At 57.5% G+C, this 56,605-nt stretch carries 57 protein-coding genes and 1 pseudogene (2 of these 58 only partly in view); 37 read left to right on the forward strand and 21 right to left on the reverse strand.

What is annotated here, in order from left to right; all coding sequences use genetic code 11:
- The 6 genes from Q7T36_RS01345 to Q7T36_RS01370 form a co-directional block, all read right to left on the reverse strand.
- On the reverse strand, positions 1-646 hold the 5' portion of the coding sequence (locus Q7T36_RS01345) for an RNA methyltransferase (RefSeq protein ID WP_304843194.1). Its footprint begins 386 nt before the window's first position; 646 of the gene's 1,032 nt are visible here — the first part of the coding sequence; it begins with the start codon at positions 644-646; its stop codon lies off the left edge, out of view.
- An 89-nt stretch (positions 647-735) separates the two neighbouring features.
- Positions 736-1,164: a YqaA family protein gene (locus Q7T36_RS01350; protein ID WP_370690018.1), complete on the reverse strand. Its 429-nt coding sequence runs from the start codon at positions 1,162-1,164 to the stop codon at positions 736-738.
- A gap of 67 nt (positions 1,165-1,231) precedes the next feature.
- On the reverse strand, positions 1,232-1,618 hold the full coding sequence (locus Q7T36_RS01355; protein ID WP_304843196.1) for a type II toxin-antitoxin system VapC family toxin: 387 nt from the start codon (positions 1,616-1,618) through the stop codon (positions 1,232-1,234).
- A complete protein-coding gene (locus tag Q7T36_RS01360) occupies positions 1,615-1,860 on the reverse strand; it encodes a type II toxin-antitoxin system Phd/YefM family antitoxin (RefSeq protein WP_304843198.1) in 246 nt (81 codons plus the stop codon). The genes Q7T36_RS01355 and Q7T36_RS01360 overlap by 4 nt, the downstream gene beginning before the upstream one ends.
- 91 nt (positions 1,861-1,951) lie before the next feature.
- Positions 1,952-3,211 (reverse strand): DUF1615 domain-containing protein, encoded by a 1,260-nt coding sequence (locus tag Q7T36_RS01365; RefSeq protein ID WP_304843200.1) that lies wholly within the window; start codon positions 3,209-3,211, stop codon positions 1,952-1,954.
- 32 nt (positions 3,212-3,243) lie between these two features.
- The gene (locus Q7T36_RS01370) at positions 3,244-5,889 is read right to left on the reverse strand and encodes an ATP-dependent helicase (protein ID WP_304843202.1); all 2,646 of its coding nucleotides are present in this window, start codon (positions 5,887-5,889) and stop codon (positions 3,244-3,246) included.
- 93 nt (positions 5,890-5,982) lie between these two features.
- Here Q7T36_RS01370 and Q7T36_RS01375 point away from each other — a divergent pair, with 93 nt between their 5' ends.
- Both Q7T36_RS01375 and blaOXA read left to right on the forward strand, forming a co-directional pair.
- Positions 5,983-6,255 carry a YceK/YidQ family lipoprotein gene (locus tag Q7T36_RS01375; RefSeq protein WP_304843204.1) on the forward strand — a complete coding sequence of 91 codons (273 nt, stop codon included), beginning with the start codon at positions 5,983-5,985 and terminating at the stop codon, positions 6,253-6,255.
- 50 nt (positions 6,256-6,305) lie between these two features.
- Positions 6,306-7,088, forward strand: a complete 783-nt coding sequence (blaOXA, locus tag Q7T36_RS01380; RefSeq protein WP_304843206.1) for a class D beta-lactamase — start codon at positions 6,306-6,308, stop codon at positions 7,086-7,088.
- A 99-nt stretch (positions 7,089-7,187) separates the two neighbouring features.
- Here blaOXA and Q7T36_RS01385 read toward each other — a convergent pair whose 3' ends face one another.
- Positions 7,188-8,357: a DcaP family trimeric outer membrane transporter gene (locus tag Q7T36_RS01385; RefSeq protein WP_304843208.1), complete on the reverse strand. Its 1,170-nt coding sequence runs from the start codon at positions 8,355-8,357 to the stop codon at positions 7,188-7,190.
- Positions 8,358-8,567: 210 nt separating this feature from the next.
- On the opposite strand from Q7T36_RS01385, the gene acs reads away from it, so the two are divergent.
- The 3 genes from acs to Q7T36_RS01400 all read left to right on the forward strand — a co-directional run bounded on the left by acs (position 8,568) and on the right by Q7T36_RS01400 (position 11,964).
- Positions 8,568-10,517, forward strand: a complete 1,950-nt coding sequence (acs, locus tag Q7T36_RS01390; RefSeq protein ID WP_304843210.1) for an acetate--CoA ligase — start codon at positions 8,568-8,570, stop codon at positions 10,515-10,517.
- Between the two features lie 194 nt (positions 10,518-10,711).
- Positions 10,712-11,383: a response regulator transcription factor gene (locus Q7T36_RS01395; RefSeq protein ID WP_304843212.1), complete on the forward strand. Its 672-nt coding sequence runs from the start codon at positions 10,712-10,714 to the stop codon at positions 11,381-11,383.
- Entirely contained in the window at positions 11,380-11,964 is a 585-nt protein-coding gene (locus Q7T36_RS01400) for a DNA-3-methyladenine glycosylase I (protein WP_304843214.1), read from the forward strand. Before Q7T36_RS01395 ends, Q7T36_RS01400 begins: the two co-directional genes overlap by 4 nt.
- 42 nt (positions 11,965-12,006) lie before the next feature.
- Here Q7T36_RS01400 and Q7T36_RS01405 read toward each other — a convergent pair whose 3' ends face one another.
- Both Q7T36_RS01405 and Q7T36_RS01410 read right to left on the reverse strand, forming a co-directional pair.
- The gene (locus Q7T36_RS01405; RefSeq protein WP_304843216.1) at positions 12,007-12,807 is read right to left on the reverse strand and encodes an alpha/beta fold hydrolase; all 801 of its coding nucleotides are present in this window, start codon (positions 12,805-12,807) and stop codon (positions 12,007-12,009) included.
- On the reverse strand, positions 12,804-16,277 hold the full coding sequence (locus Q7T36_RS01410; RefSeq protein WP_304843218.1) for a PAS-domain containing protein: 3,474 nt from the start codon (positions 16,275-16,277) through the stop codon (positions 12,804-12,806). Before Q7T36_RS01410 ends, Q7T36_RS01405 begins: the two co-directional genes overlap by 4 nt.
- Positions 16,278-16,419: 142 nt before the next feature.
- On the opposite strand from Q7T36_RS01410, the gene Q7T36_RS01415 reads away from it, so the two are divergent.
- The 10 genes from Q7T36_RS01415 to Q7T36_RS01460 all read left to right on the forward strand — a co-directional run bounded on the left by Q7T36_RS01415 (position 16,420) and on the right by Q7T36_RS01460 (position 25,896).
- Complete coding sequence (locus Q7T36_RS01415) at positions 16,420-17,460, forward strand: DUF2804 domain-containing protein (protein WP_304843220.1); 1,041 nt, start codon at positions 16,420-16,422, stop codon at positions 17,458-17,460.
- 4 nt (positions 17,461-17,464) lie between these two features.
- On the forward strand, positions 17,465-17,977 hold the full coding sequence (locus Q7T36_RS01420) for a peroxiredoxin (RefSeq protein ID WP_304843222.1): 513 nt from the start codon (positions 17,465-17,467) through the stop codon (positions 17,975-17,977).
- 95 nt (positions 17,978-18,072) lie between these two features.
- Positions 18,073-18,495, forward strand: coding sequence for a DUF4282 domain-containing protein (locus Q7T36_RS01425; RefSeq protein ID WP_304843224.1), 423 nt, complete (start codon positions 18,073-18,075; stop codon positions 18,493-18,495).
- An 18-nt stretch (positions 18,496-18,513) separates the two neighbouring features.
- The gene (locus Q7T36_RS01430; protein ID WP_304843226.1) at positions 18,514-19,797 is read left to right on the forward strand and encodes a serine hydrolase; all 1,284 of its coding nucleotides are present in this window, start codon (positions 18,514-18,516) and stop codon (positions 19,795-19,797) included.
- A 37-nt stretch (positions 19,798-19,834) separates the two neighbouring features.
- Complete coding sequence (locus Q7T36_RS01435; RefSeq protein WP_304843228.1) at positions 19,835-21,013, forward strand: fatty acid desaturase; 1,179 nt, start codon at positions 19,835-19,837, stop codon at positions 21,011-21,013.
- 357 nt (positions 21,014-21,370) lie between these two features.
- Positions 21,371-21,889: a hypothetical protein gene (locus tag Q7T36_RS01440; RefSeq protein ID WP_304843230.1), complete on the forward strand. Its 519-nt coding sequence runs from the start codon at positions 21,371-21,373 to the stop codon at positions 21,887-21,889.
- 66 nt (positions 21,890-21,955) lie between these two features.
- Positions 21,956-22,231: a DUF3601 domain-containing protein gene (locus tag Q7T36_RS01445; protein ID WP_304843231.1), complete on the forward strand. Its 276-nt coding sequence runs from the start codon at positions 21,956-21,958 to the stop codon at positions 22,229-22,231.
- Between the two features lie 154 nt (positions 22,232-22,385).
- A complete protein-coding gene (locus Q7T36_RS01450) occupies positions 22,386-23,006 on the forward strand; it encodes a hypothetical protein (protein ID WP_304843233.1) in 621 nt (206 codons plus the stop codon).
- A 180-nt stretch (positions 23,007-23,186) separates the two neighbouring features.
- Positions 23,187-24,188, forward strand: a complete 1,002-nt coding sequence (locus Q7T36_RS01455) for a hypothetical protein (RefSeq protein WP_304843235.1) — start codon at positions 23,187-23,189, stop codon at positions 24,186-24,188.
- A 250-nt stretch (positions 24,189-24,438) separates the two neighbouring features.
- Positions 24,439-25,896 (forward strand): YdiU family protein, encoded by a 1,458-nt coding sequence (locus Q7T36_RS01460; protein ID WP_304843237.1) that lies wholly within the window; start codon positions 24,439-24,441, stop codon positions 25,894-25,896.
- Positions 25,897-25,945: 49 nt separating this feature from the next.
- Here Q7T36_RS01460 and serS read toward each other — a convergent pair whose 3' ends face one another.
- The 4 genes from serS to Q7T36_RS01480 form a co-directional block, all read right to left on the reverse strand.
- Positions 25,946-27,223, reverse strand: a complete 1,278-nt coding sequence (gene serS, locus Q7T36_RS01465; protein ID WP_304843239.1) for a serine--tRNA ligase — start codon at positions 27,221-27,223, stop codon at positions 25,946-25,948.
- Between the two features lie 11 nt (positions 27,224-27,234).
- Positions 27,235-27,867, reverse strand: a complete 633-nt coding sequence (gene lolA / locus Q7T36_RS01470; RefSeq protein ID WP_304843241.1) for an outer membrane lipoprotein chaperone LolA — start codon at positions 27,865-27,867, stop codon at positions 27,235-27,237.
- Between the two features lie 129 nt (positions 27,868-27,996).
- Complete coding sequence (locus tag Q7T36_RS01475) at positions 27,997-31,197, reverse strand: DNA translocase FtsK (RefSeq protein ID WP_304843243.1); 3,201 nt, start codon at positions 31,195-31,197, stop codon at positions 27,997-27,999.
- A gap of 122 nt (positions 31,198-31,319) precedes the next feature.
- The gene (locus Q7T36_RS01480; protein WP_304843245.1) at positions 31,320-32,372 is read right to left on the reverse strand and encodes an alanine dehydrogenase; all 1,053 of its coding nucleotides are present in this window, start codon (positions 32,370-32,372) and stop codon (positions 31,320-31,322) included.
- 101 nt (positions 32,373-32,473) lie between these two features.
- Between Q7T36_RS01480 and trxB the strand changes: the two genes are divergently transcribed.
- The 4 genes from trxB (at position 32,474) to Q7T36_RS01500 (ending at position 36,206) form a co-directional block, all read left to right on the forward strand.
- Positions 32,474-33,424 carry a thioredoxin-disulfide reductase gene (gene trxB, locus Q7T36_RS01485; RefSeq protein ID WP_304843247.1) on the forward strand — a complete coding sequence of 317 codons (951 nt, stop codon included), beginning with the start codon at positions 32,474-32,476 and terminating at the stop codon, positions 33,422-33,424.
- 64 nt (positions 33,425-33,488) lie between these two features.
- On the forward strand, positions 33,489-34,196 hold the full coding sequence (gene aat / locus Q7T36_RS01490; RefSeq protein WP_304843249.1) for a leucyl/phenylalanyl-tRNA--protein transferase: 708 nt from the start codon (positions 33,489-33,491) through the stop codon (positions 34,194-34,196).
- A gap of 42 nt (positions 34,197-34,238) precedes the next feature.
- The gene (locus Q7T36_RS01495; RefSeq protein ID WP_304843251.1) at positions 34,239-34,958 is read left to right on the forward strand and encodes an arginyltransferase; all 720 of its coding nucleotides are present in this window, start codon (positions 34,239-34,241) and stop codon (positions 34,956-34,958) included.
- 9 nt (positions 34,959-34,967) lie between these two features.
- The gene (locus Q7T36_RS01500) at positions 34,968-36,206 is read left to right on the forward strand and encodes an MgtC/SapB family protein (protein WP_304843253.1); all 1,239 of its coding nucleotides are present in this window, start codon (positions 34,968-34,970) and stop codon (positions 36,204-36,206) included.
- A 27-nt stretch (positions 36,207-36,233) separates the two neighbouring features.
- On the opposite strand, the gene Q7T36_RS01505 is transcribed toward Q7T36_RS01500, so the two are convergent.
- Positions 36,234-37,004 (reverse strand): alpha/beta hydrolase, encoded by a 771-nt coding sequence (locus Q7T36_RS01505; protein ID WP_304843255.1) that lies wholly within the window; start codon positions 37,002-37,004, stop codon positions 36,234-36,236.
- A 21-nt stretch (positions 37,005-37,025) separates the two neighbouring features.
- On the reverse strand, positions 37,026-37,931 hold the full coding sequence (locus Q7T36_RS01510) for an alpha/beta fold hydrolase (protein ID WP_304843257.1): 906 nt from the start codon (positions 37,929-37,931) through the stop codon (positions 37,026-37,028).
- Between the two features lie 79 nt (positions 37,932-38,010).
- Between Q7T36_RS01510 and rsxA the strand changes: the two genes are divergently transcribed.
- The 9 genes and pseudogenes from rsxA (at position 38,011) to Q7T36_RS01555 (ending at position 44,834) form a co-directional block, all read left to right on the forward strand.
- The gene (gene rsxA, locus Q7T36_RS01515; RefSeq protein WP_370690020.1) at positions 38,011-38,694 is read left to right on the forward strand and encodes an electron transport complex subunit RsxA; all 684 of its coding nucleotides are present in this window, start codon (positions 38,011-38,013) and stop codon (positions 38,692-38,694) included.
- A gap of 36 nt (positions 38,695-38,730) precedes the next feature.
- Positions 38,731-39,237, forward strand: a pseudogene (rsxB, locus tag Q7T36_RS01520) (electron transport complex subunit RsxB); the annotation flags it as partial.
- Between the two features lie 115 nt (positions 39,238-39,352).
- Positions 39,353-41,035, forward strand: coding sequence for an electron transport complex subunit RsxC (gene rsxC / locus Q7T36_RS01525; protein ID WP_304843261.1), 1,683 nt, complete (start codon positions 39,353-39,355; stop codon positions 41,033-41,035).
- 10 nt (positions 41,036-41,045) lie between these two features.
- Positions 41,046-42,068: an RnfABCDGE type electron transport complex subunit D gene (locus Q7T36_RS01530; RefSeq protein WP_304843263.1), complete on the forward strand. Its 1,023-nt coding sequence runs from the start codon at positions 41,046-41,048 to the stop codon at positions 42,066-42,068.
- A complete protein-coding gene (gene rsxG, locus Q7T36_RS01535; protein WP_304843265.1) occupies positions 42,065-42,706 on the forward strand; it encodes an electron transport complex subunit RsxG in 642 nt (213 codons plus the stop codon). Before Q7T36_RS01530 ends, rsxG begins: the two co-directional genes overlap by 4 nt.
- Positions 42,703-43,413, forward strand: coding sequence for an electron transport complex subunit E (locus Q7T36_RS01540; protein WP_304843267.1), 711 nt, complete (start codon positions 42,703-42,705; stop codon positions 43,411-43,413). Before rsxG ends, Q7T36_RS01540 begins: the two co-directional genes overlap by 4 nt.
- Positions 43,410-44,036 carry an endonuclease III gene (gene nth, locus Q7T36_RS01545; RefSeq protein WP_304843269.1) on the forward strand — a complete coding sequence of 209 codons (627 nt, stop codon included), beginning with the start codon at positions 43,410-43,412 and terminating at the stop codon, positions 44,034-44,036. The genes Q7T36_RS01540 and nth overlap by 4 nt, the downstream gene beginning before the upstream one ends.
- Positions 44,037-44,186: 150 nt before the next feature.
- Positions 44,187-44,417 carry a CopG family transcriptional regulator gene (locus tag Q7T36_RS01550; RefSeq protein WP_304843270.1) on the forward strand — a complete coding sequence of 77 codons (231 nt, stop codon included), beginning with the start codon at positions 44,187-44,189 and terminating at the stop codon, positions 44,415-44,417.
- A 9-nt stretch (positions 44,418-44,426) separates the two neighbouring features.
- A complete protein-coding gene (locus tag Q7T36_RS01555) occupies positions 44,427-44,834 on the forward strand; it encodes a type II toxin-antitoxin system VapC family toxin (RefSeq protein WP_304843272.1) in 408 nt (135 codons plus the stop codon).
- Positions 44,835-44,978: 144 nt separating this feature from the next.
- Here the strand turns inward: Q7T36_RS01555 and Q7T36_RS01560 are convergent, their stop codons facing one another.
- Genes Q7T36_RS01560 through sdhC form a run of 4 tightly spaced genes read right to left on the reverse strand, consistent with a single transcriptional unit; the run spans position 44,979 to position 48,287 of the window.
- The gene (locus Q7T36_RS01560; RefSeq protein ID WP_304843274.1) at positions 44,979-45,686 is read right to left on the reverse strand and encodes a succinate dehydrogenase iron-sulfur subunit; all 708 of its coding nucleotides are present in this window, start codon (positions 45,684-45,686) and stop codon (positions 44,979-44,981) included.
- Positions 45,687-45,713: 27 nt separating this feature from the next.
- Positions 45,714-47,516 (reverse strand): succinate dehydrogenase flavoprotein subunit, encoded by a 1,803-nt coding sequence (sdhA, locus tag Q7T36_RS01565; protein WP_304843276.1) that lies wholly within the window; start codon positions 47,514-47,516, stop codon positions 45,714-45,716.
- Positions 47,517-47,519: 3 nt separating this feature from the next.
- Positions 47,520-47,885 (reverse strand): succinate dehydrogenase, hydrophobic membrane anchor protein, encoded by a 366-nt coding sequence (gene sdhD, locus Q7T36_RS01570; RefSeq protein ID WP_304843278.1) that lies wholly within the window; start codon positions 47,883-47,885, stop codon positions 47,520-47,522.
- A complete protein-coding gene (gene sdhC / locus Q7T36_RS01575; RefSeq protein WP_304843280.1) occupies positions 47,886-48,287 on the reverse strand; it encodes a succinate dehydrogenase, cytochrome b556 subunit in 402 nt (133 codons plus the stop codon). It abuts the gene before it with no gap.
- Positions 48,288-48,702: 415 nt separating this feature from the next.
- On the opposite strand from sdhC, the gene gltA reads away from it, so the two are divergent.
- The 9 genes from gltA (at position 48,703) to Q7T36_RS01620 (ending at position 55,994) form a co-directional block, all read left to right on the forward strand.
- A complete protein-coding gene (gene gltA / locus Q7T36_RS01580; RefSeq protein ID WP_304843282.1) occupies positions 48,703-49,983 on the forward strand; it encodes a citrate synthase in 1,281 nt (426 codons plus the stop codon).
- A 79-nt stretch (positions 49,984-50,062) separates the two neighbouring features.
- Positions 50,063-50,929: an NAD(P)-dependent oxidoreductase gene (locus Q7T36_RS01585; RefSeq protein WP_304843284.1), complete on the forward strand. Its 867-nt coding sequence runs from the start codon at positions 50,063-50,065 to the stop codon at positions 50,927-50,929.
- Between the two features lie 89 nt (positions 50,930-51,018).
- Positions 51,019-52,509, forward strand: a complete 1,491-nt coding sequence (locus Q7T36_RS01590) for an RNA polymerase factor sigma-54 (RefSeq protein ID WP_304843286.1) — start codon at positions 51,019-51,021, stop codon at positions 52,507-52,509.
- Positions 52,510-52,714: 205 nt separating this feature from the next.
- Positions 52,715-53,005, forward strand: a complete 291-nt coding sequence (gene hpf, locus Q7T36_RS01595; protein WP_304843288.1) for a ribosome hibernation-promoting factor, HPF/YfiA family — start codon at positions 52,715-52,717, stop codon at positions 53,003-53,005.
- Between the two features lie 119 nt (positions 53,006-53,124).
- On the forward strand, positions 53,125-53,982 hold the full coding sequence (gene rapZ, locus Q7T36_RS01600; RefSeq protein ID WP_304843290.1) for an RNase adapter RapZ: 858 nt from the start codon (positions 53,125-53,127) through the stop codon (positions 53,980-53,982).
- Positions 53,979-54,251, forward strand: coding sequence for an HPr family phosphocarrier protein (locus Q7T36_RS01605; RefSeq protein ID WP_304843292.1), 273 nt, complete (start codon positions 53,979-53,981; stop codon positions 54,249-54,251). Before rapZ ends, Q7T36_RS01605 begins: the two co-directional genes overlap by 4 nt.
- Positions 54,252-54,305: 54 nt before the next feature.
- A complete protein-coding gene (gene yjgA / locus Q7T36_RS01610; RefSeq protein ID WP_304843294.1) occupies positions 54,306-54,812 on the forward strand; it encodes a ribosome biogenesis factor YjgA in 507 nt (168 codons plus the stop codon).
- Positions 54,813-55,055: 243 nt separating this feature from the next.
- A complete protein-coding gene (locus tag Q7T36_RS01615; RefSeq protein ID WP_304843296.1) occupies positions 55,056-55,478 on the forward strand; it encodes a pilin in 423 nt (140 codons plus the stop codon).
- Between the two features lie 99 nt (positions 55,479-55,577).
- Complete coding sequence (locus Q7T36_RS01620; protein WP_304843299.1) at positions 55,578-55,994, forward strand: pilin; 417 nt, start codon at positions 55,578-55,580, stop codon at positions 55,992-55,994.
- A gap of 54 nt (positions 55,995-56,048) precedes the next feature.
- Here Q7T36_RS01620 and Q7T36_RS01625 read toward each other — a convergent pair whose 3' ends face one another.
- Together Q7T36_RS01625 and Q7T36_RS01630 are read right to left on the reverse strand one after the other, a co-directional pair.
- The gene (locus tag Q7T36_RS01625) at positions 56,049-56,513 is read right to left on the reverse strand and encodes a cyclic nucleotide-binding domain-containing protein (protein WP_304843301.1); all 465 of its coding nucleotides are present in this window, start codon (positions 56,511-56,513) and stop codon (positions 56,049-56,051) included.
- A 69-nt stretch (positions 56,514-56,582) separates the two neighbouring features.
- Positions 56,583-56,605 carry the 3' portion of a carbon-nitrogen hydrolase family protein gene (locus Q7T36_RS01630; protein ID WP_304843303.1) on the reverse strand. Its footprint extends 802 nt past the window's final position, so only the last 23 of its 825 coding nucleotides appear in the window; the start codon falls outside the window, past its right edge — the gene reads right to left on this strand; the stop codon is at positions 56,583-56,585.

The raw sequence follows: 56,605 nt of genomic DNA on the forward strand, positions 1-56,605 counted from the left end.
CACGCAACTCCGGCTTGGTCGTATGCAGGGAAAGCGCCAGCGCCGGCTTCACCCGCAGCTGCGGCAGGCGCTCAAACACACGCATATCACCCACCGTCGAAAACACCAGATTCTTGTGGCCGATGCCCCCGTCCGTACCCAGCACATCAATCGCTTCCAGCACATTGTCCAGATTGTGCGCAGGCTCACCCATCCCCATGAACACCACTTTCTTCACCGGCCGCATGCGCCGGGCCAGAACCACCTGCGCCAGGATTTCCATACTGCTGACCTGCCGCAAAAGACCGCTCTTGCCGGTCATGCAGAAACGGCAACCGACCGCACAGCCCACTTGGGAAGAGACACAAAGTCCGTCACGCGGCAACAACACGCTTTCCACCATTTGACCGTCCGCCAAATCGACCAGCAGACGCGCCGAACCATCTGCACCGGGGTGTTCGGAGCGGATGCGGACAAGGTGGTCGAGTTCGCTGGTGAGTTGCGGCAAGGCGTTGCGCACGGCCAGCGGCAGGAAGTGTTCGTTGGGGTGGCGGCGGGTGCCGGTATTGAGCGGCCTGCCCTGCAGCCAGGCGCGCAGCACCCGGTCACGGTGGACGGGCAAAGCGCCGAGATCGGCGAGGCGTTGGTGGAAGTCGGAGAGGCGCATGGGCGCGAATGCTATCACCGGGTCAGGAGGCTTGCCACTACCGGCAACGTTCACGTGAAGCAACTTGTGGCAGGAAACCGGCGCAGGACTCAAATAAAGGCATAGACAATAAGCCCATACCGTAAGCCTTTGCCAATCGCCATTGCTGCTAAAGACCACCAGAATGACAACCGCAGCCAGCCCGCCGCGAAACAGAAGCCATCCCCCACCACCGGCAGCCAGGACAACAGCAGGAGATAGTCACCATAGCGCCTTACCGACCCGACTGCCTTGAGATGATTCCGGGCCAAGCTATCGGCAGGGTAACGAAAAGCGGCCAAGCGGCCCAGCAACCACGTGGTGACGCCGCCCAGGGTATTGCCGAGCGTGGCGATGAACAGCAGCGTTTGCGGCTCATGCCGGGCTTGATGGGCAAGATAAGCCAGGACTGCTTCCGAGCCGCCCGGAGCCAGGGTTGCCGAGATGAAAGCGCTGGCGAACAAGCTCCACAGGGCGAACGGGCCTTGCATATCGTCCAAAGCGGGGGTTCCTTTGAATATCTCGTGTCAGGCAATTATCCGGACTAAGGGATTTCATGGCCATCTGTCAGTCCTTGGCCGAAATCACCCTCACCCCATACTGAGGGATCACCAAATCCGCTGTCATCAGCTCCATACCCTCTGACTGCGCCTGCGCAATCAACATCCGATCAAAGGGATCATGATGTATCCTTGGCAATGCCGCCGCCTGCTGGGCCTGGAAAAGATCGATGGGTAATGGCAGAAATCCCTTGTCACTCACCAAGGCCTGTAAATCTCCATCGAGATGCAAGCCGCCTTTTTCACGCTTGATCGCCACTTCCCAAACCGTAGCTGCGCTTACAAACAGCTGATTCCGCTCATCCGCAATAATTTGCCGGGCGGTTTTACCCAAGGAAGGATGATCAGACATCCACCAGAGCCAGACACAGCTGTCCAGCAATACCCGCCTCACAGTGTCCCTCCCTCAAAACCATCAATAATGTCCTGCGAGGTTTGGTCAAAATCCTCCGGAACCACCAGCTTGCCTTTCAGGCAGCCGGGTTGACGGGGACTGGGAGCAGCCTGATGCGGCAACAAATCCAGATAGGGCTTTCCGGCACGGGCAATGACTACCTTGTCTCCCGCCCAAACACGTTCGGCAAGTTCAGACAGCCTGCTTTTGGCTTCGTGCATATTGACCTGAATGGTGGACATAACAACCCCAAACTTAGCTAAACTAAACCATAAAAATTATGCCATGAAGAATCGTGTTTGAGCCACCACTTTTCCCCTTCCCCGACCATCTTTACCTTACTCCCGCCACCTGCCTCGCCATGCACCCTTGATACCTGCCATCCACCCGTTTCGCAAACCACTCCGTCGTCAACTTGCGGGTAATCTTGGGGCTGCTCAACTTAATCTGCGGCATCACCTGATGCGGCAACGCATGCCCCACCTGCGCCGACGCCACCTCAAAAACCCGCTTGAACAACGGCGTCTGGCTGAACCCTTCCGTTTTCTCCAGCTTCAGATCACGCTCAATCGCGGCCGCACTCATCTCCAGTCGCGAAGCCAGCTTCATCAGCTGCTTTTGCGTGGTACTGGTTTCGTTGCTTTCGTACCTCAGCAGATCACCGTCCAGCACCATCTTCTGGCGGGCCAACTTCCCCACCGCCGACTGAAAAGCCGCATTACGGCTGCTATAGCGACCGGCATTAAAATCTGCAAAGCGGTAAATCATCTGCGGATAATTCGTGCGGTACTGCAACAGGATGGCTATGCCAAAATACACACCCCCTCGCCTCGTAAACACTTCGGACCTGATGCTGCCCTTGGGTTTGTAGGGATAAGGCCAGACACGAACGTGGTCTTCGGCAAAATCGACACTGACCTGCATCGGCCCGCCGGTACGGATTGGATTTTTCAACGACAACGGCAGTTTCAAGGCGTGGGCGTCCGCCGCCATGTCCTCAAACAGATCATTCATCTGTTTTTCAGTTTTCAGGGCGTCAATCCGCTTTTTATAGCTGCGGCCGTCGGGTGAAGACTTCAGGAAAGCGGTTTTGACCGCCAGCATCGGCAAATGGTATTTCGCGGCCCGCTTTTCAATTTCCTTCCAGACAATCTTGTCCAGATTGGGCACGCCGGGATCGGCTTGCCAACTGGATTCCTGCTCAATGATGGCGATGGCGGCACAGAAATACTGGGCCTCGTAGGGGATTTTCAGGCCGGTGAATGCGGAGAGGATGTCATTGCGCCAGCCGTTGCGGTCCTTGATGTTGGCGGGCAGCAGTTGGTGTAGCAAGGCCCGGCCCTGGGATTCGTCCACGGCGGCAGACGGCGTTTTCACAGTTGCCGGTGGAATGGGCACAGGCGTCAGCGGAGCCGCTTCCGGCGGCAGCGATATCGCGGGTGCTGTGACCGGAGTTTGTTCGATCGGCGTGGTGGTGACCGGAGCAGTCGGCTTGATCGGCGCCGGCGATGGCTTCGAAGGCGGCGCGCTGACGCAGGCGCTGAGCGTGGCCGCCATCACGGCAAGGGATAGCAGCTGTTTGACTGGCTTCACGCGGGTGAACTCATGGAATTTCTGCGCGCAGACTACACCCCAACGCGGCTGCCCGCCAAGCCCAAAGCCCGCTGCAATCGCGCCAGATCTTCATTGAATTGGCTAGACGCCACATACTGCACCGCAAACGGCAACGGCTCCGGTCGTGCCACGGCGCTGCCAATATCCAGATCCGGGGACTTTACCGGCTGCAAGCGCAAAAACAGACTGCGCCGACTCAGGGACAGACGCTGCCCCGACACCGGCGGCACCCCTTCCACCCACTCCCAGCAGGCAATCTGGTCCACCGGAAAGCGTGAGTTTTTGGCATCCACCCAGCCAACCACTTTGCCAGTGGCCGCCAAGCGAACTTGCACGGTGTCCCCTTTCAGTTCAAACCGGAACACGGCAGCGGCATAATCCCCTGGTGGAGGGTCGGCATGCAGCACCACATTCAATGGCCGCTCCCGAAATAACAGCAAACGACGTTCCAGACTGTGCCAACGTGACAATGCTTCTTCCCGCGCCGGGCGCGCCGCTTCCTGCTCTGCAAGCCGTGACTTGAACTGCTCCACCTGCAGCAACGCTTCCGGCTGTCGCTTCAAGGCCAAGTGCAATTGCTGGTTGATGGCGCGAATCTGCGACGGCTGCGGCTTCCACCAGACATCCATGTAGCGGCCCAACGGGTACATACGCAAACCCAGCGCCACATTAACGGCGTCGTCCGCCGTAAAGCTCCCTTCCGGTTTGGCCAGCGACCGCCGGATCATGTCGGCATGTGTCAGCACCTCCGCCGCTCCGGCGTGATCCAGGAAACGGCACAATTTGTCCTTGGGGGCATACAGCAAATGCAACTCCTGCTGGGTGCGGGTCATGGCCACATACAGCAAGCGGCGTTCTTCTTCCTGATTTTCAGCGCTGGCAGGCAACTGGTCATCGGCGCAGGACGGCACAAACACCAGCGGCCACTGCAAGCCCTTGGCGCGGTGGATGGACATGATATGCAGCGCGGGCAAACTGGAGTCCGCCTCGCTTTCTTCCACATGCAACAACCTGATGTGTTCCAGGAAATCAGCCACTTTGCCGCGACTGCGGGCGTACTGCACCAGGGCGCGCACGTTTTTGCAACGCTCCTCGCCCAGTTCGGCGACCCCGGCGGCTTTTTGCAGGTAATCCAGATATTCCAGTTCGGTGATCAGCCAGAACAGGGTGTCGGCGGCATTGGCTTCCAGGCGGGTTTGCAGTGCGCGGATGACCTGCACAAAGCGCAGCAGACGCTTGCGCGCGCCCTCGTTCGGCACTTCGTAGAAGCCGCGCTCAATCAGCGCCAGTATGGATTCCTGCTGCATCAGCGACTGGTCGCGGATGCGCTGGATCCAGTCGTTGGTGACGAAACGGTTGGGCGTGCGGATGATGTCGGCAAACCGGCGGGTGTATTGTTCAGACGGTTTGCCCAAACCTTTGGCCATGTCGCGTTCCTGCCGCGCAAAACCCAGATAGGTAAACAGCGCCCGCACTTCCGGGCGTTCATAAAAACGCTGGCTGCCGATAATCCGGTACGGCAGGCCCTCTTCAATCAGGCGCGCCTCAATGGCCGGAGTTTGCGCGTAGGAGCGCACCAGCACGATGGCCTGTTTGGGGGTGCCGCCCTGCCCCAGATGCGCCTGATACACCTCCACCAGATGCCGCGCCACTTCACCGTCGGAGGCAAAGCCCTTCAATAGCACATTGCCGCCAAAACCCTTTTGCGACACCAGATCCTTGGGGTGCCGGTCGGTATTGGCGGCAATGACTTTTCCGGCCAGCAAAGTGGCTTCGGCAGGACAACGGAAATTGTCGGAAATGGTGTATTCCGCCGCGTTGTAACGCTGGCCGAAATCCAGGATGAAACGCACCGCCGCACCGCGCCATTCGTAGATGCACTGGTCGTCATCGCCAATGGCCATGTAGTTGCGGTGTCTTTCGGTGAGAATGTCGGCCAGTTGCACCTGCACCAGATTGACGTCCTGATATTCGTCGATCAGCACATAGTCATAGGCCGCCGTGAGCCAGGCCCGGATGTCGGGGAAGCGCACCAGGGCTTCCCAACCCAGCAGCAGCTGGTCGTCAAAAGTGAGGCTGCGGGTGTTCTGCCGCAGTTCCTCATAAAGGCGGTAGGCTTCCAGATAATGCGGATTGTCCGGGTGCTGGGCCTGGGTGGCGGACTTCAGGCCTTCCGGCGGCAACTGGCTTTGGCCAAGGTGCGCGTAACGCAGGTTGCCTTTGCAAATGGAAATCCAGGTTTGCAGGTCTTCGGGATTGAGGTCGAGGGTGGCGAAATTCTTGCCTTGACGGCGGCTGAGTTCAATCAGCGCCTTCATGCCCAATTGCGCGGGCTTGTGTTCAATATCCTTTTCATCGAAGGGCTGCCAGTGCCCGGCCATGACGGTCTTCTGGACAATGCGGCGGCCCAGCGCGTTGAAGGTGAGGCAATGGGTGCCGGACACGCCCAGCTGCTCGATCTTGTGGCGGATGTCGCCCACGGTTTCACGGCTGAAGGAGCAAATGAGGATACGGGCGGGGTCAACATCGTGGTGCGTGGCCAAGCGGTGCACCCGGTGCGCCAGCGTGGTGGATTTCCCGGCTCCGGCCACCGCATAGACAATGGCGGGGCCACGCTCGTGATGAACGATTTTCAGTTGTTCGTCGGTGAGTTGCACGGAGCGGTTATCCTGAGGTCGCGGCGGTGCGATGATAGCGGAATGCTGAGGCCGGGCGCAGTTGCCGGGGCAGTTTTTTTGAGGAAAATGCCGATGAAGTTCTGGGTAATGTTGCTAACGCTGGCCACCTTGTCCGGTTGTGCGTCGATGTGGGGCGTGGCTACCAAGGACAACAAGGCGCGGCCGTGGTTTGGCGTCAAGGCCGACTGGTATGTGCTGACGCATGCGGCTGAGTTGGGAGAAAAGACCTGGTTGTTGCCGGTCGTGGCCTGTCCGGCGGCGGCCATTGACCTGCCCTTTAGCGCAGTGGGTGATCTGGTGTTCTGGCCGTATCTGTCTCAAGGCATGCAGCCTTCAGGATTGTAAATTCCGAGTCAACCCGCCATTCTGAAAGATCCCGGCCGGAGTCCTTCCACATGCATATCATTACCCTCCTTGCTTCCCTGCTGCTGTTCTCGTCCGCCACCCGCGCCGAGGACTCTGCCATTGCGGATGCCTTCAGCCAGGCCGGGATTGACGGGACAATCGTGATCACATCGTTGGGAACCGGCCAGACTTTTATTCACAACGATGCCCGCGCCGCCACCCGCTTCCCGGTCGCATCCACCTTCAAGATTTTCAACAGCCTGATCGCGCTGGAAGAAAAGGCGGTTAAACCGGACGAGGTGTTAAAGTGGAACGGCCAACACCATGACTTCCCGGACTGGAACCGTGACCAGACTTTGGCCAGTGCCTTCAAGGTCTCTTGCGTGTGGTGTTATCAGGAACTGGCATCCCGGATCGGCAAGACCACTTACCGGCGATACCTGAAGAACTCGGGATACGGGGTGCTGAAACCCTCCTTCCAGACCACCACGTTTTGGCTGGACGGTTCTTTGCAGGTTAGCGCGCAAGATCAGGTCTCTTTCCTGCGCAAGCTTTACCTGCGGCAATTACCCTTCAGCGACAGCAGCTACAACACCTTGCGCGGCATCATGCTGGCCGAACAGAACCCGACCTATTCCCTGCGCGCCAAGACCGGTTGGGCGATGTCGGCGGTTCCGGCTGTGGGTTGGTATGTGGGTTATGTGGAAACTGCCGCAGATGTCTGGTTTTTTGCCACCAACATCGTGACACGTGACGCCAAAGACCTGCCGTTGCGGCAAATGCTGACCAAGGAAGCCTTGCAACTTAAAGGCATTATTCCAAAAGCACCATAAAAAAAGCCCGTACCGGAGCCCAGGGGTTGGCATGACCGGTACAGGCAAAAGGGCAGATTTTGAGACGTTGGGAGGCTGCCCGTTCCTTCCTCCAGGAGTTTAGAAGTCGTATTTGACGGTGGACTGGATGCGCGCCAGTTCGCCCGATTGACCATTTTCCAGTTCGCGGGTGGCGTAACGCACTTCCACCCCGGTCGACAACTTGTTCGCCAGCTGACGGATGCAGTTTACCGAGACACTGCGGGTTGCCGCCGTTACCGTGCCGCCGGTAATGGCCACCGGATTGTCGATGCTCTCCGCCGCCAGGATCAGATTGCTGCGCCACTGCGGCGACCAGGTGTGTTTCCAGGCCAGCATCAGGCCCTGGGCATCAATGGCTTCCAGGTTACCGGCGGCCGAGACAGCCGCATCGTTGGCGGTGTTCAGGCTCATGTAACGGCCAATGCCGCTGCCATAATTCAGGGTGAAGCGCACTTCATCCGAGGGGGTAACGTTGTTCTTGCCGGAGACGGACAGTGCGTAACCCACCACGCTGTCATTCACCGTGCCGCTTTCCATCGACAATTCCCGCGCCAGCAAGCCCACCGAATAAGCGCCATGTTCGCTCTTGAAGTTGTAGCGCGCCACCAGGTCGGGAACGGCGTTATCGTCGCTGACCACCCGCGTTACGGCCCCTGCGACAATTTGCGTGATCGTGGTTTCCGGGTTTTCCACCGCAAACTGCCAATTGCCCTGGGTGTAGCGAACCAGCCCCTGACGGACAAACACCGCGCCATCGGTGCCGCCAATGAAGTCCAGGCTGTCCGGCAAGGCGTTGGCGTCCATGAAGGTGGACCAGGTCTGGCCGTAAGTCCAGTTTCCGTAAGTCAGAAAAGCGTGGCGGATTTCCGGAGCGTAGCCGTTGGTAATGCGCTGGTCGCCGACGGTGGTGGACATCATGTCGAACTCGAAACGACCGTTGATTTTCTTGCCGCCTTCCAGCGCGGTTTCGGTGGTAAAGGCGAAGCGTGACTGCCGGGCGTGCATGTCAAAAACCGGAGATTCATGGTTGCCGCCCACCGGAGTCAGGCTGGGCACATAGAAATCCCGGCCGATACCGGTGGCGATCTGGCCATCGTTGGTATGGGTGAGGATGGCGTCCAGTTTGATGTAGCCGGTAAAACCCACATCGGTGTCGCCCATCTTGAAGGCGGCGTGGCCGGCGGTGGCGGCCATCAGGGCGGTGACAGCAATGCCGAAGGACAGCGGACGAAGCGAAAAAGTGGCCATGAGGAGGCTCCGGTTGTTGTTCTGAAGGTCTTGTTCTGTGCCTTCACTCTCAACCTTTGCCGGAAAACGGACAATTCGCCTTTGGTCTAATACGCACCGGCCCCCTTCCACCCCGCATCGACCAAGGTCTAATTGGCCGATCCGCCGCACCGGCGTAGAACAACACCCCATAACAACGGCCTTTTCCGGCCCGATTACGGGGAAAACAATATGTCGCATCCTTCGCTTTATCCGGTAACCCCGGAAGCCCTGCAAAGAACCTGGCTCGACAACGACGCCTACCTCGCCATGTACCAGCAGTCCGTGGAAGATCCCGACGGATTCTGGCGCGAGCACGGGCAGCGGCTGCAATGGATGCGCCCTTACACGCAAGTCCGCGATACTTCCTTTACGCTGGGTAACGTCCATGCCAACTGGTTTGCCGACGGCACCCTCAACGCCAGCGTCAACTGCCTGGACCGTCACCTGCCCCAGCACGCCAACCAGGTGGCTTACTTCTGGGAGGGTGACAGCCCGGATGTGCAGCGCACCATGACCTACCGTCAGCTGTACGAGGAAGTCTGCCGTCTAGCCAACGGTATGCGGCAACTGGGCGTGGTCAAGGGCGACCGTGTCACCATTTACCTGCCGATGATCCCCGAAGCCGCCGTGGCGATGCTGGCCTGTGCCCGTATTGGCGCCGTGCATTCGGTGGTGTTTGCAGGATTCTCGCCGGACGCGCTGGGCAGCCGCATTGAAGACTGCGGCTCGAAATTGGTCATTACCGCCGACCAGGGACTGCGCGGCGCCCGCATTACGCCGCTGAAAGACAACACCGACCTCGCCCTGGGCCACCTTGGCAAAGCCAACCCGGTGGAACATGTGATTGTGGTGAAGCATGTGGGCCAGAACATTGACGAACATGCCGGACGCGACCTCTGGTATCACGAATTGCTGGCCGCCCAGTCCAGCGAATGCGAACCGGAACCAATGAACGCCGAAGACCCGCTGTTCATCCTTTACACCTCCGGCTCCACCGGCAAGCCCAAGGGCGTGCTGCACACCACCGGCGGCTACATGGTCTGGGCGGCCATGACCCACCAATACGTCTTTGACTACCACCCCGGCGATGTCTACTGGTGTTCCGCCGATGTCGGCTGGGTCACCGGTCACAGCTATATTGTCTATGGCCCGCTGGCCAATGCCGCCACCAGCGTCATGTTCGAAGGCATTCCCACCTACCCCAGCATCAAGCGCATTGCCCAGATCATCGACAAGTACCGCGTCAACATCCTCTACACGGCTCCCACTGCCATCCGTGCGTTGATGTCGCATGGCACCGCCGCCGTCGATGGCATGGACCTGTCGTCACTGAAGGTGCTGGGCAGCGTCGGCGAACCCATCAACCCCGAGGCATGGAACTGGTATCACGAGAAGGTCGGCAAGGGCCGTTGCCCCATTGTCGACACCTGGTGGCAAACCGAAACCGGCGGCGTACTGATTACCCCGCTGCCCGGCGCCACCGCTCTGAAGCCCGGCTCGGCCACGCGTCCCTTCTTCAGCGTGCGTCCAGCCATTGTCGATGGTGCAGGACAAATGCTGGATGGCGCCTGCGAAGGCAATCTGGTGTTGTTGGGCAGCTGGCCGGGGCAGATGCGCACCTTGTACGGCGATCACGAACGCTACGAGCAAACCTATTTTTCCACGTACCCCGGCATGTACTTTACCGGTGACGGCGCGCGCCGTGACGATGACGGTTATTACTGGCTGACGGGTCGGGTGGACGATGTGCTGAATGTTTCCGGCCACCGGCTGGGCACCGCGGAAATCGAGAGCTGCCTGGTAGCGCACGAGGCCATTGCCGAAGCCGCCGTGGTGGGTTATCCGCATGACATCAAGGGTCAGGGCATCTATGTGTTCATTGCCCCGCGTGAAGGCGTGGAGCCCAGTGACGAACTGACCAAGGCCGTTCGCGAATGGGTGCGGCATGACATCTCCGCCATTGCCACCCCGGACTTGATCCAATGGACGCCTGGCCTGCCGAAAACCCGTTCGGGCAAGATCATGCGCCGCATCCTGCGCAAGATTGCCGCCAACGAGCATGATTCGCTGGGCGATATCAGTACCTTGGCTGATCCGAGTGTGGTGGCGCATTTGGTGGAACATCGGTTGAATGCGTGAGCTACAACGCCCCCTTGGAAAGGGGGCCGACGCAACGCGGCGGGGGGTTTTACCCCTGACCTCCGTCAAAACCCCCACCGCTGCGCGGTTGCCCCCTTTCCAAGGGGGCCTTGCTTACAAAGGTTTGTTTCGGGCTTGCACCTTCCCCTCACTCTGGCTATGTTGGCTCACAATAACTAGCTGGACCCGCCCCCATGGCCAAGCTGATCGTCGCTGACGACCATCCTCTTTTCCGCAATGCCCTGATCAACGCCATCAGCCATACCTTTGCCGCCACGTCTACCGTGGAAGCGGACAGTTTTGAGGCCACCTGCACGGCGCTGGAAGCCAATCCCGATACCGATTTGTTGCTGCTGGACCTGCACATGCCCGGCAATTGCGGTTTTTTGGGGCTGATCCAGCTGAAGAAGGAATATCCGACCCTGCCGATTGTGGTGATCTCGGCCAGTGAAGATCCGGATGTGGTGAAGCGGGTCATCAGTTTCGGGGCGTCGGCGTATATTCCGAAATCGGCGCATCCGGTGGAAATCGGCAAGGCGCTGGAGGCGGTGCTGGATGGCGATACCTGGGTGCCGCCGGGGATGCGGCATTTGCTGGTGCAGCGTCCGGGCGATGACAGCGATACCGATCTGGCGGCGCGGGTGGCGCAGCTGACGCCGCAGCAGTACAAGGTGCTGTATTTCCTGACGGAGGGCTGGCTGAATAAGCAGATTGCTTATGATCTGAATATCTCGGAGGCGACGGTGAAGGCGCATATGACGGCCATTTTCCGCAAGCTGGGGGTGGCAACGCGGACGCAGGTGGTGATTTTGGCGCAGCGCTTGCAGTTGGAGGCGCCGGTGGACAGGGCGTTGAAGTCATCATGATTGAAACCCTGCCCGGCCCCGACGGCCACCCCCGCTGTTTCTGGTGCCTCAGCACCCCGGAATATCTGTCCTATCACGATACCGAATGGGGTTTTCCGGTAACGGATGATTACCGCCTGTTCGAGAAGCTCTGTCTGGAAGGCTTTCAGTCCGGGTTAAGCTGGCGGACAATCCTGATGAAACGCGAAAACTTCCGCTCTGCCTTTGATGGCTTCGATTACCGGAAGGTAGCGACTTATACAGAAGCGGATGTGGAACGGTTGTTGCTTGATGCCGGGATTGTGCGGCATCGCGGCAAAATCGAGGCCGTCATCAATAATGCCCGACGCATGATTGAACTGGTGGAGCAGGAAGGGTCATTGTCGGATTTTGTTCGGCGCTTCAAGCCGGTTGATGACGGGTCGGCTCCGGTGGTGCGGGCCACCTGTCCGGAATCGGAGGCCTTGTCGAAGGCGTTGAAGAAAAAGGGCTGGAAATTTGTGGGGCCGACGACGGTTTATGCGTTCATGCAGGCGATGGGGTTGGTGAATGATCATGCGGAGGGGTGTGTGATTCGATCTCTCGTCAGCGCTTCAGCGTAGTGACCCAGAGATCGGGACCAGCTAGCGGAAGCGTTCTTCTGACTATGGAACTACCGCCCTCATTTCCAGCATCTCCCGCACCGCCTTGATAACCGCTTCCGGCTTCTCCAACGGAATCCCGTGCCCGCTATCCACCCAAACCTGCCGGGCCCCCGGATACAATCGCAGCAGATCCACCCGCTTCGCATTCGCATCCCGCGCCAAAGCTGAAGTCCCGCTCATGGGCTTCCGGGCGCTCAGAATCACCACCCGCTCCCCCGGAAACGCCGGCATCGCCAGCACATCATCCCCGGTACGGTTAATCCCCAGCAACTCCTCCTTGGCCACAGCAGATGTCAGCCCCTGCATCACCATCCGCACCCACCATGGCCAGTGATCCGGCGACCCCTCACCCTGCATCTGCCTGGGATGCGTGGAATCCACCAGCACCAGGGCCTTCACTTCTTCAGGGTAACGACGGGCATACCATTGAATGTACAAACCGCCCAACGAGTGCCCGACCAAGACATAAGGCGGCTGCAGGCCCTGGCTTCGCAACAGCACCCGCAGCTCTTCCACCACATGCTGTCCGTCGCGTGGGGACACAGGTGCAGAGCTGTTGCCATAACCCGGCCGGTTGTAGGCAAGGACCGTTGTGTCGCGAGCAAGCTCCGGAACAATCTTTGCCCACCAGTCGAGCCTGCCTCCCAAACCGTTCTCGAAGATTACCGGCGTAGTGCCTTCCAGTCGGGAAATCACCAACTGGGTTTGAAGTTTATTGACCGTGACTGTCTTCTTTCCGGGCAAGGAAGCGCAAGCAGTCAGCGCCAGCACTGTCAAAACTAACAATACTCGCGAAATCATGATCTCTTCCCCACCCTCACCGAATTCAACACCGCCTTCAACGCCCCCGCCCGCACCGGCTTCGCCAAAAACATCACCCCGTCCGCCTTCGCCCGCTGCGGCAAATCCGGATCGGGGGCCGCCGACACCAGCAGCGTCGGCACCCCCGGCCACCGCTCCACCAACGCCCGGTGCAACCCCAACCCGTCCAGCCCGCCGCCCAACTGAAAATCCAGCACCAGCAAATCCGGCGCGGCCCTGCCCTCTGCCCAAACTAGAGCCGACGCACCATCCGGCAGGCAATCCACTTGCCCCACACCCCAATGCGACAGCAGAGTTTTCAAGGCTTCCAGATTCTGCCCGTCATCATCCACGCACAGCACCGACAAACCCGACAACAACGAACCCGCCGTCGCCACCGTTGTTTCAACCGCCACCGGGGCCACCGCTTCCGCCAACGGCACCGTCAGGCGGAACACCGAGCCTTTGCCCGGCTCCGAGGACACCGACAACTCATGGCCCAGACTGTTGGCCATGCGCTGCACCACGCCCAGACCCAGACCAATACCCTGCCGCCCCCGGGCTGTCGCATCCACTCGATAGAAATCCTCAAAAATCCGTTCCAGATCGCCCGCCGGAATGCCGGAACCGGTATCCCACACCTCCAGCACCACCGACTCCCCGCGCCGGCGGCAGCCCACCAGCACCTGGCCCTGCGGGGTGTACTTGATGGCGTTGGAGATAAGGTTTTGCAGGATGCGCCGCAAATACGTGGGGTTGGAACTGACGGTCCACGGCGTCGGGCGGACTTTCAGCTTCAAACCCTGACGTTCCGCCAGCAATGAAAACTCATCATCCAGCTGCTGCAACAAGGGCTGCAACGCCACCGGCCGGTTGCCGGGCTCGGTCTTACCTTCATCCAACCGGGCAATTTCCAGCAGGGTGGAAATCAGCTCCTCGGTGGCCTTCAGCGAATTATCCAGTTGCCCCAAAATGGCGGGCCGTCGCGCCGGATCACCCTGTTCCAGCGCGGCGGCAAACAGGCGGGCGGCATTCAGCGGTTGCAGGATGTCGTGACTGGCCAGCGCCAGAAAGCGGTTCTTGGCGGCATTGGCGGCTTCGGCTTCGCCTTTGGCCAAGCGCAGTTGCTGCTCGGTGATGTTGCGCAAATCCACTTCGGCGCGCAGTTCGGCATTGATGTCGCTGATCTCGCGGGTGCGCTGCTGCACACGCTGTTCCAGATGTTCCTTGGCTTCCGCCAGCGCCTGCATTTGCCGCACCTGTTCGGTGATGTCGGTGAAGCGGGTGACAAAGCCGCCGCCGGGAATGGGGTTGCCCTGCATCTCGATCACCGTGCCATCGGGCCGCACGCGCCGGAACACATGCGGGGTGCCGCGCCGCAAATGCTGCAAGCGCTTTTCCACATGCTCGTCTGCTGCGCCAGGACCGCACAGACCGCGCTCGGCGTTGAAGCGCACGATATCGGCAATCGGCCGCCCCACCTTCACCAGACTGGCGGGATAGTTGAACAAGTCCAGATAGGCCTGGTTCCACGCCACCAGATGCAAATCCTTGTCCACCACACTGACGCCCTGCCCCAGATGCTCCAGCGTGGCAAACAGGATATGGCGGGAAAACTGGATGACTTCGCGGGTATCGTCGAACAAGGTCACCACGTCTTCAAAATCCAGTTGCCGGCCGTCCAGCGCCGCCTCGACCATGGCGGCGGCTCCGGCGGCGCCAATCACCCCGGCCAATTCCCGTTCCACCTGACGAATCAGCGTCAGCGACGGCGCGGCGGCATCGCCGGGCTGGAAAGGCAGCAGGGTTTCACAGGCGCGAACGGGGCCGACAAACCGTTCCAGCAGCGTCATCAGGTCATCGGTGGTAATGCGGCCGCGCCGCGCCGGTTTCTGCGGCTGGCTTTCCGCCTCGGCTTCGCGTTGCGGACGCACAAAGGCGGATGCCTGCAAACGGTCCTTCAGATCGGGCCGCGACAACCACGATACGCCGACATAGGCCAGTGTGTTCATCCCCAGCGACCAGAAGACACCAAAACTCAGGGCATCCACCGAATCCGACCCGAAATGCGGTATCGTCCATTGAGCGGCATTGGCGAAGGCGGTCAGCAATGAAGGCATCATCAGCAACAGGAACCACAGCAACACGCCCACGGTCAAACCGGCATAAACACCATAGGCATGACCGCGCCGCCAGTACAAACCGCCCAGCACGGCGGGCAGCAGCTGGATAATCAGCGCGAAGGCCAGCAAGCCGGTTTCCGCCAGTTCATGATCGCGGGCAAAACCGGCATACCAGGCATAAGAAAGCGCCATCACCGTGGCAATCATCAGCCGCCGCACCCGCAAAATCACCGGCCCGAAATCGCGGTTGGCGCCCTGCTCACGGTATCGATCCAGCAAGGCGGGCATCACCACGCTGCTGCTGATCATGGCGCTCAACGCCAGTGTGGCAATAATGATCATGGAGGTGGCCGCCGAGAATCCGCCAATGAACACCAGCGCACTGGCCATGGCCCAGCCCTGACCGGCGGGCAGCAGCAATACATAGCGGTCGGCCTCACCGGTCTGCTGCGGGTAAAGCTGCAGGCCCGCCACAGCGATCGGGATCACCACCAGCGTCACCAGCACCAGATACAGGCTGAACCAGATGCGCGCCTGACGCAGGTGGCCGCTGTCCGTATTTTCCACAAAGGCGACGTGAAACTGGCGTGGCAGCAGGAACACCGCCGACATCGCCAGCACGGTTTTGGTGAGAAAGGACAGCAGGTTGAAAGGTTCTCGCTCGGCATGGGCGCTGAAGTCGGCCAGCAGGTGTTGCGGATGGTCCAGCAGGAACATGGCGCACACGGCCAGCGTCACCAAGGCCACCAGTTTCACCAGCGACTCGAAGGCAATGGCGGCCATGATGCCCCGGTTGCGGCCGGTCAGGTGCTGCGGCCTAGTGGCGAACAGCATGGCAAACACCGTCATGGCCAACGCGCTCATCATGGCGCTGTTCTGCCACCAGATGCCGGGATCGGCGCGGTCGCCCAGCAGCACGCGGTAGGACTGCGCCACGGCTTTCAACTGCAAGGCAATATAGGGCACCACCACCACCAGGCACACCAGCGTCACCATCACGGCAATGCCCTGCCGCTTGCCGTAACGGGTGCTGATGAAGTCCGCCAGCGACGCCGCATTCTGCTGCCGGGTAATACGGGCGATCCGCCCCAGCAGCGCCTGACCAAACAGCATCACCAGCAAGGGTCCCAGGTAGATGGGCACATATTGCCAACCCGAGGATACCGCCGTTCCCACCGCGCCGTAATAGGTCCATGACGTGCAATAGACCGCCAGCGTCAGGCTGTAGATGACGCCGCCGAAACGCTTCAGCCATGGCTCCGCCGCCGGGCGTTCCGCCAGCCGGGCAATGCCGAACAATCCGGCCACGTACAACATCGCCAGCAGGGCGACAATCCAGGGGGACACGGTAAACCCTCATCATTGCCGGTGGTCCGGCGTATTCTTCGGTAACAGCAAACCCGATTGGGGAACTGGCGCATAAAGGCAATTTTCGGCCGATTCGCGTCTATACTCTTTGGAACATTACTCGATTCCTGAAGCCACTGCCATGTACCAATTTCTCGATGCCGGCCAATCGCTGATTGTGGACGGCCAACCCCGCTTCGGCCACTTCGACGACGCCCTGCGCATCATCAACCGCGATGACTTTGTCTATCGCAATGCCTTTGGTGAAAAGCGCAGCAAGCTGGCGGGCTGGGTGGGCAATAAAGACTTCCAGTATCTGGGCGGCATGAGCGACAAGCTGATTTTCGGCTGTGCACTGGCGCATCTGCGCTACATGGCCGTTGCCTTTGTTTATGTCTACGACACCGAAACCCGGCAACTGTGGTCCCGCTCCTGGCGCAGCCCCATGGGCCTGGGTTTCAAGTTGGCCGGGAATCCGCGTGAAGGAGAGTCACGATTTCACCTGCCGGGGCTGGTCGATATCCGCATGACCTACCGTAATTCTCCTCGCGAGAAGGTTCTGCAAATCCACTGCAAGGATCTGGAACTGGAGGCCCGTCTGGATGAGGCCGATTTCCAGCCGATGTCGCTCTGCACCCGCACCGGCTACAGCGGCTTTACCTATGCCTGTAAGGATGCCGGTCAGCCGCTGTACGGTTTTCTGGAAACCAAGGGCAAACGCTATGACCTGCGGGAAATCCGCGCCTATGGCCACCATGACTTTTCCTGCGGCTACATGCGCCGTGAAACCTGGTGGAACTGGGCCTGTTTCTCCGGCGAAGTGCAGGAAGGCCCGCGCAAGGGCCAGCGCATCGGCTTGAATGTCTCGGCCGGGGTCAATGAAACCGGTTTCAGTGAAAACTGTTTCTGGCTGAACGGGCAGCTAGTGCCGCTCAGTTTCACCCGCTTCGACTTCAATGCCGACGATCCCATGCAACCCTGGGATGTCAGCGCCGACAACGGCAAACTGCAACTGCACTTCCAGCCGATGGGCATGCACCGCGAAGTGGTGCGCGCCGGTCTGGTCACCAGCCATTTCCGTCAGGTCTTCGGCGAATTCAGCGGTTGTATGCTGGTGGACGGGGAAGAAATCAGTTTGAATGGCTTGAAAGGTTTTGTTGAAGACCAGTACATCAAATGGTGACCCCATGAAACGTATCACCGTGGCGCTGTTGGCCGCCTGTCTCAGCCTGCCGGTTTTGGCGGAATGGGTCGGTATGAAAGCACCTGCCTTTTCACTGCCGGATCAGACCGGCAAAGTCCGCACGCTGGATGAGTTCAAGGGCCGGTGGGTGGTGCTGTATTTCTACCCCAAGGACAATACCTCGGGCTGCACCGAAGAGGCCATTCGTTTTCGGGATCAGTTTGCCGAGTTCAAGAAGCTGGGCATTGTGGTGCTGGGGGTGAGCCTGGATTCGGTGGAGTCGCACAAGCAGTTTGCGGCTTCGTTGAAACTGCCGTTTGCCCTGCTCTCGGACAGCCAGAAGCATTTATCCTCGAAGCTGGAAGTCTTGAGCGGTTTTGGGCCGCTGAGTTATACGCGGCGCGAGACGTTCCTGATTGATCCGCGGGGGGAGATTGTGACGCGCTATAAGTCGGTGGATACGGAGAAGCATGCGGCGCAGGTATTGGCGGATGTGGTGAGGTTGTCGAAGTTGTAATTGTAGGCTTGCGCCACCGATTGTCCTGCAACTTTCCCCTCCAGTGTCACAACACGGCGCTATCCTGCCCTTTTGCCCCAAAAGCCGGGACTGCCATGAAAAGAATCACCACCCTGCTTCAATCCATGCTGCTCTACCTCAAAACCCTGTTGTTCGACCTCAGTTTCCAGCACTACATCAGCCTGCAGATCATCCCGCTGGTCTATTTACTGGTGCTGTTGGTCTCCCCGGTCGCCATCGGCTGGATGGTCTGGCTGGCGTTTAGCCAAGGCCCCGCCGCCGGGTTTTCCGCCCTGGTGCTGGCCCCGTTTGTATTTCTTGCATGGGTTTCCTGTTGTCGTGTCGTACTGGAACTGTTAATGGTAGTATTCCGGCTAACCGGTCAGCTGGACGAGGTGGCCTTCATGCGCGAGTCCGTGGACAAGCTCAGCGAAGTCACCGTCTTCACCCGCCCGCTGACCCGCTTTCTGAAACCTGCCTCCGTCCGTGACCGGGACCGTCCGCCGCCACGACGCTAGGCCCGAGGATTCCCCACGATGAAATTGATGTCGCTCAACCGCTGTCATGTTCCCGATAATCTGTCCGGCGTCACCTCCTACGACCCCGCCATGGAAGTTGATCCCGAATCAGTGGGCATGACCCGCAAGCAGGTTGAACGCATCTGGCGCGACGTGGAGTCGGCCTACAAAACCGGCTTCTCCCCCGCCATCACCATTTGCATCCGCCGTCATGGCCAGGTCATCCTCAATCGCGCCATTGGCCATGCCCGCGGCAACGGCCCCGAAGACCGGCCGGAGACCCCGAAAGTCCTGGCCACGCCCGATACCCGGCTCTGCCTGTTTTCCGCCTCCAAGGTGGTCACCGCCATGCTGGTGCACCTGCTGGACGAGCGCGGTGAAATCGACCTGCTGGACCCCATCAGCCATTACATTCCCGAATACGCCCAGAACGGCAAGCAGGACGCCACCATTTACCACCTGCTGGCCCATCGCGGCGGTGTGCCCAGCCTGCCGCCCGATACCGACCCCGAGTTCCTCTTTCATCCCAAAGATGCCGCCAACCTGCTGTACCAGACCAAGCCCATTGCGCCCAGCGGTCACCGCGCCGCCTACCATGCCTTGACCGGCGGCTACATCCTGGGTGAAATCATTGAGCGCGTCACCGGCCAGACGCCGCGTGAGTTCCTGCAGCAGAATGTCTGCGACCCCATGGGCATGGAAACCTTCAACTATGGCCTGGCCCCGGAATGGCGTAATCAAGTGGCGCTGAACTACAGTACCGGCATCAAACCGACGCTGGCGCCCGCCTGGTACCTGAAGCAGATCCTGGGTGCGTCCATGGAAGATGTGGAAAAGTACACCAACGATGAACGCTTCCTGGACACCATCTGCCCGGCCGGCAACATCTATTCCACTGCCGAAGAAGCCTCGCGCTTTTTCCAGATGCTGCTGGACGGCGGCGTCTATCAGGGCAAGCAGATTTTCGACCCCATGACCATCCGCCGCGCCACCATCGAAGTCTCCCGCCCCGAGTTCGACAAGATGCTTTTGCTGCCCATGCGCTACGCCATGGGCCCCATGCTGGGCGACAGCCCCATCGGCCTCTATGGCGTCAATTGCAAGAACGCCTTTGGCCACTTGGGCTATATCTCCATTTTTTGCTGGGCCGACCCTGATCGCGCCCTGTCGGCCAGTGTGCTGACCTCGGGCAAATCGCTGATTGGACCCGGCCTCCCGGCCATGATCAAGCTGATTGCGGGTATCAGCCTGAACTGCAAACGACTGCATTCATCAGAGAAGCATCGCTTCGCGATACAATAACGGCTATAATTAATATACACATGTCCCGGAGCATTAAATGAGCCCATCCGACGTCAAGCCACCCATCAACTGGCCTGCCATCATTGTGCTGTTTTCCACCCCGCTGGCGGCGCTGATTGCGATTCCGCTTTATGCCTGGTTTGCCGATTTCAGTACGGCAGCCTGGGTGTTGATGGTGGGTTATCTGTTCGCCAACGGCTTGGGCATCACCATGGGCTATCACCGCCTGTGGTCGCACCGGGCGTTTGAAGCGCACTGGCTGGTGAAGATTCCGCTGATGCTGTTGGGCACGGCCGCCATCCAGAACAGCATCCTGATGTGGGGTTCGGGCCACCGGGTTCACCACCGTCATGTGGACGATGTGGACAAGGACCCCTACTCCGCCCGTCGCGGTTTCTGGTTCTCGCACATGGGCTGGATGATTCGTGACTATCCCACCGGTTATGCCGATTTCAGCAACGCCCAGGATCTGCTGAAAGATCCGATCGTGATGTTCCAGCACAACCATTACATCAAGCTGGTGCTGCTGATGAACTTCGGCGTGCCGATGCTGTTTGGTTGGCTGGTGGGTGATTTCTGGGGTGTGGTGCTGTTGATGGGCCTGCTGCGCCTGGTGCTGAGCCATCACACCACATTCTTCATCAATTCGCTGGCCCACATGTGGGGCAGCCAGCCCTATACCGATGAGAACACCGCGCGTGACAACTTCGTGGTTGCGCTGTTTACCTACGGCGAGGGTTATCACAACTTCCACCACATCTTCCAGTATGACTTCCGCAATGGCGTGAAGTGGTGGCAGTACGATCCCACCAAGTGGCTGATCCTGGCCTGTTCGTGGGTGGGCCTCACCAAGAACCTGAAGCGTGTGCCGGACTTCACCATCCGCAAGGCGCAGTTGCAGATGCAGTTCAAGCGCGCCCAGCGTCAGTTGGAAGCATCGGCCTCGCGCCTGCCCATGATGGATGTGGAAGCTTTGAAGCAGCGCATGACCCACGAATATGATGCGTTCATGGCGACGCTGAATGAGTGGGGTACGCTGAAGGAAGAATGGTACGCCGAGAAGAAGCAGGCGTTGGCGGACAAGAAGCAGGAACTGACGTTGAAGTGGGAAGAGGCTGATTTCAGCGCCCGTTTCAAGGAGATGGAAAACCGTCTGCAGATGCAGAGCCGTCGTCTGGAACAGATGATGCGTCAGGCTTTTCCGACTCCGGTTTGATCTGGTTGCGGGATTGGGGAAAAGGGTCGCTTCGGCGGCCCTTTTTTATGGCGAAGTTGCTGTTGATGGTTGTGTGGCAGGGTTCTTCACATTTCGGTGGGCCTGTTCAGACTACCGCCGATGCTCCCTGGTGCCTTCGGGCCTCACCCCTGCTTGCAGGATTCCATTAAAGCCGTTATACGTTGTAACAACTTGGACGGGGCCGAATTTAAGGTTTACATTGTCGGAAATGTCCTTTTCTGCTAGTTTTAAGTGCTTGAAAATCAGTAGCTTGCTACTGTACAGCCAGAATACAACGCCGTTTTTGGAAAATACAAGCACCAAATTTGGTGTCGATATCAAAGTTAGGCTTTTAATATGAGTAAATTGCAGAAAATAGTTGATAAATATACTCAAGACCTTCAACCAATGGAAAAAATATATTCAGAAGAGTTTCCTAATTCAGATAAAATTGCTAAAGAAGTTGGGCGGGATGGAATAGTAGAAGTATTTGACAATATAGCTAGAATATCTGCAGAAAGAGAACGTTTAGATAGTGAGGGTGAAGTTAATTGTGACGAACTTGATGATTATTGGCGAGCCGCTACTAGGTATGCGAGTATTATTCCATACCAAATAAGGTTATATCCTGAAGACGTACTTAATGGACTATTTAGTGATAGTGAGGCTGTGAGATTTTATGTGGCTTATAGTTTAGGGAAAGTGCCATTTCGTAGTGCACATCCTTATCTCAACAACGCATTAAAGCAAGAATCATCTGAACTTAATATTCGTGTTTTGAATGAAGCTATAAAAGTATGTTCTTCTTTAGAAAAGTGTTCCAATGAATATTTAGAAAAACTAATGAATAAAAAGGTTTCATGGCACGATGCCTAACTTTCGCGTCAAGTGCGACAAGCACCCAGCCGATTATTTCTTATTTTTGATCGACGTTTTATTATTATGAAGTACCAAAATATATTGGACAAAAGCTATCGTCATTTAAAGGAAGGTTTTACATACAGAGTTGCCAAAGAGTTCAGAGATTACGACCATAATCTACAATCCTTGGGAATAACTTTGGTTTTTATAGGTAGTAACTTTGTTCCATACGAAGATGGCCTTTCGCTTTTTGTTTCAATAAATGGCATAGAACAGCAAATAAGATTGCAATGTCGTCCAGAAGAGCAAAAAGAGATTATTGAAAATCTTGAGCAATATTTGGTACAGTGTCAGTAATAAACAGTGCCGCACCGTGCCTAACTTGCGCGTCAAGTGCGACAAGCACCCAGCCAATTATTGTGTATTTTTTGATGGTTCTGAGGTACTCTCAGTTTTTAATTTTGTTGTAGGTGCTTGCGCCTTACGCGAGTAGTTGGTATAGGAGTAATAAATGAAAAAATGGAATTTGTCTCAAAAAAGCTATCTTCGCTTCATAAGATTTATTGGTTTTTCACAAAGAACGACTCGAAGCCTTTTTAGACTTTTCCAAATAGCAGTGTATTGTATAGCCGTCGTCTTTTTTATAAATATAATTAGCATATTTTTATTAGATTTCGATAATAAGGTAAGTACGGGATCATTTGGTGATCTATTTGGAGGTGTTCTCAACCCTTTATTAACATTTCTAATGTTCATGGGGGTTCTAATCACCATAGTATTGCAGCAAAAAGAACTAAAATTAACGCGTAAAGAATTAAAAAAATCCTCTATGGCTTTGGCTGAGCAAGCAGTTTCTCAAGAAAAATTCATACATAATCAGATGCTAACAGCAAAAATACATGCACTATCTACAATCATAGAGTCTATAAATGTAGATATAAAAATTAGCTTTCAAAAGTTTTCAATTTTTTACTCATCTGTAGGAACTAGCGCAGGTATTAAAATTGAGGCTCAATTAGATCAATCAATGGATGAAATCTCAAAACATATAAATGAAAGAATTACATACCGTACCACTATAGAGAATATGATGATGCTTCTTATCCATCAACAAAATACGAAAGGTAATTGATGAGCGTGCAATACCTAACTTGCGCGTCAAGTGCGACAAGCACCCAGCCAATTATGGGGGCTATTTTTAAATTCAGTTATTACTGAGTTTTTGTTTAATTTGTTGTGGGTGCTTGCGCCTTACGCGGGTAGTCATGCCTCATATGGGTAGCTAGAGTTTTAGCATGGAAATAGTGGTTTTATGAGTATAGAAAAAGAGAAAATGGAGCAGAATATTCTTTCTTGTATATTTGAAGATGGGAGGCAATGTAAAATAACTAAAACTGAACAACCAGATTTTATCTTGAACTATAAAGGGGCTATGATTGGTGAGGTTGCCGTCGGAATAGAAATTACAGAATTATACTATGATGCAACGTCTGCTAGACTCAACAATAAAAAAGGTTATATTCGTGACTTATTGGAAGGACAAAATATCCACAAGGACGATAAAAGTGTATTAACGGTAAAAGAAGTAAAGTATTTCTCGCAAAGTTTAGGCGGAAAACCATTTAATACGAAGATGCTGTTTCTCCCTAATTATACAATTGATGACTATCGCAACGCATTTCTTAGAACCCTGAGAAAAAAGCATGCAAAGCATGCCAATTATAATAAATCAGTTAATCAGTCTAGCTTGGTTATTTATGACCGCGAGAATTATTCTGGTAAATTAAAGCGACAAGATTTTGTTAGGGCTTTTTTCAATGAGTCAGTAATGGAGGAAATTAAAATTTCTCCTTTCGATGAAATTTACCTGATAACCTGTTTTGAAGGAAGTAATGATGAGTTTTATATTCAACTTAAGTATTGTGTGTTGCAGAATGAACTTTATAGACTGCTCGAATATATAGAAAAAAATTCGTTGCACGATAAATCAAAAGGAATGGGATTAAGTCTTAATGACGTCTTTGCTGAGGTGTTAGTTAAAAATGGCTACGTAGGAATAAAGAAATCAGAATGTAACCAAATTGATGCTGTGAGGTGTAATAGATATGCATTTAACATTAGTGAGATTGATAAAAAAATTAGTGTTTTTGATGACTTTCCTAAGCTTACTAATGCAGGTGTAGACTTTTCATTAAGTGAAAATAAAAAACTATTTACTACGAAATCTTTCCGTAAGTTTTTAAAAGAATCCAAGCATAGATATGTATCTTTTGATGTCGGTTTTAAGGTGCTCCGAAATTGGAGAGAGGGGTAATGTATGCCGATCAACAGGACAGGTTCTTGGCAACCGCTAGGTTAGTCAGGCTCTCTTCCGGTCGGGCCAACCCGTTTGCACATCTTGCGTTCCACAGGAACCCTGTCAGGCTTTCGCCAATGCCGGATTCTCTCCACTCAACAACCCGATACCCCGGCCAACGGACACTGCTTTTTTATGCCCAGCCCATGGCATTTCCTCCGCAACTATTCATAATGATTCCCATTCCCCCGTTGACGCTGCCTCCCCCATGCCCTCGCTTTCCCAACTCCGCTTCGACAACACCTTCGCCCGCCAGTTCCCGCAACTGCATACCCGGCTGGCCCCCACCCCACTGCGCGAACCCTTCCTCGTTCATGCCAACGCCGCCGTGGCCAAACTGCTGGACATCGACCTGGACGCACACTCCCCCGAAGAACTGGCCCGCTACTTTGGCGGCCACACCCCGCTGCCCGGCAGCGAACCCCTGGCCATGACCTATAGCGGCCACCAGTTCGGGCAATACAACCCGCAACTGGGCGACGGTCGCGGCCTGCTGCTGGGCGAAGTGGTGAACGAACGCGGTGAACGCTGGGACTTGCACCTGAAAGGAGCCGGACGCACCCCCTACTCCCGCTTCGGCGACGGCCGGGCCGTGTTACGCTCCAGCATCCGCGAATACCTGTGCAGCGAGGCCATGCACGGCCTTGGCATCCCCAGCACCCGCGCCTTGTGCGTGGTGGGGTCAAAGGAGTCGGTGCAACGTGAAAGCCGCGAGGCCGGGGCCACATTGCTGCGCGTAGCCGACAGCCACATCCGTTTCGGGCATTTTGAATGGCTGTTCAACAACCGCCCGGAACTGCTGCGCCCCTTGGCAGACTATGTCATTGACCGTCATTACCCGGAATGCCGGGACGCCGCGAAACCGGTAGCCGCCCTGCTGCACGCCGTCGTAACGCGCACCGCCAAACTCATGGCAGACTGGCAAAAATCGGGCTTTGCCCACGGCGTCATGAATACCGACAATTTCTCCATCACCGGCAGCACCTTCGATTACGGTCCCTTCGGTTTTCTGGATGCCTATGACCCCGGTTATGTCTGCAATCATTCCGACCACACCGGCCGTTATGCCTGGAACCAGCAACCCAGCATTGGCCTGTGGAACCTGAACGCCCTGGCCTATGCCCTGTCGCCATTGGTGGATCAGGACGACATCATCGCCGCCCTGCACTCCTATGAACCGACCTTGCTGGAACACTATTATTCCGGCATGCGCGGCAAGCTGGGGCTGGCAAGCATCCAGGACGACGATACCGCACTGATCATGGGCCTGCTGGATCTGATGATGAAAAACGGCGGCGACTACACCCGTACATTTCGCGCACTGAGTCACGTGCAACTGGGGGATGAACGCTGCCCGCTGCGGGATGATTTCGTGGATCGGGAAGGGTTTGATGCCTGGTTTGAGAGTTACCGGCAACGCCTGCTGCTGGAAGGTCGACCGGACCCGGAACGTCAGGCTGACATGCTGCGGCGGAACCCCAAATACATCCTGCGCAACTATCTGGCGCAGATTGCGATCAACAAGGCGGATAACGGGGATTACAGCGAGGTGGAGCGGCTGCTGCAGTTGCTGCAGTCACCGTATGAGGAATGGCCGGAGCATGAAGCTTATGCGGGACTGCCGCCGGATTGGGGACGGAAGATGGTGATCAGTTGTTCGTCGTAGGGGGATTGCTTTCATACCCCCCTGCGTTGCAGGGGGGAAATTACAACCCTCAGGCCGCCGCAATCCGCGTCATGCCGCCCACATAAGGCAGCAAGACTTCCGGAATGGCAATGCTGCCGTCCGCTTGCTGGTAGTTTTCCAGAATCGCCACCAGCGTGCGGCCAACAGCCAAACCAGATCCGTTCAGGGTGTGCAGCAATTCCGGCTTGCCTTCCTTGTTGCGGAAACGCGCCTGCATGCGCCGGGCCTGGAAAGACTCGAAGCTGGAGCAGGACGATATTTCACGGAACTTGCCCTGGGCAGGCAGCCACACTTCCAAATCGTATGTCTTGGCTGCCGAGAAGCCCATGTCGCCGCCGCACAGCAGCATCACCCGGTACGGCAAGCCCAGCATTTGCAGGATCTTCTCGGCATGCCCGGTCAGCTCTTCCAGAGCGGCCTCGGAGTTTTCCGGCTGCACCAGTTGCACCAGTTCCAACTTTTCAATCTGATGCTGTCGGATCAGGCCGCGCGTGTCCTTACAGTAAGAACCGGCTTCACTGCGGAAACACGGCGTGTGCGCTACATACTTCACCGGCAACTGATCGGCATTGAGGATTTCATCACGCACCATGTTGGTGACCGGCACTTCGGCGGTAGGAATCAGGTAATACTCTTTTTCACCACGCAGCTTGAACAGGTCTTCCTCAAATTTGGGCAGTTGGCCGGTGCCTTGCAGGCTGTCGGCGTTCACCAGATAAGGCACATAGACTTCTTCATAGCCGTGATGCAGGGTATGCACGTCCAGCATGAACTGGGTGAGACCGCGTTGAAGGCGCGCCAGCGGCCCCTTCAGGACCGAGAATCGCGAGCCGGTAATCTTGGTGGCGGTGGCAAAGTCCAGATAGCCCAGCGCTTCGCCCAGATCCGCATGATCCTTGGGCTCGAAGGCAAACTCGCCCGGCGTGCCCCAGCGGCGCACTTCCACATTGCCGTTTTCATCCTCCCCATCCGGCACGCTGTCGTGCGGCAGATTGGGAATCGTCAGCAGGAATGCATTCATCCGCAGTTGCAGGGCGTCCAGTTCCACCTTGACGGTATCCAGGCAGTTGTTGACTTCCTGCATGCGGGCCATGATCGGCGCCACATCTTCACCGGCTTTTTTGGCCATGCCAATCTTCTTGGCGCCGGCATTCCGCTCAGCCTGAAATTGCTCGGTATCCGTCTGGAGAGTCCGGCGCGATTCTTCAAACGCCTGAAAGGCAGTGATATCCAGCGTCACATTGCGTTTGGCCAGGCGACGGACGACTTCTTCAGGCTGGCTGCGCAGCAGGCGGGGGTCAAGCATGGTTGTCTCTTTTATAACTCGTTGATGACGTCCACACCTTTGGGTGGTGTGAACTGGAATTCGGCATCGGCGATTTTGCCATTAAGCCGTATCTGGCTGAAAGTGATATCGGTCTTCTGACCCAGTGAATCGCTCATTTGCATGCCGGTCAGCTGCACACCGTTGAAACTGACCAGCAGGCTTTCAAACAGCGCATCTTTATCCTTGGGTTTCAGCAGGAAGGTTTTGCGGCTTTTCCCTGCACCCTTCACGGTACTTTCGCTGATCGTGAACGAGGAGGACATTTGCGCTGCATTGCCCGACAGCAGCAATGCCGGGGTATTTCCAACCTGGCGGTCCAGCAACTGGCGCGTGGCTTGCTGCAGTTCGGGGTCATAGACCCAGACCACTTCGCCGTTGGCGACAATCTGCTGGGTAAACGGTTTTTCGGTATCCCAGCGGAAAAAACCGGGGCGACGCACCAGCATGCGGCCGCTAAGGATTTGCAGGGGCTTGCCCTGCGGGTCCAGCGTGTTCTGGGTGAACACGGCCTGCATGCTGTTGACCTTGCCCAGCAAGGCGTTCAATTGTTTGGCCGGGCTCTCGGCGGCGAAGGCGGAGCCGCCGGCCAGGGTCAGGCCCAAAAACATGGCAGTAAGGCGCATACAATTTCCTGTTGGCTGGATGTCCCGGCAGTGTTGCGGTATTTCCGCCGGGATTCCAGACCGGAATCAGAGTGGCTTCGTAGGGCGACTGTAAGCCCCGGCCAAACCGGGGCATGGATCACCCGTCCGTTAATCGTGGTTGGGTGACAGCACTTCGCGCTGACCGTTGCTTTGCATGGAACTGACCAGTCCGGCGTGCTCCATGGCTTCAATCAAACGTGCGGCGCGGTTATAGCCGATCTTGAACTTGCGCTGCACAAAGGAGATGGAGGCGCGCCGGGTTTCCAGCACGAAGGCCACGGCCTCATCATACAACGGGTCCTGCTCGGCGTCGGCGTTCTCGTCACCCATGCCGCCGGAGACACCCTTGGACGCCGGGCCGTCCTCATTATAGTCCTCAAGGATGGCGTCAATATAATCCGGCTCACCCAGCACCCGCCAGGCATCGCAAACGCGATGGACTTCTTCATCACTGACGAAGGCGCCGTGCACCCGCTCCGGAATATTGGTGCCGACCGGCTGGAACAGCATGTCGCCGTGACCCAGCAACTGGTCGGCGCCCGGTTGGTCGAGAATGGTCCGCGAGTCGATCTTGCTGGATACCTGGAAGGCAATCCGCGATGGCACGTTGGCCTTGATCAGGCCGGTAATCACGTCCACTGACGGCCGCTGCGTGGCCAGGATCAGGTGAATACCGGCTGCCCGCGCTTTCTGGGCGATACGGGCAATCAGTTCTTCGGCTTTTTTGCCGGTGGTCATCATCATGTCGGCAAATTCGTCAATCACGATGACAATGAACGGCATCTTCTTCAGCTTGGGCGGCACATCCTGCAAGCCGCTGTCTTCCTTCTTCCAGATCGGGTCAAGGATGTTTTCGCCACGGGCCTCGGCTTCGTCCAGCTTCTTGTTGTAACCGGCCAGGTTCCGCACACCGACCGCCGCCATGATCTTGTAACGGCGCTCCATTTCCGCCACCGACCAGCGCAAGGCGTTGCCGGCGTCCTTCATGTCGGTCACGACCGGTGTCAGCAAGTGCGGAATCTTGTCGTAGATGGACAGTTCCAGCATCTTCGGGTCAACCAGGATCAAGCGCACTTCTTCCGGCGTCGCCTTGTAGAGAATGCTGATCAGCATGGCGTTGACGCCCACGGACTTGCCGGAACCGGTGGTGCCGGCCACCAACAGGTGGGGCATGCGCGCCAGATCGGCGACGACCGGCTTGCCGCTGATGTCCTTGCCCAGCGCCAGGCTGACCGCAGACTCGCGTTCCTGATATTGCGGCGAGGACAGGATTTCCAGCAGGCGCACCACTTCCCGGTGCGCATTGGGGATTTCAATACCCACCGTGGACTTGCCGGGAATCACTTCCACCACCCGCACCGAGATCATGGCCAGCGAACGCGCCAGATCCTTGGCGATGTTGGTGATCTTGGCGACCTTGGTGCCGGGCGCGGGGTCAATTTCAAAACGGGTAATGACCGGGCCGGGGTGGGCGTCCACCACACGGGCGTCAATGTTGAATTCCTTGAGCTTGATTTCCAGCAGTCGCGACAGCCGTTCCAGCTGCTCCGGGGTGAAACCGGGCTTGCGGTTGGCATCCGGCTTTTCCAGCAGGTCCAGCGAGGGAATTTCATACCAGCGCTTGTGACGGCCGTCTTCGCGAATCGCCAGCGTGGCCACCGCAGGCACGGCGGCGCTCATGACCGGAGCCACCGCCGCCGGCAATGAGCGGGCCTCGATAATGGCGTCTTCATCGCCCAGAAATTCACTGACCTCTTCAGGATGCTCGGTCATGGTCGTGACCAGATCATCGATGGCCTCTTGTTCGGCGGCGCTGATGAAATCCAGATCACCGTCATCGTCCACCAGGGTGTCGAGGATATCGGAGGCATCATCCGGCACGGGAGAAAAAGTCTCGACATGCAGTTCGGGCGTGAAGTCCACGGGAGTCTCATCGAGATCATCGAACAGTGCGTCATCCACTATAGCCGGATCCGTTTCCACCAGCACTTCGGGAGCGGCATCCCGCGCTGGTACAGCCTGGGTTTCAGTCACGGCAGGCTGCATCTCCCGGGCCAGGGGGGCCTCAACCCCGGTGGATTCAGCCGCCACGATGCCGCTGTCTTCCTGCCAGGGGGGCGTCGCCGCTTCTGTCAGGGTAACGGCATCCGGAACCATTGTCGGCAAATCGTCAAACTCACCGGCGTCAACCACAGGCAAAGCAGACAACTCTTCGGGGAGATCGCGCACCAAGGCATCCAGATCCGCCATCAGGGCTTCGGTGGAAACCTGCTCGGACGGGCTGGACCCCGCTTCGACGGTCATCACCGGGAAGTCATCATCCATCAGGGCCGGGGCGGCATCCTGAGTCCCTGGGGCTTCAGCACTGCCAGGGGCAAAACCGGCAATGACTTCATTCAGCTCCGCCATCAGTTGCGGCACTTCTTCCGGCCGAGCGCTTTCTGTAACCACATCCGCCAGCTGCTCGGCGGCAATGGCTGCATCGGGCGTCAGGGCGGCGACGGTACCGGCCAGCAGAACCGGCTCCACCTTGCCGTCATCCTGCAACTGCGCCTGGACTTTCGGATTGGTGATATTGATCTGGAACTGTTGTTCGGACTGGGTCAGGGCGCGCTGCAATTCGGCTTTTTGCTGCTGATGCTCACGATACTCCTCCACCTTGCGGCGGAAGCCTTCCTGAATACCCAGCAGCAACGCATACAGCGGGTATCCGGTCGCTTCCAGCGCCAGTTTCCACGGAAAGCCGGAAACCAGGCTGAGATTGAAGGCCAGCACCGCCACCAGCAACACCGTGGGGCCTGCCAGGCCAAAACCGCCATACAAGCCCTGAGCCAATTCCAGACCGACGATGCCGCCGGCGGCATTGATGATGTTCTCGTCAGGGGTGTAGGCATGCAGGGCGAAAAGCACGCTGCCGGCCACCAGGCTGAGCGCATTACATAAAACGCGGATACCGAAGTTGACCTGCACCGGCTTGGGACGCCAGATCGCCATGACTTCGAAGAGGCAGAATAACGGCGCCAGCAACGAGGCCGAACCCAGAAAACTGTGGAAAAAATCGGCCAGATACGCCCCGGCAATGCCGGAGGCATTACTGACTTGCAGCGTATCGCTGCTCACCCGCGACCAACCGGGGTCCAGCGGGGAATAGGTCAGCAGCGCCACAAACAGGTACAACCCGACGCCCAGCCAGATGGCCGACTGAACCTCACGCACCCCCTTGTGGTGGATTTTGGGTGCAGGCGCAGGCGCGGGCGGCCGGTTAACGGGCTTTTTGTTCTCGGGTGTTCGGGAAATAATGGCGGTCACAGCGGATTCCGTATCTGCATCTGGGCGGACAAAAACGGCAAGATTATGCTACCCGCGCCGAGAAAGCCAGAGGCAGCATGAAATCCTTGCAAAGCTTGACCTGAAAGGCTTTCAGGCGTTGTTCAGCTTCTCAGCGCCGGGTGCATGACCTGCCCTTTTTCCGTCGCCAGCGCGCTGCGGAAAGCCCGGTCGGAATGCCAGTCATCACCGGCCAGGAATCGCACATGCGGCAGGATGGCGCGGCTGAGCGCCTGAGCGGATGTTCGCGGCACCGCACCCGGCATGTTGGTGACGGCGGCATAACCCAGACCGTTTTCCCAATAGATCGGTTGCCGCCAGTCCGTGGGTCTGATGCCTTCCACACAGCCGCCCTGGTCAATGGCGATATCCACCACGATGCGTCCGCGCGGCAACTTGTCCTGCATGGCGCGGGTCACCAGATGCGGCGCTTCGGCTCCCGGCAGCAGCACCGCCCCGATCAGCAGGTCGGTGTCCGGCAGCAGCATGGCAAGCGCCCGCTCGTCATAGCGCAGGGCATTAATGCTGCGATGCTGGCTGTGCAAGGCTTCCAGCGCGGCTTCTGACTGATCCAGCACCCATACATCCGCCCCCAGCGCGGAAGCCATTATCGCGGCATGGCTGCCTGCGGTTCCGGCCCCCAGCACCACCACTTTGCCGGGGGGCGTGTTCATGACTCCGCCCAGCAGCACCCCGGCCCCGCCTTCCGGCTGTTGCAGGTAATGCATGCCGATCTGCACGGCAATGCGCCCGGCAATGGCGCTCATCGGCGCCAGCAACGGCAGGCGACCGGAGACGGTCAGGGTTTCAAAGGCAAAGGCCGTTACCTGTTTTTCCAGCAACTGAGCCAGCACATCCGGGCAAGCGGCCAGATGCAGGTAGCAAAACAGCATCAAACCGGGACGCAGCAAGGGGAACTCCTCCGGCTGCGGCTCTTTCACCTTCACCACCAGATCGCAGGCATAAACCGCTTCCAGCGAATACACGATCTGCGCTCCGGCCGCCCGGAAATCCTCATCGCTGAAACCGGCCTTGATCCCGGCCCCGGTTTCCAGCATGACTTCCCGACCGTCGGTGACCAGATCCCTGACCGCCAAGGGCGTCAGGGCCACCCGCCCTTCCAGCGGCTTGCGTTCACGAGGTATACCGATCTTCATGACTGTCCCCTTGGTTTTTGTTTGTAGCGTCCCCATCATCGGGACATGAGTTCAGTATAATCCAAGCCTGACCCTGTATTTTCTTTTCTGGAGCCACCTGTATGGAATCCCGCCACCTGCGTCTGCTGATCCTCGGCTCCGGCCCTGCCGGTTATACGGCCGCTGTCTATGCCGCCCGCGCCAACCTGAAGCCGGTGGTGATTACCGGCATGCAGGCCGGCGGTCAGCTGACCACCACCACCGAAGTCGATAACTGGCCCGGCGACGCCCACGGCCTGACCGGTCCCGACCTGATGGTGCGGATGCAGGCCCATGCCGAACGCTTTGGCACCGAAGTCATTTTTGACCATATCCACACCGTCGATTTCAACCAGCGCCCCTTTGTGCTGATGGGTGACAGCGGCCACTACACCGCCGACGCCGTGATTATCGCCACCGGGGCTTCCGCCCAATATCTGGGTCTGGAATCGGAAACGGCGTTCAGCGGTCGCGGCGTCAGCGCCTGCGCCACCTGCGACGGTTTTTTCTATCGCAACCAGAAAGTACTGGTGGTCGGCGGCGGCAACACCGCCGTGGAAGAAGCGCTCTATCTGTCCAATATCGCCTCGCACGTGACGCTGGTGCACCGCCGTGACAAGCTGAAGTCCGAGAAAATCCTGCAAGATCATTTGTTTGCCCGTGAAAAGGAAGGCAAGATCTCCGTGGTCTGGAACCACGCGCTGGATGAAGTGCTGGGTGATGACAGCGGCGTTACCGGCGTGCGCCTGAAAAGCATGATTGACGGCTCCACCCAGAACCTGGAACTGACCGGGGTGTTCATCGCCATCGGCCACAAGCCCAACACCGAACTGTTCAATGGCCAACTGGACATGAACAACGGCTACCTGAAAGTGCGCAGCGGCAACGAAGGCAACGCCACCGCCACCAACATTGAAGGTGTGTTCGCCGCCGGAGATGTCGCAGACCATGTGTACCGTCAGGCCATCACCTCCGCCGGTTCGGGTTGCATGGCGGCGCTGGATGCTGAAAAGTATCTGGACAACCTGAAGTAAGATCGGCAACTCAATGTTCTGTCAGGGAAATTAATTCGGAATTCACTGACAGGCAGGAGCCGCCATGCCCCCCGCCCTGATCCCGCCACGGCCCCTCGCCTTTCCCCCGGTTACCGGGGCGGATGACGACGGGCTGCTGGCCATGGGCGGCGATCTTCACCCGCAAACCCTGCGTCTGGCCTATTCCAGCGGCATTTTCCCCTGGTACAACCCCGGCTGGCCCATACTCTGGTGGTCGCCCGACCCGCGCTGCGTCATCGACCCTTCTTCCTTCATTTGTTCCCGCTCCCTGAAAAAGCGGCTCAAGACAGGCTGTTTCACCCTCACCGTCGACAAATGCTTTACCCAGGTGATGCGGCTGTGCGCCGCTCCCCGCCCTTATGCAGACAGCACCTGGATTAACGAACAGATGATTCAGGGGTACTCGGAACTGCATCGACAGGGTCTGGCCCATTCGGTGGAAGTGTGGAATCCTTCCGGAGAACTGGTGGGCGGTCTCTATGGAATGAATCTGGGACGCCTGTTTTTCGGCGAATCCATGTTCAGCCGGGAAACCGACGCTTCCAAGGTGGCTTTTGCTTTCCTGATGAAACTGTGTGCAGACTGGCAGTTTCCGCTGGTGGATTGCCAATTGCCCAATGATCATCTGATGAGCCTGGGGGCCTTTACCATCCCCCGCCACGACTTCATGAACGTGCTGAACACGCAGCGCCATCAGCCGCCGCCCGACTGGCGGCCGGTGCAGGCGATGAATCACTCCACACCGTTCTGAAAGCAGGCTATCCTTCCACAAAACAAGAACAGGATTACCGGAATGACGGCTTCAACTGGTATCAAGTTTTTCAGCACACCTCCCCACGCCTGCAGCTATCTGGAGGATCAGCGCGCCATTACCTTGTTTGCCGACCCGCAAGCGCCCATGAACAGCACCTTGTACGGGCAGCTGTCGCTGTATGGATTCCGGCGCAGCGGCAATTACATTTACCGCCCGCAGTGCCAGGACTGCCAGGCCTGCATTCCGGTGCGCATCCCCGTCGCGGATTTCCAGCCCAATCGCCAGCAGACTCGCGCCCGCAAGCAAAACAAAGATCTTGAAGTTACGTCAGTCAGCGCGAACTTCGTTCAGGAACACTATGATTTATATGCCCGTTACATCCATATGCGCCATGCTGACGGCGACATGTTCCCGCCCTCCATTGCCCAGTATGTGTCTTTCCTGTTTTCGGACTGGTGCAATACGCGTCTGATTGAGTTCCGCCATGAAGGCCGGCTGCTGGCGGTCGCAGTCTGCGATATCCTGCGCAACGGCTTGTCAGCGGTGTACACTTTCTATGACCCCGAAGAAGAAAAGCGCAGCCTCGGCACCGTGGCTGTGTTATGGCAAATCGGGGAAGCCGTTCGTCTGGGCTTGCCTTTTGTTTATCTGGGTTACTGGGTCAAGGAAAGCCCGAAAATGGCCTACAAGACCCGGTTCCGCCCGCTGGAGGCTTTCATCAGTCAACGCTGGCAGGTTTTGCCTGAATCAGAGTGGTGATTTGAACGGATGGAAATTCATACCCTGCAATTGCTTTCAACCGCCTGCGGTCTGGGCCTGCTGGTGGGCCTGCAACGCGAACGGGCGGACAGTGAGGTTGCGGGCATTCGCACCTTTCCGCTGATCACCCTCTCCGGAACCATGACCGGACTGTTGTCCCAATCCTTTGGCGGCTGGGTGCTGGCGGCGGGCTTTCTGGCCATTGCCGCCATGATGATCAGCGCCAGCTTCATCAAGCAACGCAAGAACTATGACCCCGGACTCACCACTGAAGTAACGGGCCTGTTCATGTTTGCGCTGGGGGCTTACCTTTGTATCGGCAGCCTGACGGTGGGTGTGGTGTTGGGCGGTCTGGTAGCTGTGCTGCTACAACTGAAAGACTACTTGCACACCGTGGTGCGCAAGATGGGCGACCATGATATTCACGCCATTATGCGCTTTGTGGCTATCGCCCTAGTGATTTTACCGATTCTGCCGGACCAGAATTACGGTCCGTACCAGGTGCTGAACCCCTTCGATATCTGGCGGATGGTGGTGATCATTGTCGGCATCAGCCTGTTTGGTTATGCCGCCTACAAGGTCTTCCGCGAGACCGCCGGCACCCTGCTGGCCGGTATCATCGGCGGGCTGATTTCCAGCACGGCCACCACGGTGTCCTATGCCCGGCGCACCAAGGGCGCACCCGGGGCTGCGCCCCTCGCCTCCCTGGCCATCATGCTGGCTTCGACCGTTGCTTTTCTTCGCATTTCCGTGGTGTTTGCACTGGTCGCTCCCGAACAAGCCATGGTGCTGGCCCCGCCGCTGTTCACCATGTTCCTGTTGATGTCAGCCATTTCCGCCTTCATGTATTTCCGGCGCTCAGGCGAAGCTACCGAAATGCCGGAGCAGGGAAATCCCACCGAGTTGGGCAGTGCCATATTTTTTGGCGGGCTTTATGCGGCTGTCCTGCTGGCCGTGGCGGTGGCAAAAGCCTATTTTGGTGATGAGGGTCTGTATGTCGTGGCCATCATTTCCGGGCTCACCGATGTGGACGCCATTACCCTGTCTTCGGGACGGATGGTCAATCAAGGCGGCCTGGACGCGGCCGTAGCCTGGCGGCTGGTATTGACGGCAGCGATTTCCAATCTGGCATTCAAGGCCGGATCGACACTGGTGCTGGGCGACCGCAGCCTGTTTTACCGGGTGGGCGCGGCCTTCGGCGCAGCGTCAATCGGCGGCGTATTACTGATGGTATTTTGGCCGGAGTAAAACTCACCGGCCGACAAGCTGCAAGCTTCAGGCAGCCTTGAGCCGTATCCAGCCCTCAATTGCCCCGGCCACTTCTTCCCAGCCGGGCTCTTCCAGAATCCAGTGCGAATGCGCGCCAAACTCCATGTAAGTGGCCACCCTGGCGTATTTCTCCGCCACTTTCTTCACCACCACGGCCGGAGTCATGCGGTCTTCCACCGCCCCGATCACCAGCAGCGGAATCTTCACCTTCGACTCCAGCACCGAAGACGCCCGATCCGAATCAATGGGCCAGAATCCGATTTCAAACGCCGCACGGCCGGACTCATGCAGGAAGGTATCGTAGGCCTTACGCTGTTCTGCAGGCGGTAAACGGTTGAGAATGCCGTAACAAGCTTCGCCGAAACTCAGCTTCATCGGTTTTTCCCAAAAAGCCCAGCGCATCTGGATACTTAAAGTACTGCGAATCACCGAATACTTCAGCGCATTGATGCCCGCCGGTGAAGCCGGAGTCACCAAGACCGCCGCACACCCCACACCGCGCTCCGCCAGCTTTTGCGCCAGCAACCCGCCCATGCTGTGACCCATGATCACCGGCGGCTCCGGCAGGTTGCGGATCAACGCTTCCAGATCGTCGGTGTAATCGTCCAGGCTGGTATCCCCCAATCCGGCCGGAACCGGATCACCCGGTGCTCCCTCGTGGTGCCGCAGATCGGGGATGACGCAGGTATAGCCCCGCCCCTCAAAAAACGACTTGTACTGATCCCAATTGTGGTGATTGCCCCACATCCCGTGAATCATGACGATGGTTCGGCTCATTTTCATCTCCCGGTAATTCGCTTAAACCGCCCGACGGAAATTCTGGGCAAAGAAGTTGGCCAGAGTGCCCACCAGTTCCTTGGGAATATCGTGCCCCATGCCATCCACCAATTCCAGCCGCGCGCCGGTAATGCTGTTGGCTATCGCCTTGCCCCCGGCCGGACGCACCAGACGGTCTTCCTTACCATGAACCACCAGTGTCGGCGCCTTGATCTGCCGCGCCAGATGCCGCAGGCTGCCGGTGCCCATCACCGCCAGGAAATGCCGCTTCACCCCGGCCGGATGGAAGCTGCGATCCATCAGTTGGCTGGCAAAGCGGCGGATTTCGTCAGGCGGCGTCGGGTAGCCTGGACTGCCGATACGCGAGAATACCTTGACGCTGTGATCCAGCAGGATTTCACGCGGTGCCTTCGCTCCCGGCCCCTTGATCAGCGGAATCAGTGCGCCGGGATGCGGTGGCGGCAGGAAGGCCTGGTTGTTGCTGGAGAACAGGATATTCAATGTACGCACGCGTTCCGGATATTTGGCGGCGATAATCTGGGCGATCATGCCGCCCATGGACGCCCCGGCAATATGCGCCTTGTCGATCTTCAGCTGTGTCATCAAGCCCACGGCATCGGCGGCCATGTCATACAGGGTGTACGGAGCCGGATTGCGCAATCCCATCTGGAAGCGGGCCATCGCTACCAGGAAGTTCTGCTTCTGGCTGCGGATCTTGATCTTGCCGGACAACCCGATATCGCGGTTATCAAACCGGATGACACGATAGCCCTGATTCACCAGGTTTTCGCAGAACGCATCGGGCCACAGCAGCATCTGCGCGCCCAGACCCATGATCAGTAATACAGCCGGATCGCTGTCAGAACCGAACTGCTCCCAGACCAGATCGATTTCACCAATGCGGGCAACACCTTGAGTACGGGTCATGTCGTTTTCTGTCCTGATTCAATGAGAGTAATGGCAATGTTGGGAACATATCGCATCCCGTACGGCCGTACCACACCCGATGCCCGCTTTTTTGGATACCGTCGGCAGTATCGGGCTTGTGACCCCCACAGGCATCAACGATAATCCGCGTATCCTCTCCCCCTTTGCCGTAACCGACATGAGCGACTATTTACTGCTGCTGGTGGGCGCCATTCTGGTGAACAACTTTGTGCTGGTGCAGTTCCTGGGGTTGTGTCCATTCATGGGGACCTCCAAGAAGCTGGAAACCGCCACGGGTTTGGCCTTGTCCACGACCTTTGTCCTCACGGTTTCATCGGTGCTGGCCTATGCGGTGCATGTCTTGATGCTGAAACCGCTGCAGCTGGAATACCTGAATACGCTCACCTTTATTCTGGTCATTGCCGTGACCGTCCAGTTCACCGAGATGGTGCTGCACAAGACCAGTCCGGCGTTGTATCGCGTGTTGGGCATCTATCTGCCGCTCATCACCACCAACTGCATTGTGCTGGGTGTTGCGCTGTTGAATGTGCGTACGGAAAACCCCACCTTCATCAAGGCGCTGCTGACCGGACTGGGTTCGGGGCTGGGCTTTGCACTGGTGTTGGTGCTGTTTGCCGGCATGCGTGAACGCATCAATGTCGCTGATGTGCCTCATCCCTTCCGGGGCAGCGCCATTGCACTGGTCACCGCCGGATTGATGTCACTGTCGTTCATGGGCTTTGCCGGGCTGATCAAATTCTGACATGCGCAATTTCCTGACCAACGGACTCGCACCCTCATGACCCCGTTCCTGATTGCCTTGGGTATAGCCCTGCTGGCCGTATTGGTGCTGGCGCTGCTATCCGGCAGCCTGCTGGGTTTTGCCGCCGAGCGTTTCCGGGTGGACGCCGACCCGATTGTGGACCAGATTGATGCGCTGCTGCCGCAAACCCAGTGCGGGCAATGCGGGCATCCCGGCTGTCACCCCTATGCCGAAGCCATTGCCGGTGGCGAGGCCATCAACCACTGCGTACCTGGCGGCCAGGACGCCATCAACAAGATTGCCGCCTTGTTGGGCGTGGACCCGCTGCCGCTGGATTCGGAGTACGGGGCGGAATCCGAGGTCAAGAAAGTGGCCTTCATCCGCGAAGAAGAATGCATCGGCTGCACCAAGTGCATCCAGGCCTGCCCGGTAGACGCCATCATCGGTGCGGCCAAGCATACCCACACCGTTATTGTCAGCGAATGCACCGGCTGCGACTTGTGTGTGGAGCCGTGCCCGGTGGACTGCATCGACATGATTCCGGTGCCGGTCACCCGCTCCACCTGGCACTGGTCACCGCCTCCCGGTGTCGGCGCCAGCCCGGCGCGTCAGGCACATGCAGCTAACCGCATTGCCGTTCACCAACTGGGATAAGCGCATGAAATACGCACAGTGGCGCATGCCCGGCGGTGTCCATCCGCCGGAACACAAGCAGGAATCCACCCGCACGCCCATCAAAGACGCCGGATTGCCGCCGCGCCTCATCATCCCGTTGATCCAGCATATTGGTGAAGAGGCCCGCCCCATTGTGCAGGTGGGCGACCATGTTCTGAAGGGTCAGAAAATCGGTGAAGTGCGCGCCTTTGTCGCCGCGCCGGTTCACGCCACCACCTCCGGCACTGTCATCGATATCGGTTATTACGAGGTGGATCATCCGTCGGAAATGCAGTCCCGCTGCGTGGTGATTGAACCGGACGGCCATGATGAATGGACCGGCTTGGCCGGACTGAAGGATTACCGCCAAGCCAGCGCACAAACCCTGCTGGCTCTGATCCGGGAAGCCGGTATCGCGGGCATGGGCGGCGCAGGCTTCCCCACTGGAGCAAAACTCAGCGTCAAGGCGGATACCAAGGTGGACACCGTGGTCATCAACGCCATGGAGTGTGAGCCCTACATCACCGCCGATGACCTGCTGATGCGTGAGCGGGCCATGGAAATCCTCACCGGCGGCGATATCGTGCGGCAGATCCTTGGTGCGCAACGTCTGGTGATCGGCATTGAAGACAACAAACCCGAAGCGGTTCAGGCCATAGAACAAGCGATGCAGGGTAAAACCGGCATCGAGGTGCTGGCCACCCCCGCCCGCTATCCTTCCGGGGCCGCCCGCCAGACCGTTCTCATCCTCACCGGCCGCGAAGTGCCTGCCGACGGCCGCACCACCGATGTCGGGGTGTTCTGCCTGAATGTGGGAACCGCCGCCGCCATCTACCGCGCCATTGTGCTTGGCGAACCCTCCATTTCCCGTATCACCACCGTCACCGGGCTGGGAGTCCGGGAGCCGGGCAATTATGACGTCCGTTTTGGAACACCGGCCGGGTGGCTTCTGGATCAGGCCGGGGTTAATCATGCCCAGGTCAACCGCCTGATAGTCGGCGGCCCGATGATGGGCTACACCCTGCCTTCGCTGCACGTTCCGGTGATGAAAACCACGAATTGCCTGATTGCCGCTACCCCCCGTGATTTTCCCCCGCCCGCCCCTGAGATGGCCTGCATTCGCTGCGGAGCCTGCTCGGATGCCTGCCCGGTGCTGCTGCTGCCCCAGCAATTGCTGTGGTTCGCCAAGTCCGGTGAGCTGGAGAAAGCCGAAGCGCATCATCTGGAAGACTGCATTGAGTGCGGAGCCTGCGCCTATGTCTGTCCCAGCCATATCCCGCTGGTGCAGTACTACCGCTTCGCCAAAGGCTCCCTCGATGAAAAGCGTCGGGATGATGACAAGTCTGATCGCGCCAAAATCCGATTCGAGCGTCGCAAGGACCGCATGGCGGCTGAAGAGGCGGAAAAGGAAGCCCGGCGCAAGGCCAAGGCGGACGCGGCTGCTGCCCGGGCGGCAAGCAGCGAAACCACGACCGGCAGCGAAGCTCCGCCGCCACCCGACCCCAAGACGTTGGCCATTGCCGCCGCGTTGGCCCGCAGCAATCTGAAAAAGGCTGAAAAACGGCTGGGCGTGGCGCATGAGGCAGGCGAAGACACCACGGCTCTGGTGACCGAAATCGATACCCTGAAGGCCGCCGTCGCCAAGGCAGAAGCTGCCTTACCCCCCGCCCCGGTCACGACGCCCTAGAGAACCGCTTATGTCCCTGATCACGGTTACTTCACCCCATGCCACTGGCAAAACCAGCACCGGGCAAGTCATGCGCCAGGTGGTTTACGCCGCCGTACCCGGCATGCTGGTGCTGACCTATGCCTTCGGCGTGGGCGTGCTGATCAATGTCCTGTGGTGCGTGGGGCTCGGACTGTTGCTGGAAGCAGGCTGCCTCAAGGCGCGTGGCAAACCCGTCGCCTTCTTCCTCAAGGACTGGTCCGCCGTGGTGACCGGACTGTTGCTGGGTCTGGCCATTCCCTCCACCTCACCGTGGTGGTTGAGTCTGGTGGGCATGCTTTTCGCCATCCCCGTGGCCAAGCATCTGTATGGCGGGCTGGGCAGCAATCCTTTCAATCCCGCCATGGTCGCCTATGCCCTGTTGCTGGTTTCTTTTCCGGCTGAAATGACGCGCTGGGCCGCTTACAGCACGCATCCCTCTGTGGACGTGTCGTGGCAGGCTTTTCTCGGCCGGGCCTCCGGTCTGGACCAACTGACCGGCGCCACACCGCTGGACAGCTTCCGCCTCGCCGTCCGCCAGCCACTGACCGGCAACGACTGGTTCAGCGAACGTATCCAACTGGCCGGATGGGGCTATGCCAACCTCGCCTTCCTGCTGGGCGGCCTGTATTTGATAGCGCGCAAGATCATCAGCTGGCATATCCCGGTTGCCTTGCTGGCAACACTGGGCGCATTGGCTACTGTTTTCTACCTTGCTGACAGCGCCCATTACGCCTCCCCGCTGTTTCAAGCACTAAGCGGGGCCACCATGCTGGGCGCGTTCTTCATCGCCACCGATCCCGTATCTGCCGCCACCTCCCGACGCGGGCAACTGGTTTATGGGGCCGGAATCGGTGCGCTGATCTATATCATCCGCACCTGGGGCGGCTACCCGGACGCTGTTGCTTTTGCCGTGCTGCTGATGAACCTGGCCGCCCCCACCATTGATCATCTGGTGCAACCGCGAACCTTCGGCCATGATGTCCGCCCGGTCAAATGGAAAGGGAGTAAATGATGACCCTGGCCCGCTCCATGCTCCGCAACGCCATGATCCTGGGCGTGTTTGCCGCCGTCACCACCGGCATGATTGCCGGTTTCAACCAGCTGACCTCGGCTCGTATTGAAGCCAGCCGTCAGGAAGAATTGGCCAAGACCCTGAATACGCTGTTGCCTGCCTCCGAGTACGACAATGCGCTGCTGACCGACACCCTGACTATTCAGGATGACACCTTGCTGGGACACCAGGTTCCCGAAACGGTGTGGCGCGCCACCCGTCAGGGCCAGCCGGTGGCGGTGCTGTTCCCGGTCATTGCGCCGGATGGGTATAGCGGCCGCATCCGCCTGCTGGTCGCCATCCGCGCCAACGGTGAGATGGCGGGTGTGCGGGCGCTGGCGCACCGTGAAACCCCCGGTCTGGGTGATGCCATTGAAGCCGCCAAGTCCGACTGGATACTCGGCTTCAACGGCAAGTCGTTACAGAACCCGGATGAAAGCGGTTGGCAAGTGCGCAAAGACGGCGGCGTCATCGACCAGTTCACCGGCGCCACCATTACTCCCCGCGCAGTCGTAAAAGCCGTTCATCTGGCCTTGCTGTATTACCGCGACCATCGGGAAATGCTGTTTACACCCGCCCCGCACCCGGAGAAATCATGAGCGAGAACCTCTATCTCAAAATCGCGCTGGACGGGCTTTGGCGCAACAATACCGCCACGGTGCAGTTGCTGGGGCTGTGTCCGCTGCTGGCCTGTTCCGGCTCCGTGGTCAACGGCCTAGGCTTGGGCCTGGCGACCACGGTGGCGCTGGCCACCTCGAATGCGGCCGTGTCGCTGGTGCGGAATCAGGTGCCGGACACCATCCGCATACCCACCTTCGTCATGATCATTGCCGCCTTTGTGTCCTGCATTGAGTTGGTGATGCATGCCTATACTTACCAGCTGTATCAGGTGCTGGGCATCTTCATTCCGTTGATTGTCACCAATTGCGCGCTGCTGGGACGGGCGGAAGCGTTTGCCTCCAAGAACCCGGTAGCTGCGTCGGCCTTTGACGGCCTGATGATTGGCACCGGCTTCACACTGGTGCTGGTGTTGCTGGGCGGCATGCGCGAACTGATCGGCAACGGCACCCTGTTCAGCAACATGCACCTGCTGCTGGGTGACATGGCTCGCAGCTGGACTATCACCCTGCCCAATTATCACAAGTTCCTGTTCTTTATTTTGCCGCCGGGCGCCTTTATCTGCCTGGGTTTCATCATTGCGGGCAAGAACGTGATTGATGGGCGCATGAAAGCTCGTGCCGTGCTGGCGGAACAGGCCAAGCCTGTGGGCAGCAAGCGGGTTCGCACCACCGGACATATTGCATGACGCCCAAGAAAGTCCGTGAAGCCTTTACACGCCTGCGCGCCCAAAACCCAGAACCGCGCACCGAGCTGGTCTATTCGACACCGTTTGAGTTATTGATTGCGGTGATCCTCTCCGCCCAGGCGACCGATGTCGGCGTCAACAAGGCGACGGCGAAGCTGTATCCGGTGGCCAATACGCCGGCGGCGATTCTGGCGCTGGGTCTTGACGGTTTGAAGGAGTACATCAAGACCATCGGGCTCTATAACAGCAAGGCGGCCAATATACTCAAGACCTGTGAAATGCTGGTGCAGCATCATCAGGGGGAAGTGCCCCGGCAGCGGGAGCTGCTGGAGGCCTTGCCCGGCGTTGGGCGCAAAACGGCCAATGTGGTGTTGAATACGGCTTTTGGTGAGCCGGTGATGGCGGTGGATACGCATATTTTCCGGGTGAGCAATCGTTTGGGTTTTGTGCAGGCGAAGACGGTGGAGGCGACGGAGCAGCAGTTGATGAAGGTCATTCCGAAGGAGTTTTTGCTGGATGCGCATCATTGGCTGATATTGCATGGGCGCTATGTTTGCAAGGCGCGAAAGCCGGAGTGCGGGGGGTGTATTTTGTCGGATTTGTGTCCGTCGAGGTCTGACTGAAGCGTTTGGATTTGCAGTTGTCATTTTTGCCGGAGAAAGCCCCGGGAGAGGAGTTCAGCAAGCTCATCAAGTGGCGATTCGATTGACTAGAGCATAATCGCAAGTATAATTTAAATTATACTTATTGATGCCGCGTCAGGAGTTACTGCCATGTCGCAAATAACCTTATATCTTGACGATGCCACGCAGGCTCTGGTGGATCAGGCTGCTCGAGCCCACGGCATCTCTAAAAGCCGCTGGGTGGCTGAAATCATCCGCAAATATGCAGCCCATGAATGGCCTCAGGATTGCCTGGCGTTGGCAGGCTCTTTTGCGGATTTTCCCCTGCGCGAAGACAGTCCGGCATCGTTGCCGCCCGATGTACAGCGTATAGGCTTTTGATTCCCTGCCATGCTTATTCTTGATTGCAACACCGTCAGCTACTATTTTCGCGGCGACGCTCAGGTAGTGGCTCGCTTGCAAGCCTTGCGCCCTGCCGATCTGGGCATACCCGCCATTGTTGAATATGAACTGCGCTATGGATTGTTGCGTATGCCATCGGATGCTGCAATGCCCCGTCTTGCTGCGTTGACGAAGTTACTTCGACCTATGCAGATTTTGCCATTTGACAGCGAATGCGCGAATTACGCGGCCCACATTCGCGCCGGGCTTGAAGCCGCAGGCACGCCTATTGGCCCGCACGATATATTGATAGCCGCCACTGCATTGCGTTATCAGGCTACGCTGGTGACTCGAAATACAAGGGAGTTTTCACGCGTACCGGGATTGCAGTGGGTTAACTGGCACGAGGCAGTGTAAGTCGGGCCCGATGTGCCCATCGAAAGTCCGAGACAGTGCAACATTAACACCCTGACAAACGCTAGTACCACCACCCCCTCCCCCAATAAAAAGCCCCGAAATCTCCGGGGCTTTTTACATCAACCAAATGCAACAATAATCACATCAGGTCGATTGTTCCAGCAGCATATTGCGAATATGACCAATCGCCTTCGTCGGGTTCAAACCCTTCGGGCAAACGCTCACACAGTTCATAATGCCACGGCAACGGAACAGACTGAACGGATCATCCAGACGCGCCAGACGCTCGGCAGTCCGCGTGTCACGGCTGTCGATGATGAAACGGTAGGCCTGCAACAACGCCGACGGGCCCAGGAACTTGTCCGGATTCCACCAGAACGACGGGCACGACGTCGAGCAGCACGCGCACAGGATGCACTCGTACAGGCCGTCCAGCTTCTTCCGGTCTTCCTGCGTCTGCAGGCGTTCCGTGGGAGGAGCCGGAGTGTCGTTGATGACATAGGGCACGACCTTCTTGTACTGGTCGTAGAACATGTCCATTTCCACCACCAGGTCACGAATGACCGGCAGGCCGGGCAGCGGACGCAGCACAATCTTCTTCGGCAGGGTGTTCATGTTGATCAGGCAGGCCAGACCATTCTTGCCGTTGATGTTCATGCCGTCAGAACCGCAAATGCCTTCACGGCACGAACGACGGAAGCTCAGGGTCTCGTCCATCGTCTTCAGCTTGATCAGCGCATCCAGCAGCATGCGCTCGGAGCCGTCCAGCGACAGCTCGTAAGTCTGGAAGTACGGAGCCTGATCCTTGTCCGGGTTATAACGGTAAACTTCAAAAATGCGAACTTCACTCATGATTTTCTCTCGAATCCGGGCCAGGCATCAGAACGTACGCGGCTTGGGCGGAACAGTGTCCACCGTCAGCGGCTTCAGCTTCACCGGCTTGTAGTCCAGACGGTTGCCGTCCTTGTACCACAAGGTATGGCGCATCCATTCCTTGTCGTTACGTCCCAGCGGGCAATCCGGATCGGTCAGCGGACGCTCGTAGTCGACCACGGTGTGGGCGCCACGGCATTCCTTGCGGGCAGCGGCGGAAATGATCGTAGCCTTGGCGACTTCAATCAGGTTCTGCAGCTCCAGCGCTTCGATACGGGCCGTGTTGAACACCTTGGACTTGTCCTTGAGGTGAATGTTCTGCACGCGCTTTTCAATTTCAAGGATCTGACCGACACCGGCATCCAGCAGCGCCTGGGTGCGGAACACACCGGCGTGGGCCTGCATGGAACGACGCATGTCGTTGGCCACGTCCTGGCAATATTCACCATCGGTCGAGTTGTCGAGTTTGGCAATGCGGGCCAGGGTCTTGTCCAGCGCATCGGCGGGCAGCGGCTTGTGCACAGCAGACTCACGACGCACGGTTTCAATGATGTGGTCACCGGCAGCCTTGCCGAACACGATCAGGTCCAGCAGCGAGTTGGTGCCCAGTCGGTTGGCGCCGTGCACGGACACGCAAGAGCATTCGCCGATGGCGTAGAAGCCCTTGACCACGGTATTCGGTTCGCCGTCCTTCGGAGCTACCACCTGACCGTTGATGTTGGTCGGGATGCCGCCCATCTGGTAGTGAATGGTCGGCACCACCGGAATCGGTTCCTTGGTACAATCGACGTTAGCGAAGTTCTTGCCGATTTCATACACCGAAGGCAGGCGCTGGTGGATGGTCTCTGCGCCCAGGTGGGTCAGGTCGAGCACCACATAGTCGCCATTGGGACCGCAGCCACGGCCTTCCTTGATTTCCTGGTCCATGCAGCGGGACACGAAGTCACGCGGGGCCAAATCCTTCAAGGTGGGGGCGTAGCGTTCCATGAACGGCTCACCGCTCTTGTTACGCAGCAGGCCGCCTTCACCACGGCAACCTTCGGTCAGCAGCACTCCGGCGCCGGCAACGCCGGTCGGGTGGAACTGCCAGAACTCCATGTCTTCCAGCGGAATGCCAGCGCGGGCGGCCATGCCAAGGCCGTCGCCGGTATTGATGAAAGCATTGGTGGAGGCTTGATAGATACGACCGGCGCCGCCGGTGGCGAACAGCGTGCACTTGGCCTGGAACACGGCGACATCACCGGTTTCGAGGTCAATCGCAGTGACGCCCAGCACATCGCCGTTTTCGTCACGAATCAGGTCCAGCGCAATCCATTCCACAAAGAACTGGGTATTGGACGCTACGTTTTGCTGATATAGCGTGTGCAGCAGCGCATGACCGGTACGGTCGGCGGCGGCGCAGGCACGCGGCACCGGCTTTTCCCCGTAGTTGGACGAGTGGCCGCCGAACGGACGCTGGTAAATGGTGCCGTCTTCGTTGCGATCGAACGGCATGCCCATGTGTTCCAGTTCGTACACCATCTTCGGTGCTTCACGGCACATGTACTCAATGGCGTCCTGGTCGCCCAGCCAGTCAGAACCCTTCACGGTATCGTAAAAGTGGTAGTGCCAGTTGTCGTCGCCCATATTGCCCAGCGAAGCGCCAATGCCGCCTTGCGCCGCCACAGTGTGCGAGCGGGTCGGGAAAACCTTGGTCAGCACAGCGACACTAAGGCCGGCGCGGGCCAGTTGCAGGGAGGCGCGCATGCCGGAGCCGCCGCCGCCGACAATCACGGCATCAAATGTTAGGGTACGGATATTCTTAGCCATTGCTTAATTTCCCCAGAAAATCTTCAGGCCCCAGACGACGTACACGAAAATCAGCACACCCATGCCGATCTGGGCCAGGAACCGCAGGAAGGTTGCCTTGTTGCCCATCTGGCGCACGGTCAGGTAGTCGGTGGTAATGGTCCACAGGCCGACCCAGGCGTGCCCGGCCAGCGAGGCCAGGGCCAACAGGCCGAAAATGCGCATGCAGGTGCTGCCCATGAAGGCAGACCAGTTTTCGTAGGTGACATCACCCTGCAGGGCGATCCAGCCAAGGACCACGACAAAGTAAACGGCCAGGATAACGGCGCTGACACGCTGGACAATCCAGTCGCTCATGCCGGAACGGCTAAAACTCGTTGCGCTTTTCATTTACAGCACCACCCAGACAAAGGCCAGAGCAATGGAAACGGCGGACACTCCCAAGGCAGCCTTGGCGAAGTTGCGGCCGCTTTCCAGTTCTTCCGCAACACCGAAGTCCATCACCAGATGCTTCAGGCCCACAAAGAAGTGATAAAGCAGACCGGCCAGCGTGACGAACACCAGGAAACGGCCGATGAAACCACCGAATACGTCTTCCTTGATGGCGGCAAAACTTTCCGGGGATTCCAGGGTGCCCTGCAGAATGTAGAGCAGGACGGGAATCAGCAGGAAGATGACGATGCCGGAGATACGGTGCAGGATCGAGGCAATCGCCACCGGCGACTTCAGATTGACCGCCAGGATAAGATCCGGCGACAAGTTGACAGGTCTGTTGCTTTTCACAGCGTGCATCCTGTAGTTGGGGCCCGTAATAAAGGGCTGGAATCAAGGAGAAAAACAGCTAATTGCACGTCTGGCGGCGGCGTTGCCAACAAGGCGGGCGGCGCAGAATTATAGACTTCCCGCCCCCGGATTACAAACTGATACAGTTCGCGACAAAACACCGCAACACACAATCACAATCGTACAGTAATCCGCAGGGGCCAACCCATGTTCAAAATACGGACAAAATAGTTTCCACATGTGAACAGAAGCGGGATATACGACCTTCGTCGGCCCTTAGCTTGATTGACAAAATCCCTACAAACCTTAAGCTAGGCGCGTTTTATGCATCCTATGTTTTGAACGCGGCGTCGACCCCGGCCGATGCACCATTCCGGTGCCGGCGAACGCTGCCTTTATGCGCTGAAAAAAACAGGAGAACGCCATGTCTGGCAAAAAAGCCACGCTAACCATCGGTGACAAGAGCCTGGACCTTCCCGTCCTCAGCGGCACCATGGGTCCTGACGTCATTGATGTCAAAGACGTCTTGTCCAACGGTTACTTCACCTATGACCCCGGCTTCATGGCTACCTCCGCCTGTGAATCCAAGATCACCTTCATTGACGGTGACAAGGGCATCCTCCTGCACGGCGGCTATCCCATTGAGCAACTGGCTGAAAAGTCCGATTATCTGGAAACCTGCTATCTGCTGCTGAACGGCGAACTGCCGAATGCCGCCCAGAAGGAAGATTTCGTGGGCCGTGTCATGAACCACACCATGGTTCATGAACAGCTCCAATTTTTCTACCGCGGTTTCCGCCGTGACGCCCACCCCATGGCCGTCATGTGCGGCGTGGTCGGCGCCCTCTCCGCCTTCTACCACGACAATCTGGACATCAACGACGCTGAACACCGCCGCATCGCCGCCATCCGTCTCATCGCCAAGATGCCGACTATGGCTGCCATGAGCTACAAGTATTCCGCCGGCCAGCCTTTCATGTATCCCCGCAACGATCTGGGCTACGCTGAAAACTTCCTGCACATGATGTTTGCCACGCCCTGCGCCGACTACAAGGTTAACCCCATTGTCGCCAAGGCCATGGACCGCATCTTCGTGCTGCACGCCGACCACGAGCAAAACGCCTCGACCTCGACCGTGCGCCTGACCGGTTCCACCGGCGCCAACCCCTATGCCTGTATCGCGGCTGGTATTGCCGCACTGTGGGGTCCGTCTCATGGCGGCGCCAACGAAGCCGTGCTGAAGATGCTGGATGAAATCGGCGACGTCTCCAAGCTGGATGACTTTATCGAGCGCGTCAAGGACAAGAACGACAGCACCAAGCTGATGGGCTTCGGCCATCGCGTTTACAAGAACTTCGATCCGCGCGCCAAGGTCATGAAACAGACCTGCGACGAAGTGCTGACCGCGCTGGGTATCCATGACCCGCAACTCGAGCTGGCCATGAAGCTGGAAGAAATTGCCCTGAGTGACGAATACTTCGTGTCGCGCAAGCTGTACCCGAACGTTGACTTCTATTCCGGCATCATCCTCAAAGCCATTGGCATTCCCACCAGCATGTTCACCGTGATCTTCGCCCTCGGCCGCACGCCGGGCTGGATTGCCCATTGGCTGGAAATGCACTCGGCTCCGTACAAGATCAGCCGTCCGCGCCAGTTGTACACCGGCCCGGTGCAGCGTGACTTCGTGCCGATGGACAAGCGCTAAGCTTTCCATTGTCATGAAACAGACCCGGGGCCGCTTATGCGGCCCTTGGTTTTTGTGAAGCCGGATTCAGGAGCACGCCATGAAAATCGCCTTTATCGGTCTGGGAAACATGGGCTATCCCATGGCCGGGCACCTCGCCGCCCATGGACATGACGTCACCGTTTACAACCGGACTGTTGCCAAGGCTGATGCTTGGTTAAAACAACATGGCGGTCACAAGGCATCTACCCCGGCTGAGGCAGCCGCCCAGGCTGAAGTCGTATTCACCTGCGTCGGCAACGACGATGATCTCAGCCAGGTGGTATTGAGTGAAACCGGCATCATCCAGGGCATGACACCCGGCTCGGTGCTGGTCGACCACTCCACCGTTTCCGCGACCCTGTCACGTGATCTCGCCAATACCCTGAAGGGAGGAGGAATGGCCTTTGCTGACGCCCCGGTTTCCGGCGGTCAGCAAGGTGCGCAACGCGGTCAACTCAGCATCATGTGCGGAGCAGAAGAAAATGTCTTCGCGCGTATTGAGCCCCTGCTGGCAAGCTATGGCAAGGCTGTAGTGCGCATGGGGAATGTCGGTAGCGGTCAACTGACAAAGATGGTCAACCAGATCTGTGTCGCTGGGCTGATCGAGGCATTGGCGGAAGGTTTGCACTTCGCCGAGAAGGCCGGGCTGGATACTGGAAAAGCCATGCAGGTCATCGGTCAAGGGGCAGCCTCATCCTGGCAACTGGTCAACCGCCACGCCACCATGCTGGCGGATGAGTACAACCACGGCTTCGCCGTGGACTGGATGCGCAAGGATCTGGATCTCTGTCTGGAAGAAGCAGCCGGGCTGGGTATTTCCTTGCCGGTTACCCGGCAGGTCAACGACTTCTACCGCGAAATTCAGGCCATGCAAGGCGGACGCTGGGATACCTCCAGCCTGCTTCGCCGGCTGAAACAGTCCTGATACACCCCCGGGCCTGCTTCTTGCATGGCGCAAACTCAATAAGCTGCGATATACTCTCGCTTACGTCTACGACCTGAAGTTATGCCAGTATGAAAGCAGCATTGCATCTCAATCTTGGCCAGAACCTGACCATGACACCGCAATTACAGCAAGCCATCCGCTTGTTGCAATTGTCCACGATTGAACTGCAACAGGAAATCCAGAATGCTCTGGACTCCAACCCGCTGCTGGAGCTGGCTGAAGACAACGATGCCCCGGCCATATCCGCTTCCACCAATGATGCCGAAGCCGCCGGACAAGCCTCTGATGAGTTCAGCGACCACAGTTCGGACGAAAGTAACGGCCTGGACATGGATGCCCCGCGCGATATTCCGGAAGAACTGCCGGTTGACAGCGCCTGGGATGACATCTTTACCGGTAACACCAGCACAGCCTCTGCGCCAGATGATGATGACGAAGGGTTCGAAGCTCGCTCGACTGTCCCCGAAACCCTTTACGATCATTTGTTGTGGCAAGTGAACCTTACGCCGTTCACTTTGACTGACAAGGCGATTGCCGTCTGTCTGATCGACTCACTGGATGAGAACGGATATCTCACTTCACCGCTGGAAGATATTCTTGATGCCGTCAGCCGCCTGTTGCCGGAAGTGGACATTGAAGAAGATGAAGTCGAGGCTGTTCTCCACCGCATACAACAGTTTGACCCGCCCGGTGTGGCAGCACGTGACCTGCGTGAATGCCTGTTGATCCAGCTGGGCCAACTGCCTGAAATGACCCCGATGCTTGACGCTGCCCTGTTGATTGTTCGTGAGCATCTGCAATTGCTGGGCAACCATGACCAGGCCGGACTGCTGAAGAAAGCCCGACTGACGGAATCGCAACTGCAAGCTGCTGTCAGCCTGATTCAAACCCTGAACCCCTACCCCGGCGGCAGTATTTCCTCCAGCGAATCCAATTACGTGACCCCGGACGTCATCGTCACCCGTAATAAAGAACGCTGGCGGGTGGAGCTGAACCCGGAAACCGCGCCCCGCGTCCGTATCAATACCGGCTACGCCAGTATGGTTCGCCGCGCCGACAACAGCGCCGACAACCAATACCTGCGTAACCACTTGCAAGAGGCCCGCTGGTTCCTGAAGAGCCTGCAAAGTCGCCACGAAACCTTGCTGAAAGTCGCCACCTGCATTGTGGAGCATCAGCGCGGCTTCCTTGAAAAAGGTCCGGAAGCTATGAAGCCAATGGTGCTGCGTGATGTTGCCGATGAGGTTGGCCTGCATGAGTCCACCGTGTCACGAGTCACCACCCAGAAGTTCATGCATACCCCGCTGGGCATCTTTGAGCTGAAGTACTTTTTCTCCAGCCATGTCGGCACCAGCTCAGGCGGCGAATGCTCGTCCACCGCCATTCGCGCCATGATCAAGAAGCTGGTCAGCCAGGAAGATAGCCGCAAACCGCTTTCCGACAACAAGATTGCTGATCTTCTTCAGGAACAGGGCATTGAAGTCGCCAGGCGCACCATTGCCAAATATCGCGAGTCGCTCAACATTCCATCATCCAGCGACAGAAAACGCTTGCTATAACCTCGGAATAGTCGCTACTCTGAACTTGTGGAACAGATTTTCAGAATCACAATCCGATACAGAATTGTGGCTGCACAATGACCGGATTGTGACTGATACTGGCTTTTGGCGGAGAACATGCTTCCGCAAGGCCGAACGGTTCGCCGCCCGACTTTGTCCGCAGGTTCTCCTCGAATGTCGTAAAAACAACACGAGGATTGGCCTTATGCAAATGACTATCAGCGGGCATCATGTGGAACTCACCCCGGCCTTGAAAGAATACGTGCAGAGCAAGCTGACGCGCGTCGAGCGCCATTTTGATCACATCACCAGCATGCACGTCATTCTCACCATCGAGAAGCTTGCCCAGAAAGCCGAAGCCACCATCCGGATCGCCGGTGCGGAACTGTTCGCCAATGCGGAATCTCCCGACATGTACGCCGCGATTGACCTGCTCTCTGACAAGCTTGACCGACAGATTGTCAGGCACAAGGAAAAGCTGAAAGCCCATCACTGATTTCCCGCTGCAAAAGCCCGGTTGTTCCGGGCTTTTTTATGTCTGCTTTATGTCTGCACCTCTGTATTCTTCAGTCAAAGAATGTACTATAAGAAAAAATCTTAACCTCATGCACCTGAATGAAAAAGCTTCTGATTGTCAGTGGACGTTCCGGCTCCGGAAAAAGCTCCGCCCTTAACATCCTGGAAGATCTGGGCTATTTCTGCATCGACAACCTGCCTTTAAGCCTGTTGCCCTCTCTGGTTCATTACTTCCAGACCTCGCCAACAGTTTCCCGCATTGGTGTCGGCGTGGATGTGCGCAGCCTGCCGGATGACCTCAGCCGTTTTGACTCAGTGCTGGCGGAACTGGACAACATGGGCGTCAGTTCCGATACCCTGTTTCTCGATGCCCGCGACGATGTGCTGCTGGCGCGATTCAGCTCCACCCGCCGCAAACACCCGCTCAGTACCGACTCGCGGTCCTTGAGCGAGGCCATCGAACAGGAAAAAATTATTCTTGACCCGATAGCCTCTCGCGCCAGTGTCTATCTGGATACCAGCAACCTGAACGTACATGAGCTACAGCAAACGCTCGCGGCACGACTTTCCAATAACTCCCAGGTCACCATCTTGTTTGAGTCCTTCGGCTACAAGCATGGTGTTCCCCTTGATGCCGATTTTGTTTTTGATGTCCGCTGCCTTCCCAACCCCCACTGGCAGACTTCATTACGGGAAAAAACAGGGTTGGACAAGCCGGTTGCCGACTTCCTGGATAACCACCCTGAAGTCGAGGCGCTTTTTCATGACATCAGTGAATTCCTGCTGAAATGGCTGCCAAGGCTGACCGCTGACCACCGGCATTACCTGACTGTCGCCATCGGTTGCACAGGAGGCCAGCATCGCTCCGTTTATATGGTGGACAGAATGGCGGACTTCATGAAGAATCGGGTCGCCAACATCCAAACCCTCCATCGAGAGCTGATCCGCAAAAAATGATTGATACCACCATCACTGTCATCAACAAACTGGGCCTGCACGCCAGGGCAACAGCCAAATTGATCACGCTCACGTCTTCTTTCAAGTCCGTCATTCGACTAAGCAAACCCGGCGGCCGTCTGGTGGATGCCAAGAACATGATGCAAGTGATGTTGCTGGGCGCCGGCCGGGGCATCACCCTGACACTGCAAATCGAGGGCGATGATGAACAGGCCGCCTTGACCGCCATTCAGGATTTGTTTGCCCGCCGCTTTGACGAAGCAGAATAAATCCCCGTTTCTTGCTAGAATACGCGCCCCTTCAAATCTGCCTGCCCCGCCGCCATGCTCAACCACCCTGCTGAAGATGAATTTGATCCGGACTTCATCAGCAAGTCCGAACAGAAACGCGCCATGGACCGTTTGCAAGCGGTGGGTGAACAGTTGGCGGAGCTTCCGGTCTCCCAGTTGAAAAAACTGCCACTGACTGAAACGCTGATGGACGCCCTGCTTGAACTGTCCCACATCAGAAGCCATGAAGCCATTCGCCGGCACAAGCAACGCATTGGCAAGCTGATGCGTCATGAAGATGAAGCCGCCATTTTGCAAGCGCTGAACCGGCACCAGCAGCCCAATCTGGAAAAGCGGATGGAAATCTGGATCACCCGTCTGATCCAGCACGGAGACCCGGCCATTGCCGATTTCGTCCGCAACCATAGCGCAGCTGAACGCCATACCTTGCGGCAGTTGGTACGGGCGGCCAGACATGCACTGGAAAGCGAACCGGAACAAGCGGAAAAAATGAAAGCGCGTCTGGCTACCTACTTAAGAGAAGTGGTTACGCTGTCCTGAAATTAACGGATAGTGTCACCACTCCCACGCTATGACACAAAGTGACAATAATTGTCACTCCCCAACCTCCATGACTTGCTACCTTTTCACTTTACTTCTTCCACAATCCTTCAAAACCATTGCTACGACTGAACATGAAAATAAATTCAAAAGTTGGCACGGCTTCTGCATTAATTTAAACAGCACCGGCAGAAGTCGGTCAAATCAAAAACGACTTAAAACCGAATCTCCAGGAGAGACTCCATGAAAACCATCCAAAAGGGTTTTACCCTTATCGAACTGATGATCGTTGTGGCCATTATCGGTATTCTGGCTGCTGTTGCCATCCCCGCTTACCAGAACTACATTGCCAAGTCCCAAGTTTCCCGCGTAATGGGTGAAGTTGGTGCCTTGAAGACCGGTGTTGAAAACTGCGTCCTTGACGGTGTTTTTGTCAGCGCTGACTGCATGGCTTTGATTGGTGCTACTGCTTCCAATCTGCAAAACGGCGGTCTGCCCGTTTTGGTTCTGGCTAACACTGGCGTTGCCTCTCTGACCGCCACCTTTGGTGGTAATGCCGCAGCTGCTCTTACCGGCGAAACTCTGGCCTGGAGCCGCGATGCGACCGGTACTTGGACTTGCGACAGCTCTGCTGACGCCAAGTACAACCCGTCCGGCTGCCTGTAATCCCGGCTGTGTGACAAGAAGCCCACTCCGGTGGGCTTTTTTCTGACCACAACACTTTAATCGTATCCATGAAGTTCTCATGTCATTTGGGGGAAAACCATGAAAACCCAACAAGGTTTCAGCCTCATTGAACTGATGATTGTCGTGGCCATTATAGGCATTCTGGCAGCTGTAGCGGTTCCACTTTACGGTCAGTATAATGACAAGGCCAAAGTACAGGCCGCCGTTTATGAAATTGCTTCCGCCCGGGCTCAATTCGAAGTTCAACTTAACGACGGCAAGACCACATTATCAGCCACCGACATTGGTCTTCAAACCACATCATTCCACTGCTCCTTGATTGAAGCCGAATATGACTCCGGCTCTGACGAAGGCTCCATTACCTGCACTATCAAGGGCTCTCCTGCTGTCACCGGCAGCACCGTGACTATGCTGCGCTCTACTGATGGTTCGTGGACTTGTGTTACAGGGGGCTTGGCCATGCCTGCTGCAGTCAAACCATCCAGTTGTTCCTGAAATGCTGTTTTAGCCCGCTACGCCTAAAACGACCTATTACTTTAAAGCCTGACTTCACGCCAGCGGCGGCATGAATTCCGCCAGTTTGTCCGATGTTTTGCGCAGATTGATACTCAGCAACGACGCAATCCCCTTCAAAATCTTGATACCGATTTCCGGATGCAACTTCAGAATCATTTCGAACCCCTTGCGGGTCAGCACAATCAAGCCAGAAGGTGTACAGGCACGCACTGAGGCCGAACGGGTCAACTTGTCAATCAGTGCCATTTCACCAATGGAACTGCCTTTGGCCAGCGTTGTTATCACCACCGGCTGCGCGTGCTGGTTGAACTTGATGACATCCAGCGCCCCATGCATCACAAAGCAGACATAATCGCCTTTTTCGCCTTCCTTGAAGACAAACTCACCAGCTTCCACCTTGTTGAAGAACATGTACTTTTCAATGGTCTGGAGTTCCGGCAAGGTCAAATTGGAAAAAATGGGAACCTGCCCCAGGTAATCTGCCAAACTCTCGCTCATTATCAAACTCTCCATGACAGGCAAGAAAGTCCTTGCCGCAACTTGCTCATATTACGCCACGCCATTTTTTTAGCATAGCCTGCGATGCGCCA

Source organism: Fluviicoccus sp. (genome assembly GCF_030646115.1).
Classification (GTDB): domain Bacteria; phylum Pseudomonadota; class Gammaproteobacteria; order Pseudomonadales; family Moraxellaceae; genus Fluviicoccus.

Excerpts from the sequence above, each read along its gene's own strand:
- rsxA (WP_370690020.1), top strand. The coding sequence starts at position 38,011 with ATGCCCGCTTTTTTGGATACCGTCGGCAGTATCGGGCTTGTGACCCCC.
- Q7T36_RS01500 (WP_304843253.1), top strand. The coding sequence starts at position 34,968 with ATGGAAATTCATACCCTGCAATTGCTTTCAACCGCCTGCGGTCTGGGC.
- Q7T36_RS01455 (WP_304843235.1), top strand. The coding sequence starts at position 23,187 with ATGAGTATAGAAAAAGAGAAAATGGAGCAGAATATTCTTTCTTGTATA.
- Q7T36_RS01585 (WP_304843284.1), top strand. The coding sequence starts at position 50,063 with ATGAAAATCGCCTTTATCGGTCTGGGAAACATGGGCTATCCCATGGCC.
- Q7T36_RS01450 (WP_304843233.1), top strand. The coding sequence starts at position 22,386 with ATGAAAAAATGGAATTTGTCTCAAAAAAGCTATCTTCGCTTCATAAGA.
- acs (WP_304843210.1), top strand. The coding sequence starts at position 8,568 with ATGTCGCATCCTTCGCTTTATCCGGTAACCCCGGAAGCCCTGCAAAGA.
- Q7T36_RS01460 (WP_304843237.1), top strand. The coding sequence starts at position 24,439 with ATGCCCTCGCTTTCCCAACTCCGCTTCGACAACACCTTCGCCCGCCAG.
- Q7T36_RS01530 (WP_304843263.1), top strand. The coding sequence starts at position 41,046 with ATGTCCCTGATCACGGTTACTTCACCCCATGCCACTGGCAAAACCAGC.
- serS (WP_304843239.1), bottom strand. The coding sequence starts at position 27,223 with ATGCTTGACCCCCGCCTGCTGCGCAGCCAGCCTGAAGAAGTCGTCCGT.
- rsxG (WP_304843265.1), top strand. The coding sequence starts at position 42,065 with ATGATGACCCTGGCCCGCTCCATGCTCCGCAACGCCATGATCCTGGGC.
- Q7T36_RS01405 (WP_304843216.1), bottom strand. The coding sequence starts at position 12,807 with ATGATTTCGCGAGTATTGTTAGTTTTGACAGTGCTGGCGCTGACTGCT.
- Q7T36_RS01360 (WP_304843198.1), bottom strand. The coding sequence starts at position 1,860 with ATGTCCACCATTCAGGTCAATATGCACGAAGCCAAAAGCAGGCTGTCT.
- Q7T36_RS01540 (WP_304843267.1), top strand. The coding sequence starts at position 42,703 with ATGAGCGAGAACCTCTATCTCAAAATCGCGCTGGACGGGCTTTGGCGC.
- sdhD (WP_304843278.1), bottom strand. The coding sequence starts at position 47,885 with ATGAAAAGCGCAACGAGTTTTAGCCGTTCCGGCATGAGCGACTGGATT.
- hpf (WP_304843288.1), top strand. The coding sequence starts at position 52,715 with ATGCAAATGACTATCAGCGGGCATCATGTGGAACTCACCCCGGCCTTG.
- Q7T36_RS01555 (WP_304843272.1), top strand. The coding sequence starts at position 44,427 with ATGCTTATTCTTGATTGCAACACCGTCAGCTACTATTTTCGCGGCGAC.
- lolA (WP_304843241.1), bottom strand. The coding sequence starts at position 27,867 with ATGCGCCTTACTGCCATGTTTTTGGGCCTGACCCTGGCCGGCGGCTCC.
- gltA (WP_304843282.1), top strand. The coding sequence starts at position 48,703 with ATGTCTGGCAAAAAAGCCACGCTAACCATCGGTGACAAGAGCCTGGAC.
- trxB (WP_304843247.1), top strand. The coding sequence starts at position 32,474 with ATGGAATCCCGCCACCTGCGTCTGCTGATCCTCGGCTCCGGCCCTGCC.
- Q7T36_RS01620 (WP_304843299.1), top strand. The coding sequence starts at position 55,578 with ATGAAAACCCAACAAGGTTTCAGCCTCATTGAACTGATGATTGTCGTG.
- rsxC (WP_304843261.1), top strand. The coding sequence starts at position 39,353 with ATGAAATACGCACAGTGGCGCATGCCCGGCGGTGTCCATCCGCCGGAA.
- Q7T36_RS01560 (WP_304843274.1), bottom strand. The coding sequence starts at position 45,686 with ATGAGTGAAGTTCGCATTTTTGAAGTTTACCGTTATAACCCGGACAAG.
- Q7T36_RS01480 (WP_304843245.1), bottom strand. The coding sequence starts at position 32,372 with ATGAAGATCGGTATACCTCGTGAACGCAAGCCGCTGGAAGGGCGGGTG.
- Q7T36_RS01420 (WP_304843222.1), top strand. The coding sequence starts at position 17,465 with ATGAAACGTATCACCGTGGCGCTGTTGGCCGCCTGTCTCAGCCTGCCG.
- nth (WP_304843269.1), top strand. The coding sequence starts at position 43,410 with ATGACGCCCAAGAAAGTCCGTGAAGCCTTTACACGCCTGCGCGCCCAA.
- Q7T36_RS01505 (WP_304843255.1), bottom strand. The coding sequence starts at position 37,004 with ATGAGCCGAACCATCGTCATGATTCACGGGATGTGGGGCAATCACCAC.
- yjgA (WP_304843294.1), top strand. The coding sequence starts at position 54,306 with ATGCTCAACCACCCTGCTGAAGATGAATTTGATCCGGACTTCATCAGC.
- Q7T36_RS01445 (WP_304843231.1), top strand. The coding sequence starts at position 21,956 with ATGAAGTACCAAAATATATTGGACAAAAGCTATCGTCATTTAAAGGAA.
- sdhA (WP_304843276.1), bottom strand. The coding sequence starts at position 47,516 with ATGGCTAAGAATATCCGTACCCTAACATTTGATGCCGTGATTGTCGGC.
- Q7T36_RS01550 (WP_304843270.1), top strand. The coding sequence starts at position 44,187 with ATGTCGCAAATAACCTTATATCTTGACGATGCCACGCAGGCTCTGGTG.
- aat (WP_304843249.1), top strand. The coding sequence starts at position 33,489 with ATGCCCCCCGCCCTGATCCCGCCACGGCCCCTCGCCTTTCCCCCGGTT.
- Q7T36_RS01625 (WP_304843301.1), bottom strand. The coding sequence starts at position 56,513 with ATGAGCGAGAGTTTGGCAGATTACCTGGGGCAGGTTCCCATTTTTTCC.
- Q7T36_RS01375 (WP_304843204.1), top strand. The coding sequence starts at position 5,983 with ATGAAGTTCTGGGTAATGTTGCTAACGCTGGCCACCTTGTCCGGTTGT.
- Q7T36_RS01615 (WP_304843296.1), top strand. The coding sequence starts at position 55,056 with ATGAAAACCATCCAAAAGGGTTTTACCCTTATCGAACTGATGATCGTT.
- Q7T36_RS01605 (WP_304843292.1), top strand. The coding sequence starts at position 53,979 with ATGATTGATACCACCATCACTGTCATCAACAAACTGGGCCTGCACGCC.
- Q7T36_RS01430 (WP_304843226.1), top strand. The coding sequence starts at position 18,514 with ATGAAATTGATGTCGCTCAACCGCTGTCATGTTCCCGATAATCTGTCC.
- Q7T36_RS01495 (WP_304843251.1), top strand. The coding sequence starts at position 34,239 with ATGACGGCTTCAACTGGTATCAAGTTTTTCAGCACACCTCCCCACGCC.
- Q7T36_RS01415 (WP_304843220.1), top strand. The coding sequence starts at position 16,420 with ATGTACCAATTTCTCGATGCCGGCCAATCGCTGATTGTGGACGGCCAA.
- Q7T36_RS01510 (WP_304843257.1), bottom strand. The coding sequence starts at position 37,931 with ATGACCCGTACTCAAGGTGTTGCCCGCATTGGTGAAATCGATCTGGTC.
- Q7T36_RS01440 (WP_304843230.1), top strand. The coding sequence starts at position 21,371 with ATGAGTAAATTGCAGAAAATAGTTGATAAATATACTCAAGACCTTCAA.
- rapZ (WP_304843290.1), top strand. The coding sequence starts at position 53,125 with ATGAAAAAGCTTCTGATTGTCAGTGGACGTTCCGGCTCCGGAAAAAGC.
- Q7T36_RS01425 (WP_304843224.1), top strand. The coding sequence starts at position 18,073 with ATGAAAAGAATCACCACCCTGCTTCAATCCATGCTGCTCTACCTCAAA.
- blaOXA (WP_304843206.1), top strand. The coding sequence starts at position 6,306 with ATGCATATCATTACCCTCCTTGCTTCCCTGCTGCTGTTCTCGTCCGCC.
- Q7T36_RS01435 (WP_304843228.1), top strand. The coding sequence starts at position 19,835 with ATGAGCCCATCCGACGTCAAGCCACCCATCAACTGGCCTGCCATCATT.
- Q7T36_RS01395 (WP_304843212.1), top strand. The coding sequence starts at position 10,712 with ATGGCCAAGCTGATCGTCGCTGACGACCATCCTCTTTTCCGCAATGCC.
- Q7T36_RS01590 (WP_304843286.1), top strand. The coding sequence starts at position 51,019 with ATGAAAGCAGCATTGCATCTCAATCTTGGCCAGAACCTGACCATGACA.
- sdhC (WP_304843280.1), bottom strand. The coding sequence starts at position 48,287 with ATGCACGCTGTGAAAAGCAACAGACCTGTCAACTTGTCGCCGGATCTT.
- Q7T36_RS01385 (WP_304843208.1), bottom strand. The coding sequence starts at position 8,357 with ATGGCCACTTTTTCGCTTCGTCCGCTGTCCTTCGGCATTGCTGTCACC.
- Q7T36_RS01400 (WP_304843214.1), top strand. The coding sequence starts at position 11,380 with ATGATTGAAACCCTGCCCGGCCCCGACGGCCACCCCCGCTGTTTCTGG.